Source organism: bacterium (Candidatus Blackallbacteria) CG13_big_fil_rev_8_21_14_2_50_49_14 (assembly GCA_002783405.1).
In the GTDB taxonomy this organism is placed as follows: Bacteria; Cyanobacteriota; Sericytochromatia; order UBA7694; family UBA7694.
This window is the reverse complement of the sequence record PFGG01000013.1, coordinates 34,203-84,817: the sequence shown is the minus strand read 5'-3', so window position 1 is coordinate 84,817 and position 50,615 is coordinate 34,203. Positions and strand designations below refer to the sequence as shown.

31 protein-coding genes and 2 tRNA genes are annotated in these 50,615 nt (G+C 52.6%); 18 read left to right on the top strand and 15 right to left on the bottom strand.

The window, feature by feature from the left end; all coding sequences use genetic code 11:
• Window positions 1–598: 598 nt before the first annotated feature.
• Window positions 599–2,680, bottom strand: a complete 2,082-nt coding sequence (locus COW20_03435; protein PIW50255.1) for a S9 family peptidase — start codon at window positions 2,678–2,680, stop codon at window positions 599–601.
• Between the two features lie 221 nt (window positions 2,681–2,901).
• On the opposite strand from COW20_03435, the gene COW20_03430 reads away from it, so the two are divergent.
• Entirely contained in the window at window positions 2,902–5,403 is a 2,502-nt protein-coding gene (locus tag COW20_03430; GenBank protein PIW50254.1) for a hypothetical protein, read from the top strand.
• Here the strand turns inward: COW20_03430 and COW20_03425 are convergent.
• Window positions 5,400–6,545: a hypothetical protein gene (locus COW20_03425; protein ID PIW50253.1), complete on the bottom strand. Its 1,146-nt coding sequence runs from the start codon at window positions 6,543–6,545 to the stop codon at window positions 5,400–5,402. The two genes, COW20_03430 and COW20_03425, sit on opposite strands and share 4 nt — an antisense overlap.
• A 335-nt stretch (window positions 6,546–6,880) precedes the next feature.
• Between COW20_03425 and COW20_03420 the strand changes: the two genes are divergently transcribed.
• Both COW20_03420 and ade read left to right on the top strand, forming a co-directional pair.
• Entirely contained in the window at window positions 6,881–8,089 is a 1,209-nt protein-coding gene (locus COW20_03420; GenBank protein ID PIW50252.1) for a hypothetical protein, read from the top strand.
• Window positions 8,090–8,177: 88 nt separating this feature from the next.
• Window positions 8,178–9,812, top strand: a complete 1,635-nt coding sequence (ade, locus tag COW20_03415; GenBank protein PIW50251.1) for an adenine deaminase — start codon at window positions 8,178–8,180, stop codon at window positions 9,810–9,812.
• Window positions 9,813–9,844: 32 nt separating this feature from the next.
• Here the strand turns inward: ade and COW20_03410 are convergent, their stop codons facing one another.
• Both COW20_03410 and nifJ read right to left on the bottom strand, forming a co-directional pair.
• Window positions 9,845–10,849, bottom strand: a complete 1,005-nt coding sequence (locus tag COW20_03410) for a dihydroorotate dehydrogenase (protein ID PIW50250.1) — start codon at window positions 10,847–10,849, stop codon at window positions 9,845–9,847.
• A 1-nt stretch (window position 10,850) separates the two neighbouring features.
• Complete coding sequence (nifJ, locus tag COW20_03405; protein PIW50249.1) at window positions 10,851–14,417, bottom strand: pyruvate:ferredoxin (flavodoxin) oxidoreductase; 3,567 nt, start codon at window positions 14,415–14,417, stop codon at window positions 10,851–10,853.
• Between the two features lie 245 nt (window positions 14,418–14,662).
• Between nifJ and COW20_03400 the strand changes: the two genes are divergently transcribed.
• Complete coding sequence (locus COW20_03400) at window positions 14,663–24,442, top strand: hypothetical protein (GenBank protein PIW50248.1); 9,780 nt, start codon at window positions 14,663–14,665, stop codon at window positions 24,440–24,442.
• A gap of 10 nt (window positions 24,443–24,452) precedes the next feature.
• On the opposite strand, the gene COW20_03395 is transcribed toward COW20_03400, so the two are convergent.
• Both COW20_03395 and COW20_03390 read right to left on the bottom strand, forming a co-directional pair.
• Window positions 24,453–24,986 (bottom strand): hypothetical protein, encoded by a 534-nt coding sequence (locus COW20_03395; GenBank protein ID PIW50247.1) that lies wholly within the window; start codon window positions 24,984–24,986, stop codon window positions 24,453–24,455.
• Between the two features lie 96 nt (window positions 24,987–25,082).
• Window positions 25,083–25,262, bottom strand: a complete 180-nt coding sequence (locus COW20_03390; protein ID PIW50246.1) for a hypothetical protein — start codon at window positions 25,260–25,262, stop codon at window positions 25,083–25,085.
• A 334-nt stretch (window positions 25,263–25,596) separates the two neighbouring features.
• Between COW20_03390 and COW20_03385 the strand changes: the two genes are divergently transcribed.
• The 8 genes from COW20_03385 (at window position 25,597) to COW20_03350 (ending at window position 31,848) form a co-directional block, all read left to right on the top strand.
• Window positions 25,597–26,631, top strand: coding sequence for a cysteine synthase A (locus tag COW20_03385; GenBank protein PIW50245.1), 1,035 nt, complete (start codon window positions 25,597–25,599; stop codon window positions 26,629–26,631).
• Window positions 26,632–26,682: 51 nt separating this feature from the next.
• The gene (locus tag COW20_03380; protein PIW50244.1) at window positions 26,683–28,326 is read left to right on the top strand and encodes a hypothetical protein; all 1,644 of its coding nucleotides are present in this window, start codon (window positions 26,683–26,685) and stop codon (window positions 28,324–28,326) included.
• A 35-nt stretch (window positions 28,327–28,361) separates the two neighbouring features.
• Window positions 28,362–30,164 carry an arginine--tRNA ligase gene (locus COW20_03375; protein ID PIW50243.1) on the top strand — a complete coding sequence of 601 codons (1,803 nt, stop codon included), beginning with the start codon at window positions 28,362–28,364 and terminating at the stop codon, window positions 30,162–30,164.
• Complete coding sequence (locus tag COW20_03370) at window positions 30,164–30,682, top strand: tRNA adenosine(34) deaminase TadA (protein ID PIW50242.1); 519 nt, start codon at window positions 30,164–30,166, stop codon at window positions 30,680–30,682. The genes COW20_03375 and COW20_03370 overlap by 1 nt, the downstream gene beginning before the upstream one ends.
• A gap of 40 nt (window positions 30,683–30,722) precedes the next feature.
• Window positions 30,723–30,795: transfer RNA gene (locus tag COW20_03365), tRNA-Trp, on the top strand.
• 95 nt (window positions 30,796–30,890) lie between these two features.
• Window positions 30,891–30,963 (top strand) — tRNA-Trp (locus COW20_03360).
• Window positions 30,964–30,993: 30 nt separating this feature from the next.
• The gene (gene secE / locus COW20_03355; protein ID PIW50241.1) at window positions 30,994–31,275 is read left to right on the top strand and encodes a preprotein translocase subunit SecE; all 282 of its coding nucleotides are present in this window, start codon (window positions 30,994–30,996) and stop codon (window positions 31,273–31,275) included.
• 24 nt (window positions 31,276–31,299) lie between these two features.
• Window positions 31,300–31,848 (top strand): transcription termination/antitermination protein NusG, encoded by a 549-nt coding sequence (locus COW20_03350; GenBank protein ID PIW50258.1) that lies wholly within the window; start codon window positions 31,300–31,302, stop codon window positions 31,846–31,848.
• Here the strand turns inward: COW20_03350 and COW20_03345 are convergent.
• From COW20_03345 to COW20_03320, 6 genes are all read right to left on the bottom strand, one after another.
• Complete coding sequence (locus tag COW20_03345) at window positions 31,845–32,132, bottom strand: hypothetical protein (GenBank protein PIW50240.1); 288 nt, start codon at window positions 32,130–32,132, stop codon at window positions 31,845–31,847. The genes COW20_03350 and COW20_03345 overlap by 4 nt on opposite strands.
• Window positions 32,133–32,200: 68 nt before the next feature.
• Complete coding sequence (locus COW20_03340) at window positions 32,201–34,417, bottom strand: hypothetical protein (protein ID PIW50239.1); 2,217 nt, start codon at window positions 34,415–34,417, stop codon at window positions 32,201–32,203.
• Window positions 34,418–34,531: 114 nt separating this feature from the next.
• Complete coding sequence (locus COW20_03335; protein PIW50238.1) at window positions 34,532–35,323, bottom strand: hypothetical protein; 792 nt, start codon at window positions 35,321–35,323, stop codon at window positions 34,532–34,534.
• Window positions 35,324–35,325: 2 nt separating this feature from the next.
• Window positions 35,326–36,132 carry a hypothetical protein gene (locus tag COW20_03330; protein PIW50237.1) on the bottom strand — a complete coding sequence of 269 codons (807 nt, stop codon included), beginning with the start codon at window positions 36,130–36,132 and terminating at the stop codon, window positions 35,326–35,328.
• Window positions 36,129–37,136, bottom strand: a complete 1,008-nt coding sequence (locus tag COW20_03325) for a multidrug ABC transporter ATP-binding protein (GenBank protein PIW50236.1) — start codon at window positions 37,134–37,136, stop codon at window positions 36,129–36,131. Before COW20_03325 ends, COW20_03330 begins: the two co-directional genes overlap by 4 nt.
• Before the next feature lie 17 nt (window positions 37,137–37,153).
• Complete coding sequence (locus COW20_03320) at window positions 37,154–37,969, bottom strand: hypothetical protein (protein PIW50235.1); 816 nt, start codon at window positions 37,967–37,969, stop codon at window positions 37,154–37,156.
• Between the two features lie 170 nt (window positions 37,970–38,139).
• On the opposite strand from COW20_03320, the gene COW20_03315 reads away from it, so the two are divergent.
• Complete coding sequence (locus tag COW20_03315) at window positions 38,140–38,976, top strand: hypothetical protein (protein PIW50234.1); 837 nt, start codon at window positions 38,140–38,142, stop codon at window positions 38,974–38,976.
• A gap of 51 nt (window positions 38,977–39,027) precedes the next feature.
• Here the strand turns inward: COW20_03315 and COW20_03310 are convergent, their stop codons facing one another.
• A complete protein-coding gene (locus COW20_03310; GenBank protein ID PIW50233.1) occupies window positions 39,028–40,047 on the bottom strand; it encodes a hypothetical protein in 1,020 nt (339 codons plus the stop codon).
• A gap of 181 nt (window positions 40,048–40,228) precedes the next feature.
• Between COW20_03310 and COW20_03305 the strand changes: the two genes are divergently transcribed.
• The 4 genes from COW20_03305 (at window position 40,229) to COW20_03290 (ending at window position 48,661) form a co-directional block, all read left to right on the top strand.
• The gene (locus COW20_03305; GenBank protein ID PIW50257.1) at window positions 40,229–41,086 is read left to right on the top strand and encodes an MBL fold metallo-hydrolase; all 858 of its coding nucleotides are present in this window, start codon (window positions 40,229–40,231) and stop codon (window positions 41,084–41,086) included.
• Between the two features lie 171 nt (window positions 41,087–41,257).
• Window positions 41,258–42,478, top strand: a complete 1,221-nt coding sequence (locus COW20_03300) for a hypothetical protein (GenBank protein ID PIW50232.1) — start codon at window positions 41,258–41,260, stop codon at window positions 42,476–42,478.
• Window positions 42,479–42,580: 102 nt separating this feature from the next.
• Window positions 42,581–48,271: a hypothetical protein gene (locus COW20_03295; protein ID PIW50231.1), complete on the top strand. Its 5,691-nt coding sequence runs from the start codon at window positions 42,581–42,583 to the stop codon at window positions 48,269–48,271.
• Window positions 48,272–48,289: 18 nt separating this feature from the next.
• Entirely contained in the window at window positions 48,290–48,661 is a 372-nt protein-coding gene (locus COW20_03290; GenBank protein PIW50230.1) for a diacylglycerol kinase, read from the top strand.
• Between the two features lie 11 nt (window positions 48,662–48,672).
• On the opposite strand, the gene COW20_03285 is transcribed toward COW20_03290, so the two are convergent.
• A complete protein-coding gene (locus COW20_03285; protein PIW50229.1) occupies window positions 48,673–49,143 on the bottom strand; it encodes a hypothetical protein in 471 nt (156 codons plus the stop codon).
• 133 nt (window positions 49,144–49,276) lie between these two features.
• On the opposite strand from COW20_03285, the gene COW20_03280 reads away from it, so the two are divergent.
• Entirely contained in the window at window positions 49,277–49,675 is a 399-nt protein-coding gene (locus COW20_03280) for a hypothetical protein (GenBank protein PIW50228.1), read from the top strand.
• A gap of 85 nt (window positions 49,676–49,760) precedes the next feature.
• On the opposite strand, the gene COW20_03275 is transcribed toward COW20_03280, so the two are convergent.
• Window positions 49,761–50,615 (bottom strand): hypothetical protein (locus tag COW20_03275; GenBank protein PIW50227.1); only part of this gene is annotated, 855 nt, incomplete at its 5' end.

Here is a 50,615-nt window from a genome sequence, read left to right as displayed (position 1 = left end):
CGTGCGGGATCATGTTTCAATCCCTATCTGGCTCATTACAAACCAGCCTTCGCTTTTTCTACCTTCCCCTGCCCGCAGCACTATCGGCTTACCTTGCGATAAACTTTCCCAAAGGGAGCGCTACGGGTTTACCAAGTTCCGCATAAATAACACGGTGGGTTAGGCGCTCTGTTTCGACCGGAGAGACGACAGTCAAGATCTATATCCAAAGTTCACATATGTTCGCCATGCTTTGCTGTCGGTATCCGTAAAACCTACGGTCAACAGTTTCCGCACCACCAAGCCTATGCAACCTAATTCTGGCAAACAACAAGAAAACCCCACCCAAAAAACAACTATCCAAGCCCCTTCAAAGCCATTTCTGACTGGTGCAAAGAATAGCGATCAAAACTATTTAATTAGTTTACAATTTCGTTGAATAACAATCAAGATCCCCATATATTTAACAAAATAAAGACATTGTTACAAAAACAGCTCTCAAACTTAATTCTTGTTAAATTGTCATAATTTCGTTATATTTCAATATCTGGGCAAACGAAAACGCGAAGCTGAATTAAATCAAGCTTCGCGTCGTTTTCGAACTCAATAGGCTGAGCGTTTAGCCCTGGCTGGAATAACTCAAGCCTGTAATTTTAAACAGAAACGCATAGATATCTGACATTTCTTCAAGCGTTTTGCTCAGGGGTTTGCCCCGCCCATGGCCAGCATCGGTATCCACTCTTAAGAGCACCAGATTGTGGCCATGCGAAGCATGTTGCAACGTCGCAGCAAATTTCTTGGCATGCGAAGGCACCACCCGATCATCGTGATCGGCACTGGTGATCAGCACGGGTGGGTAAATCACACCCCCTTTCACATTGTGCAGGGGCGAATAGGCATAGAGAAAATTAAAATCTTCCACACGGGCTTCGGCATTGCCATAATCGGTCACCCAATAGCGGCCAATGGTAAAGCGGTGGTAGCGCAGCATATCCAAAACAGGCACCTGACAAACCACTGCGCCAAAGAGGTCTGGGCGTTGCAGCATGCAGGCCCCAACCAGCAGACCGCCATTGCTGCCGCCGCGAATTGCCAATTTTTGGGGCGAGGTATAGTTATTGGCAATCAGCCACTCGCCCGCCGAGATAAAATCGTCAAAGACATTCTGTTTGCGCTCAAGGGTTCCGGCCTTATACCATTCCACCCCATATTCAAAGCCACCACGCGTATTGACCTGGCAATAAATGCCGCCCTGTTCCAACCAGGGCAGCAGGGTGGCCGTAAACTGGGGGGTGAGAGATTGGCGAAAACCGCCATAGCCATACATCAAAACCGGGGTCTCACCCGTGGGGGTAAAGTCTTTGCGATGCACCAAAAACATCGGCACCCGAGTGCCATCGGGGCTGGTCGCAAATTCCTGATGCACCACATAGTCTTCGGCCTGAAAACCCGCCACCTGGATATGCTCATGCAGGTCAATCAAATCATGGGCCTGCATTTGGTAACTGTAGGTGCGGGTGGGGAAGAGAAACGAGGTAAAGCCAAAGAACAGCTCATTCTGGTAACGGCGGCCATTCAATTCACTCACGGCCCCCAGCGTGGGCAGGGGGATATCGTCCTGGTAGGTGCCCTCAAGATCATAAATACGCAGCTTGTGATGCGCGTGATGCTGATAAACCGCCACAAAACGGTTGCCTGCAAGGGTCACATTGACCAGAATATCTTCATGTTCGGGAATAATCTCCAGCCAGTGCTCGGGGTCGGGCTTTTTGAGCTGAATGCCCACCAAACGGCCATGGGGGGCCTGGTGATCGGTAAAGAAATAAAAGGTATCGCCCTCATTGCCCACAAACTGGTAATGGGCATCGGCCTGATCGAGCAGCCGAATAAAGCCTGCGCGGGAATTTTCGGGGCGGTAATAAATCCGGTTGCGGCGGTCAGTCCCCAAAAAGACGGTGAGCAAAAGATATTGGCCATCTTCTGTCATCGTCGGCCAAAAATCCAGGTCTTTGTCATCGGGGCGTTCATAGACCAAGATATCGTCATCCTGAACCGTGCCCAGCTCATGCCAATAGACGGCATTGTAATAGCTCAAATCGGCGTCCTGAACCGTGCCGGGATCGGGGTAGCGGTTATAATAAAAACCCGTATTTTCGTGGTTCCAGGCGATGCCTGCAAACTTGGTATGCATCAGCACTTCATGCGAATCTTGGCCGGTTTTCACATCCCGGATGCGAATTTCCTGCCAGTCTGAGCCCCGGTGAGACAGACTATACGCCAGTTGATTGCCATCCCAGCTGGGGGTGGTGCTCATGACTGAAACGGTGCCTTCTTTGCTGAAGGCATTGGGGTTGAGCAAAACCTTGGGTTCTGAGGTAAAGCGGGTGGTGGTATACAGCACCGGCTGGTTTTTCAGCCCTTCGTGTTTCCAGAAAAAATAGTGATCACCCGCTTTTTCAGGTGCCGACCAGCGATCATAATCGCAGACTTCTTTCAAGCGGGAAAGAATCTGACCGCGTACAGGGGAATCCACAAAGGCCCGCGTCAACTGGTTTTGCTCATCGGTCCAGGCCCGTGATTCGGGCGTGGCAGGGTTTTCTAACCAGCGGTAGGGGTCGGCGACGGACGTGCCATGGTAATCTTCGACAATTTCTTCGCGTTTGGCCTCAGGATAGGTGAACGATTGCTGTTCCTGGCTCATTTTTACCTCTTGGGAGTCTGGTTGGGGAACCAGAGTTGAATTTAGCGGTATGATAACATACCCCAGTTCTGGCTGAGGTCAGTCTTCTAAGCGCAGGCAAAGATGCACCCGTTCGCTTTCAGAAAAATGGATTAAGCTTTAAATTTTTATTTAATCACACAAGTGTGCTCAAAATTCATAAGATAAGCTTGAAATATGTTCCAAAAGCCAGGAGTTCAGTCATGGTCAATCCTATCGAGCAATCCTCACCCTTGCCCTTTCCCTTTGCGAATCAGCCTGAAAATATCTGTCGGCCCGAACCCGAAAAACTGATCTGTGAAGCCGAGCCCAGCCTGGACCTCACTGAAAGACGTTTTCCCCAAGCAGCCAATAGCGGCAAAGCCCAGCCCCAGGTCGATTTTGCCCAACTCAATGCCCAAGCAGATTTGGAATTGGAACTCACCGACAGCAATGGCGTATTAAAAACGGGCAAAGAAGATATTCACGGGCAATTGAGTGGAGAAATCATCCTGAATGGCGATCTGCTCAATCAGAATTTTGATGCCCTCAAGAAATCTGTCTCCTCGGCCCAAATGAAAAGCCTGTCCTTTGACCCCGATGATCGGGCCTATGTGATTGGCATGAAAGCCAAAACCCTGAAAGGCCTGCTCTGGGATAATTTTGAAATTCGACTCAAGGCCACCCCAGCGGGCCAGCTCTATTTGGATGTCGATGAGAATTGGTTTCCCAATTCCTCAATTCTGAGCCGCCTGCGCGACGGCATCAAACAAGCACTGAACAGCCATTTGAACCAAAAATTAGACGCCCTGGAGATCGAGCTGGAGACCCGGCGCGATGGGGACAAGCTCTATCTCACCCCTGCGATTAAGAAATTGAAGTTTCCCCTGGATGCCGACCATGCCCTGCGTTTTAAAGAAATACAAAATGCCATCGGGCGCTTCTCGATTGATCCCAAAGGCCATTTGCATCTGCGCTTTGACAAGCTTGAACTCACAGGCAGCACCGATCCCCAGGCGGCCAGAGGCCCTGCGCAGAGCACACCCGATGCGCTCAAACTGAAGCTCGAAGCCCGCAGCTACAAAGACAAGCACCATGAAATGAATCTCAAAGGCAAAATACTTCTGGATATCGACGCCCAAGAGGCGCAAAAGATCAAAATGGGCGGCGAAACCCTCAGCAAACGGGTCAGCCAAACGGGCCTGGAAGCCGATCTGGATTCGACGATCAGCATTTCAGCAGCGGGCAAAGTCAATGCCCAGGCCCAAAACCATTGGCAGCTCAAGAATACCGTCATAGAAGGCAAAACCTACCAAATCGAAGCTGAAAAAATTGAGGTCAGCCTGGATACCCAATCGGGTTTGAGCCTTGAGGTCAAAACCCATTCTCCCACCCAGACCTTTCGCCCCCAGCTCAGCCAGAATACCGTCGAGCCCTTGATTGATGGGCCAAATTACCATGAGGAAATGAAGTCTGCGATTGCAGGTGCCCAAGAGAGCATTGAAATTGAATCTTTTCTCTATTACGACGAACCCAGTACCCGCGATCTGGCGCGCCAACTGCTGCTCAAAGCGGCAGGGCTGAAACCGGGCAAATCCCGTCTGGTCTATGATCCCCTGGCCACCCAAGGGCTGCCCGTGCATATCCTGGTCAATCACCGGCTGACACAAACGGGCTTTGAAAGTGTGAAAAAAATCTTTGCAGAAACCCAGGCCCAGCTCAGCCAGGAAATTCAAACTCTGCCCATTTCTGATGCCGCCAAAGCCGATTATCTCAAGCGGATGCAAACCCACCTGAAATTGGGGGCGCTGACCGACGGCGTGGCCAAGGCCGATCACCGCAAACTGCTCTTGATTGATGGCAAAACCGGCTATACCGGGGGCATCAACCTGGGGGATCATTTTCTCAAGCCCGACAGCTACCACGATATCATGCTCAAGGTGACGGGCCCGGCAGTGGGCGAAATGCGGGCCCAATACGCCGCCAATTGGCAGGATTTTACGGGCAAGCCCGCCGAGCTGCGCTTGAAAAGCAAAAGCGAGCTTGAAAAAGCTGCGCGGCAGCATGCCCATAGCACCCAGCAAAATTTGGTCTCTTCAGGCATTGTCACCACCGATGACAGCAGCAACCAAATTGAAGCCGCCCTGCTCGATGCGATTGGCCACGCCAAAAAAGAGATCAATATCGAGCACGCCTATTTCTACCACCCAGCCGTGCTTCAGGCCTTAAAGAATGCAGTCTCCCGTGGCGTTACTGTCAAGATCACCGTGCCCGACAAAAGCGATGAGGATCTTTACAATATCATCAACGCGGATATGATCCGCCAATTGATGGAGACCGCTCAAAAAACAGGCAAGGGCAAGGTTCAGGCCTGGCTGTATACCGGCACGCCGGGGAAATACAGCCACATGGCACATACCAAGGCCCTCTCTGTCGATGGCGAAACCGCCGTGATCGGTTCCGCCAATTTGATTCCCCGTTCGCTCAATTCTCCCTTTCGCAAGGTGCTGCCCGATGGCAGCCGCCAGAATATTCTCTTCAATGAAGAGATGAGCCTTTACCTGCACGATGCCCAAAAGGTGAAGGAATTGGATCAGAAGCTGTTTGAATTTGACCGCAACCAGAAATCCAAACCCTTTTCCTATGCCGAGGTCTTGAAGCGGATTCAGGATCTTGGCGGAGAAAAGGTTTTGCAGCAGGAAAAACTCAAGGCCAATCTGAGCTAAACCTCAAGTCGCTGTTTTTGTACAGGTGCCAGCAAGGCCAGGGCCGATTCTCGGGTCAGGGGGTCTGAAAACCTGAAAACGCCCCGATCGAAGAGGTAGTGAAGCAAGGAACTGTAAAAGGCCAAGGCCCCAAAGATCAAGAGCCAGACCGAATCTTGAAAGGCCTGTAAAAAATACGGAACCGTGAGTACATTTGGATCAAAATTGTGAAGCAGATAGAGATCGGCTTCCAAAAACGGGGTCAGCAGCAGCGAAAGACCCACCCATACCAGCAGCGGCCCCCATGCCCAGTGGTTAACCCGGTTCCAGACCCGGTACCAGGCCCCCGCAGGCACCTGCTGAGACTGGGCCGCCATATAGCGCGTCAGGCCCAGAGACACGCTCCAATGTTGAATTTGGGCCACAGCGAAATACAGCAAAGGCCCCAAATAGAGCGAAACCAGTGTCATAAAGCAGAGCGAAGAAACATAGAGCATGCGCGGCAGCCCCTGGTTTTCACGCCGATACCGTTTGAGTACTCCTGCCCAGACCAGGCAGAGTAAGAGGCTGAAACCGAGCTTGATTCCCAGCAAATAGGCCGCAGGCAGGCTGAATTTTAAACCGGGCAGAAAAGGCATCACCGTGGCCAGTTCGCCCTGAAAAAAATCAAGGCAGAAGCTTAAAAGCCCTGAAACCCCCATGCACAGCCACCAATCCATGCGCAAAAGCCCCTGATTTTTTTGGCCATGGGGCAAGCGGCCCCGGTAAACCGCCAAAACCCCGTAATGCTGCACAGCGAAATGGTAGAGCGAAAAGAAATAATCGGCAAGCCCCAGCAACAGAAAGCGTTGAAAAACGCTCAGGGGAATCAGCGCTTCGGGGGCCAAGAGATAGGCCCCCAAAGCCAGCAAAATTCCAAGCGGGGCATAGATAAAATAGCCACGCCGGGCCTGAAGCACCCGCTGGTATTCGCCCACACAGAAACCGAGGTAAAGGCTGGAAAAGCGGTGGGCAATCCAAAAACAGAGCGTCACCCCAATTAAAAAGGGCTTGGCAAAATGCTGCGGAAGGGCCAGCAGGAGCAAGGGAATCCAAAATCCTGAAAGCAGCCAAAAACCATCCCAGCCAGGAGAATGAACCCAGGGTGTGTTTTGCACTGGCATTCGCACCCTCCCTTTTTGCAAGATTTTCAAGCCGTGCTGGGTTCAGTTTAAACCGATTGGCAACAAACCAACAGGCTCAAAGCTTCACTCCCAGTGAAATTGAAAGCGCCGCGTGACAGCTCCCCTCAATGCCAGCCCCCAGAAGCTGGAAGCCTTCAGCAAATCTCACAAGCTGGAAAGCCCCTCAAATGCCTCTGCTGAGCGCTTTGCTGCCCTGAACAGCTCCTCTCCATTTAATTTTTTGAATAACTCATTCGCTTCTGAAAGAAATTAACGTAAAATACGGTAGAAATAGTTTGTTCTTTTTGAGCCCACCTCAGGAGTGAATAAAGCTGATGCAGCTTCCCAGCCCACTTTTGGAGCGGCCTTCGCCCCAATTGATCTTCTCCAGCGAATCGCTTGGTTTGGAATCCAAGCTTTTTGACAGGGCCCCCCTGTATTTGGGGCCGGCTCAACACGGTGGGGCCGGCTTTTTGCGCGTTCCCCCCTGGGCCTCGCACTGTTACCTCAGTGCCAGCCCCCAGAGCCCCCAAGCGCAAGTGCTTTCCAATCTCTGTCTGCATTGGCAGGCAGATATCCTCAACAGCCCCCACCCCGACGGGTTTTTGCCCTTCAGTAAATCGATCCGCTGCAAAAGTCACAATGCAGTGTATGCGGCAGAAGCCGGTAAATTACTCAATCCCCAGCTCTTTCACCAGACCTGTGATCACCATTTGCCTGAAATTCAGCATTTGGAATGGCAGGGCTACCTCTTCAGTCTGCCCCAATGGCAGGGCCTGAATTCAAGTTTTGATCTCAAGCGAGAACTGGAACGGGTGCAACAGGAAACAGGCGATTTGTTTTCAAGCCAAGGCTACCGCCTGATAAAAACCATCAGCATGGAACAGGCCGGCCATTGGGCCCTGTTTATGATCAACTACCTCGACTTAATGCATGTCGACCCGGCCCATGCCGAAACCCTGGCCCAGCTCTGCTCCTGCGATTGGGTTCAATCCTATCCAGGCCTGGAGTTTACCCAGAACCTGCAGGCCCCCGAACGCTGGAGCACGGTACAGCAGGTGGGCTGGAAAAAGACCTGGGGCGAAGGCGACGGCAGCGGCTGGAATGATCCCGACAACCCCCTCAGAGGCAAAGCGGCCTTTCAGACCTGGGGCAAAATCTACCGTGAAATCAAAGGGGATCCCCCCCTGGGTTCGGTTTGGGCCACGGTTTTCCCCCAGCTGATGTTTGAGTGGTATCCCGGTGTGATTGTCATGTCGCAGGTTTTCCCCCATGCGAAAGATCCCACCCGCTGCCAGGTCTACCATGATTTTTATTACGACGAAGATCTCTTGGCCCATCCTGACTTTATTGCGGTTCAACAGGTGGCCTTTCATACCACTGGGGATGAAGACGAAGAGATGGTCGGCAGCATGTCGCGCAATCTCTACCGCCTCAGCCGCCAGGGCTGGGATCAAAACACAGGCTTTGTACACCCCCAACTCGAAGATTGCAGCCCAATGTTTTATGCCCGCCTGGCAGAGGTTTACCAGGCGCTGAAATAAACGCCAGCACACGCTCAAAACCACGATCCAGATCAAGGTTTCCTTGCAAGCTTCCTGCTAAGCTAAGCTCAGCAGGAAGGAGGGTTCTATGCACGAAATCTCTGGCCAATGGGTCGATCTGCTTCAGCGCAGAATCGTCCCCGCCAAACTCACCCTCGCTGAGTCGCGGATTCTCAAAATTGAGGAACTTGTGCAGGCCCCAGAAGTCTATTTGATTCCCGGCCTGATAGACGCCCATATTCACCTTGAAAGCTCCATGCTCGTACCTGCCGAATTTGCCCGCATGGCCATGCTTCATGGCACCGTGGGCAGTGTTTCTGACCCCCATGAAATAGCCAATGTGCTGGGTCTTGCTGGGGTGGAGTTTATGTTGCAAAACAGCCACACCCTCCCCTTTCATTTTTGTTTTGGCGCGCCCTCCTGCGTTCCCGCTACCGTTTTTGAAACCGCCGGTGCCCGTCTCGGGCTTGAAGAAACCCGTCAATTGCTCGAAAACCCAGAAATTCACTATCTCAGTGAAATGATGAATATTCCGGGGGTGCTGCAAAACGATCCCGAAGTCATGGGCAAAATCGCCCTGGCCCAGAGCCTGGGCAAACCAATCGATGGCCACGCACCGGGCTTGCGGGGCGCGGATCTTGAGACCTATCTCAAGGCAGGTATCAGCACCGACCATGAGGCCTTCAGCCTGGAAGAAGCACGGGAAAAAGCGCGCAAAGGCATGAAAATTCTGATTCGGGAAGGTTCAGCCGCACGCAATTTTGAGGCCCTGATCCCGCTTTTGGCCGAAACCCCTGAACTGTGCATGTTCTGTTCAGACGATCGCCACCCCGATGATCTGCTCAAGGGGCATATTAACCAAATGGTGGCCAAGGCCCTGGCCGCAGGCTATGATCTGTTTGATACCCTGCGGGCCGCCAGTTTGAATCCGATTCAGCACTATGGCCTGAAGGCCGGTCTGCTCCAAGTCGGCGACAGCGCAGATTTTATTGAGGTCAGCGATTTGCAGCGCTTTAAAATTCAAGCCACCTGGATTCAAGGCCAAAAATGCGTCGAAAACGGGAAAAGTCTTTTGAACTGGCAGCCCTCAGAGAGGCCCAACCGCTTTGTGGCCCGGCCTGTACAGCCTTCAGATTTTAAAGTACCCGAGCAGCAGGGCCAAATCCATGTCATTCACGCCTTGGATGGAGAACTGATCACCGAAGACTGTCTGCGCACGCCCACCTTGGCCTTTCACGAAACGGTGGCTGACCCCTCACGGGATTTGCTCAAAATCGCAGTGCTCAACCGCTACCAGCCCCATGCCCCGGTGGTGGATTTTATTGAAAACTTTGGCCTCAAGCAGGGGGCCATCGCCTCAAGTGTCGCCCACGACTCGCACAATCTGATCGCCGTGGGCTGCAGCAACCAGGACTTGAGTCGGGCCATGAACCGGGTGATTGAAATGAAAGGCGGGATTTGCGCAGTTTATGCAGGAAAAGAAAGGGTACTGCCCTTGCCGATTGCGGGCTTGATGAGTGATCGCCCCGGTCCAGAAGTTGCCGAGGCCTATGCCGCCCTGAACCGCATGATCCGTGAAGAAATGGGCTCCCCTCTGCGCGCGCCGCTGATGACCCTCTCGTTTATGGCCTTGCTGGTGATTCCAGCCCTGAAGATCAGCGATCAGGGGCTCTTTGATGGCGTCCATTTTCGCTTTGCCCATCTCTACGCCGAGGCGAAATAAGCCCCCGCTGAATGCCTGTGGGGGCAATCTGCCTAGATCTGGATATGCGCGTGGTAGCCCTGCAGCATGCGTACATATTGCACGCGCTCAAAGGCACTGGGGTCGGGGCAGTTGGTTTGACTCATGCTGCCCTGCAATTGCTCAATTGAATGGTACTCATGCTCTTCAAGCCAATCCAGCAATTCAGATTCCAGGGTACGCACATAGCCAATGCCCCGGCGCAGCAGCACTGAGGCCATCTGGGTTACCTTGGCCCCCGCCATCAAAAGCTTGAGCACGTCCTTGGCCTGGTGCACCCCCGTGGTGGCAGCCAAATCGGCTTGAATCCGGCCATAGAGCAGCCCAATCCAGGTCAGGGGCAGGCGCAGTTCCTGGGGAGAACTGAGCAGCAGATGGGGCTCCATTTCCAAGGTTTCAATATTGATATCCGGCTGGTAAAAGCGATTGAACAAAACCAAGCCATCGACCCCCAAGTCAGAAAGCTGGTGCGCAAAATGGCCGAAATTGGTAAAGAAGGGACTGAGTTTGACCGCCACAGGAATATTCAACTGGGTTTTGATCTCTTTGACAATATCCAGATAGGTCTGTTCAATCACGGCCCCAGATAGCTGGGGATCGGTGGGAATACTGTAGAGATTGAGTTCCAGTGCAGCCGCCCCGGCCTGTTCGATTTTTTTGGCATATTCAATCCAGCCGCCCCGGCTGTGCCCATTTAAACTGGCAATGATCGGGATTTTAACGGACTGACGCGCCTGGGCAATATGCTCAAGATAGAGTTCAGGGCCGACATGAAAGGTTTTGGGCTCGGGGAAAAAGCTCAGGGCTTCGGCAAAGCTGTCATTGGCGAAGCTGGTATAGTGATCCAAATCCAGACTGGATTGGGTCAATTGCTCTTCAAACAGAGAATGCATGACCACCGCAGAAATACCCGCTTCTTCAAGCGCACGGATATTGTCCAATTGTTCTGAAAGCGGTGAGGCCGAAGCCACCAGCGGGGTGCGCAAATGCAATCCAAGATATTTTGTACTTAAGTCCATCTTAGACATTTCCTTTGTTCTGAGGTTGAGAGAATTCAGCCATTTGCTGATAAAGCCGCCAGCGGTCTTCGACTTCTTTCTGTGCCATCTGCATCAGGCGTTTGGCCTGGTAAGGATGGGTCGAAGCCAGCATGCGGAAACGGTTTTGACGATCGTAGTAATTCTGAAGCGGCATGCGCGGCCCTTTGCTGTCGAGATGCAAGGGTGCTTCGCCTGTTTCCAGGCGTCCAGGGTGATAGCGGAAGAGATTCCAGGCCCCCGAATCGACAGCGGCCTTGTGCTCCTGCAGAGCCGTATTCATGGGAATGCCGTGGGCAATACAGTGGCTGTAGGCAATGATCAGCGAAGGGCCCGGCCAGGCTTCTGCTTCGAGAAAGGCCCGCAGGGTCTGATCGTCTTTGGCGCCCATGGCGACCTTGGCCACATAGACATGGCCATAGCTCATGGCGATCATGCCGAGGTCTTTTTTACCCAGGGGTTTGCCAGCGGCTGCAAATTTAGCCACCGCGCCCCGAGGCGTTGATTTTGACATCTGCCCGCCGGTATTGGAATAGACCTCGGTATCCAGCACCAGCACATTGACATTGGCACCACTGGCCAGCACATGATCCAGGCCCCCAAAGCCGATATCATAGGCCCAGCCATCGCCGCCCACAATCCACAGGCTCTTGCGCACCAAGGCATCGGCCAATTCACGCAGACGATCGGCTTCAGGGGTATTCACGTTTTGCAAAGCCGCTCTCAGTGCTTTGACCCGTTCCCGCTGTTCATAGATATCTGCCTCGTCCAATTGCGGAGCTTCCACCAGTTTTTCAACCAGATCCCATTCCAGCAAGGGTTCCAACTGCATCAAGAGTTCTTTGGCCATTTCGTTCTGCTTGTCGAGGGCCAGGCGCATGCCCAGGCCAAATTCAGCATTGTCTTCAAAGAGCGAATTGGACCAAGCGGGCCCACGCCCTTCAGCATTCACACTCCAGGGGGTCGTCGGCAGGTTGCCGCCATAGATCGAGGAACAGCCTGTGGCATTGGCCACCAGCATGCGATCGCCAAAGAGTTGGGTCAGCAGTTTGAGATAGGGTGTCTCGCCACAGCCCGAACAGGCCCCCGAGAATTCAAACAGGGGTTCCTGAATCTGTTGCTGGCGGATTGAGGTGTTTTTGATCCGGGTGCGATCCAGTTCAGGCAATTCCAGAAAATATTCCCAATAGGTTTTTTCCTGTTCCCGCAGGGGTTCCTGGGGCTGCATATTGATGGCCTTGAGCTTGGCCTGGGATTTGTTCCGGGCCGGGCAGACGTCCACACAGACCGCACAGCCTGTGCAGTCTTCTGGGGCGACCTGAATCGTATAGTTCAGACCGTCCCATTCCCGCTCTTTCGAGGGCACCGAGCGGAACCCTGCGGGAGCCCCGGCCAGCGCAGCGGGGGGATAGGCTTTGATGCGGATCACGCTGTGCGGACAGACCATTGCGCACTTGCCACACTGGATACAGACCTCGGGGTCCCATACCGGAATTTCAGCCGCCAGATTGCGTTTTTCCCACTGGGCGGTTCCCGAAGGATAGGTGCCGTCATTGGGCAGGGCACTGACGGGCAGGCGATCGCCCTGACCTGAAATCATGGCCCCCAGCACTTCTTTGACAAAATCCGGTGCTTGATCAGACACCACCGCCCGCCGTTCCCGCAAACTGCTGGCCTGGGCAGGCAGAGGCACTTCATGCAGATGGGCAAGCGTATTGTCGACAGCGTCTAAATTCCGTTTGACCACCTCAACGCCTTTTTTGGCATAGGTTTCCTGAATCGAATCCCGAATTGCCTCGAGGGCATTTTCACGCGGCAAAACCCCCGAGATGGCAAAGAAGCAGGTTTGCATCACGGTATTGATGCGCCCTTTCATGCCACTTTCCTGGGCTACCTGATTGGCATTGATCACAAAGAAACGGGCCTGGCGGGCAATCAGCCCCTCTTGAACCGGACGGGGCAAGGCGTCCCAGACCTGATCCGCCGCATGGGGCGAATTCAATAAAAAGACCCCGCCGGGGAGCAGATTTTCGAGCACATCGAAGCGTTCAAGAAATACCGGCTGGTGACAGGCCACAAAGCCTGCCTTCTGAATCAAATAGGGAGATTCAAAGCGCTCGGGGCCAAAGCGCAAATGCGAAATCGTAATCGCACCGGCTTTTTTCGAATCATAGACAAAATAGCCCTGGGCATAATATTCAGTTTGTTCGCCAATGATTTTAATACTGTTTTTATTGGCCCCCACGGTGCCATCGGAACCCAAACCATAGAAAATTCCGCGAAAGACGCTGTCTGATTCGGTACTCCAATCGGGGTCATAGGCCAGATGGGTATGCGAAAGATCGTCCTCAATTCCAATCGTAAAGCTATGTTTCAGTTTTTCAGATTTGAGATGGTCAAAAATCCCTTTGACCATGCCCGGAGTAAATTCTTTTGAAGAAAGACCATAGCGGCCCCCAATCAAACGGGGCATGGTTTCACGCCAGCCTTCAGAAAAGCCCTGCTGCAAAGCCGAGACCACATCCAGATAGAGGGGTTCGCCCACAGAGCCCGGTTCTTTGGTGCGATCCAGCACCGCCACCTGCTTGACGCTCTCGGGCAGCGCTGCCACCAGGGCATGGGCGGCAAAGGGACGGTAAAGTCTGACTTTGAGCACGCCCAGTTTTTCGCCTTGGGCATTGAGGGCATCGACCACGCTTTGTACGGTTTCAGCCCCAGAGCCCATGATCACAATCACCCGTTCGGCCTGGGGATCGCCATGGTATTCATAAATCCGGTACTGGCGGCCTGTCAGAGCGGCAAAGGCATCCATGCGCTCCTGCAAAACCTCAGAGCAATCCCGGTAGAGCGGATTGACCGTTTCACGGGCCTGAAAATAGATATCTGGGTTTTGCGCAGTGCCCCGAATAAAGGGGTGATCAGGTGAGAGGGCGCGTTCGCGAAAGGCACGAATCCAGGCCGGGTCGATCAGGGCTTTCATGACCTCATCGGGGATCAACTGAAACTTCGAAATTTCATGGGAGGTGCGAAAGCCATCAAAGAAGTGAAGAAAGGGAATTCGGCAGCTCAAACTGGTGACTTGGGATAAAAGCGCGAAGTCATGGGCTTCCTGTACGCTATTGGCGGCCAACATGGCAAATCCTGTGGCACGGCAGGCCATCACATCGCTGTGATCGCCAAAAATCGAAAGCCCCTGCGCGGCCAAAGAACGGGCAGCCACATGCAAAACCAGGGGGGTCAACTCCCCTGCAATTTTATACATATTGGGCATCATCAGCAGCAGGCCCTGTGAAGCCGTAAAGGAAGTTGAAAGGGCACCCGCCTGCAAAGCCCCGTGCAAGGCTCCGGCAGCCCCCCCTTCACTTTGCATTTCGACCACACGGGGAATGGTTCCCCACAGATTGGGTTCCTCAACCGAAGCCCAAGTGTCTGACCATTCTCCCATGGGAGAAGAAGGCGTAATCGGATAAATGGCAATCACTTCATTGAGGCGGTAGGCCACATGCGCGACCGCTTCGTTGCCATCCATCGTCTTCCAGTTCAACTGCATAATATACTCCTTGAAATCCGCGTGCTGATAGCTTTTCAGCCAAAAATTGCAGCGCAAGCAGCCCCTTGGATACAGGGTGCGCCTTTTTTAGCATAGGACGAATATTGCTGGAATTCCTTCTTGCAGATCAAAGCGGGGATTGATCAAAATCAAGTTTCAAGCCCTGGACAAAGCAAGGTGAAACATGGTCAATTCTCGAAATTCTGGCTAGACTGAAGCAGTCACATAAAAAGAAATCTGAAAAAATGACAGAAAACGCAGTTGCAATTATTGGCATGGCCTGCCGCTTTCCGGGAGGAGAATCCCTTCAGGACTATTGGCAAAGCCTGTGCTCAGCCCAAAACCAGGTACGCCCGATTCCCCCAGAGCGCATGCAAGTGGAACCAGAAACCCCTGCCCTGGCAGGCTTATTGGAGAGCCCCCTGGCGTTTGATGCGGGTTTTTTCCAAATTACCGAGGGCGAAGCCCGTGCCATGGACCCCCAACAGAGATTGATGCTGGAACTCAGCCACGAAGCGCTGCGAGACGCGGGCCTCAGTCGCAAACAGCTCGAAGGCTCAGCAACCGGCGTTTTTATGGGGGTCTCCAGCCAGGACTACGCCCATACCCAATTGCTCAGCCCAGCTCAGGCCAATATGTATACCATCACGGGCTCAGCAGCCAGTGTGATTGCCAACCGGCTTTCCTATACCTACGATTGGCAGGGCCCCAGTCTGGTGGTCGATACCGCCTGTTCATCATCGCTGACGGCTGTCCATCTGGCCCTGGAAAGCCTTTATTCTGGGGCTTCAGAATTGGCACTCGCAGGGGGCGTCAATTTGCTTTTTTCTGAACTGATTCACCAGGGCTTTGCCGAAGCCCTGGCCCTCTCACCGGAAGGGCGCTGTGCGGCCTTCGACGCCCAGGCCAATGGCATTGCGCGGGGAGAAGGAGCGGGTCTGGTGATCTTAAAACCCCTGGCAGCGGCGCAAGCAGCGGGAGATCGGATCTATGCTGTGATTCGGGGTTCAGCCCTCTCGCAGGATGGTCTGACCAACGGCTTAAGTGCTCCCAGCCCGGCAGGCCAACGTCGAACACTTGAAACGGCAATCCGGGCAGCAGCCTTGGATCCAGCCCAGATTCAGTATATTGAAACCCATGGCACCGGCACCCCCCTCGGCGATCCAATTGAAGCCAAGGCCCTGGGCCAGGTCTATGCCCAGAAACGCGCAAAGGCAGGGCTGCCGCCGCTTAAAATAGGCTCTGTCAAAACCCAGATAGGCCACCTGGAAGCCGCAGCAGGCATTGCCAGCCTGATCAAGGTCTGCCTGATGCTCTATCACCGCCAATGGGTGCCCAGCCTGCATTTTCACACCCCCAACCCCAAAATTCCCTTTCAAGACTGGCATTTAAGCGTTCAAACCGAGCCTGAAGTTTTGCCAACAGCTGGTGAGCCGATCTATGCTGCGGTTTCAGCCTTTGGCTTTGGCGGCACCAATGCCCACCTGATCCTCGAAGCAAGGGATCAATGCCCACACCCAGAAGCGGATCAAGCGGGTCTGCTCTGGCTGCATGCCCACTCCCCCAGCAGTCTGCGGGCCCAAGCCCAGCGCCTGGCAAAACATCTCGAAGCAGAAACAGCTCCCCAGTTGCGCAATCTCTGCCTGAGTTCAGCGCGCCTGCTCAGCAGTGAGAAATGGCATGCCCCACTGGCCTTTGAGCAGCGTGAGGATCTGATTTCAGAGCTCAAAAAACTTGCAGAGAACGGAGAAGTCTACAAAACCCTGCCACCTGCCCAACGCCAATTGGTGCTGCTCTTTTCAGGCATGGGCTCCCAGGAAGAGGGCATGGGGCGGCAATTGCTGGCTGAATCTGTCTTTCTAGAGCGCTTCAAGGCCATTGATACCTGCCTGCAGCCCTGGGCGGGCTTTTCAGTGCTTGAGGCCCTGCAGCACGGGCACGATGGCAGCCCGCAACAGATTCAACCCCTGCTGTTTGCGATTCAATTGTCTCTGGTCAGTCTTTTGGAATCCTGGGGCCTGCGTCCCAGCGCTTTGATTGGCACCAGCATGGGAGAGATCACCGCGGCCTGTGCTGGCGGCTGGATCAGTTTAGAAGATGCCTGCCGTTTAGTCGCTCTGCGGATTCAGCTGATCTGCCGCACCCTCGGGCAGGGGGGCATGGCCGTGGTGGGTCTCAGCGAAGTGGAGCTTCAGCCCTGGCTGAAAGACCGCAAGGTTTGGCTGGCAGGCTTGAACGGGCCCGAACTCTGTGTGGTTTCAGGTGAAAGTCAGGCCCTCGCCCAGTTGATTTCAGATCTGCAGGCTGCCGGGCAGTTTGCACGAAACGTTCTCGGAGCCGAGGCCCCCTCACACAGCCCCCTGATGGAACCGCTTGAAGCAGATTTTTATGCAGCATTGCAAGATCTCACCCCCTTAAAAGGGCAGATTCCAGTCTATTCCACGGTAGAGCCCCACCCCGAACCCCACCTGAACTTTGAGCTGCCCTATTGGTGGCAAAATCTGCGCCAACCCGTCAGTTTGCTGCCCGTGATTCAAAGCCTGCTTGAAAAAGGCCCCTGCGTGCTGCTGGAAATCAGCCCCCACCCGGTTTTAATCGGGTCTTTGCTGGCCCTGAACGAAACCACCCCCCACCCCTTATTCGGCCTGCCCAGTTTGCGTCGGGATCAAAAAAACAGTCAAAGTCTGCGCCAAAGTTTGGGCATTCTGGCCTGTCTGGGTTTTTCGCTGAAGGGGCAAACCCCGATTGAGAACCTTCCCCTCAGTTTTCCAGCCTATGCCTGGGATCATCAAAACTATCTTTTGGCGGCCCCCGAAGGCCAACGCCCTTCACCGCTTTCGCTGCGGGCCCAGGCTTCAGGCCAGGCCCGCAGCGGGCCTCACAAAGCCCCTGCCCTCAAGGATCTGGCTGAAATTCCAGAAGCTGAACGCGCAGCCTTTCTCGTCAGGGCCCTTCAGGCCGAGTTGGCCCAGGCCCTGCGCCTGGAAGCCGCACAACTCGATCCCCATCTTCCCCTGCAACATTTGGGCATTGGCTCACTGGTGGGCATGGAACTTTACAGCCGTCTGAAAAAAACCTTCGCGATTCAATTGCCCCTTTCAGAATTTCTCAAAGGCCCCTCCATTCAGCAAATCGCCGATTTGATTCTGAAAAACCTGAAAACCCCAAGCCAGGAAACCCCGTTGGAAAGGCCTGAACAACTCCCGCTCTCGTTTACACAGCAGCGCTTTTGGCTCTTGGAACAGCTCTATCCCGGCCAGAAGACCCATTTTATTCCGATTGCCGTTTCCCTGCAGGGCCCTCTCGACCTCAAGATTTTAAAAGCTGCCTTTGAAGCGATTGTAAAGCGCCATGAAATCCTGCGCACCCTCTATCTTCAAGACAATCAAGGCACGCCGTATCAAAAGATCTTGCCTTCAGCTGTGCTCGACTGGCAGGTCTTTGAAGCCCCACCTTCAGAATCTGCCCTGCAAGAAGCAATCAAAACCTTTGCCCGCCAGCCCTTTGATTGGACCCAAGCCCCGCCGCTGCGGATCGGCGTCTTTCGCCTGTCGGAACACGAACACCGCTTGGTGCTGGGCTTGCACCATATCCTGGCCGATGGCCTCTCGTTCAGAATTTTATTTGCCGAATTGCGGGAATTTTATCTGGCAGCCTCTGAAAACCGCGTTCCCGAACTTGAGGCCCTGAAATGGCAGTACGCAGATTTTGCGCTCTGGCAGCGCAAAAACCCCGCCCCAGAAGCCGATCTGAACTATTGGAAAAACACCTTGCGGCAGGCCCCCGCGCAAATCAGGCTGCCCTGGGACGGCGCCCGTCAGGAAGTGCCCCAGGGAAAACAAGCTCCCTTTGAAATTTCTGCCCCGCTGCGCTTGGCACTTGAAAACCACGCCAAAGCGGCTGGGGTCAGTCTTTTTGCGGTCTTGCTCGCCAGCTTTGCACACTTGCTCTGGCGTTTAAGCGGCGAAACCGATCTGGTGATTGGCACCCCCATCGCCGGTCGGTTGGAGAGTGAAACCCAGCCCTTGATTGGCCCCTTTCTAAATATGTTGCCCCTGCGCCAGGAAATCGACCCCCAGGAAGGCTGGTTGAGCTGGCTGAACCGGGTTCAAACCCGGCTCTACGAGGCCCTGGATCACCAGGCCCTGCCCTTTGAGCAAATGGTGGAGAGCCTTCAACCCCCACGTTTGCCAGGGGTTCATCCGCTCTTTCAAACGGTGCTGGCCCTGCATGGCGAAATTGGCTTCGAAGCCCTGGGTGAGACACAACTTACAGGCCTGGAGCTGGATATTGGTGTCACCCGGTTTGATCTGGCCCTGACCCTGATACCCGAAGGGGATCTGCTCAAAGGCCTGGTGGAGTTTGATACCCAGCTTTTCTCTGAAGCCAGCATCGCGGCCTGGACAAAGGCCTGGCTGCACACCTTGGCCGCCCTGCCCGATCTGCCCCCAGAAACCCCCTTACAAGACCTCTGCAAGGCCGATCTCCCGTATACCGTGCAAGGCCCCCAGATCGCCTGGCCTGAAAACAGGCTTTTGCCTTTGCTTGCCAAAGCTTCAGACCAGATTGCCCTGCGCGATCTGCGCAAGCTCTCCCAGCCTGAAGACTGGAGCTATGCCCGACTCTGGCAGGAAGCCCAGCAGCTGGCGGGTGCCCTCTTAGAGCAAGGGCCAACAGAAGCCCCTGTCGCAATTTGGCTTGAAAATTCCCCCCAAGCCGTCGTTAGCTGGCTGGGCAGCCTGCTCGCAGCTCGCCCCTATCTGCCCCTGGATCCAGACAGCCCGCGCGATCGCATTCTCAGTCTTTTGGAAACTCTGGATCAGCCCTTGCTGCTGAGCACAGCCTCACGTCTGGCCGAACTGGGATATGCGGGCCCCTGTCTGGCATTTGAAGAAATCCCTCCCCAGGCAGGGATGCTACCCACAGCGCACACCAATTTGGCCTGTCTGATCCTGACCTCAGGTTCCAGCGGAACGCCCAAGGCTGTCCAAGTCACCCAAGCGGGCCTGAGCAATCTTGTGCAGTGGCATTTAAAGACCTTTCCCACCGCCCCTGGTGAACTGATACCCCAAATCGCCAATTTAAGTTTTGATGCCGCAGGCTGGGAAATCTGGACGACTTTGGCAGCTGGGGCAACGCTCGTATTTTTGCCAACCCCGCTGCGTTTAGATCCCACGGCCCTGCAAAAATTCATGCTTGAAAACGCAGTTCGGCAAGTCTTTCTGCCCACGCCCCTGGCCGAAGCCCTGATCCGGCTAAATTGGCCTGAAACCAGCTGTTTTTCTGTTCTGCGCACCGGGGGGGATCGCTTGGGGCCTTTGCCTGCCCAGCCCCTGCCCTTTGCCGTCTGGAACCAGTATGGCCCCACAGAATGCAGTGTTGTCGCCAGCGCGGGCTGTGTCTCAGCCCAGCCAGGGCAGAAACCAGATTTGGGCCAATTGCTGCCCAATTTCAAAGCCTGGGTGCTGGATGCCCAGGGAAACAGTCTGCCCGAAGGTTTTCCTGGCGAGCTGGCCCTGGCCGGAATCGGATTGGCAGCTGGCTATTGGCAGGCCCCTGAGCTGAGTGAAAGCAAATTTAAGTCTTTGCCCGAACCCCATTATTTAACTGGGGACCGGGTGCGTTTTCTGGCCGGACGCCTGCATTTTCTCGGCCGCACCGATCGCCAGTTCAAACGCCGGGGCGTGCGGATTGAAGCCGCTGAAATTGAAGCCCAATTGCTGCATTTTCCAGGCGTGGAGCAGGCCTGTGTGCTCTGGCAGCAGGAAGAGCTGATTGCCTGTATCCAAGGCCTGAAGCCTGAAGCTTTGAAAGACTGTGAAAACTGGTTAAAGCGCAAACTGCCCAGTGCCTTGCAACCCGATCGTTGGCTGGCACGCGATACGTTTCCGCTCAGCAGCCGGGGAAAATTGGATCTTCAGGCCCTCGCCGAGCAGATTCAACCCACCTTGGCAGTGAAAACCCAGGCCCTTCAGGGGCTGAGCGGAGAGACCCTGGAAATGGCAAAACTTTGGCAAAACTTCTTGCCCACAGCTCAACTGCAAGCGGAGACTTCCTTCTTTGAAGCCGGTGGGCATTCCCTTTTGGCTCTGCGCCTGATTCAAGCGGTGCGCGAGCAAATGGGCCGCGAAATCTCGCTGCAGCTGCTTTTTGAAGCCCCCAGCTTACAGGAATTTACCCAAGCGGTTTTACAGGCTCCGCAACTGAGCTTTGCATGGCCGCAAATTCAGCCTGACCCAGCCCATCACTCAGCACCCTACGCCATGACCCCTGTGCAGGAAGCCTATTGGCTGGGACGCCAGCAGAGCCTGACCCTGGGAGGCATCAGCACCCAGGCGCTCTGGGTACTCTCACTGCCTGAACTGGAGCCCGAACGCCTGGAAAAAGCCCTGAACCGGCTGATTCAGCGCCACCCCATGCTGCACACGGTGGTCACGGAGGAGGGGCGTCTGCAAACCCTGGCGGGTCTTCCCCATTTCACGCTTCAGCAGACCGATTTGCGCAATCTTTCTGAAGCAGAAAGAAAACAGCAGCTTGAAAACCTGCGTGAAGAAATGCTCGCCCTGCGCCTGGATCCCCAAAGCTGGCCGCTCTTCTCCCTTCGCCTGCTGCGCCTGCCCGAGGGTTGGCAACTCTATCTGCTGCTCGATGCCCTGATCGCCGATGCCAGCAGTTTTCTGAATCTGGGCAAGGAGCTTGAACGCTTTTACCGTACGCCAGAGCTTGAACTCCCAGCACTGGAACTGCAGTTTCGCGATTACCGCTTGGCGCTTGAAAACCTCAAAGGCAGCCCGCCCTGGCAAGCAGCCCATGACTATTGGAACAAGCGCCTTAAGACTTTGCCCGAAGCGCCCCAATGGCCCCTGCGCTTGGCCCCAGAAAAGATTCAGACCCCGCGTTTTCAAAGGCTGAGCTTTGAACTGAAGTGCCCTGCCTGGGAGCAATTAAAAGCAGGGGCGCAGGCTTACCAGCTGACTCCCAATGGCTTGGTTCTAAGTCTCTTTGCCGCCTGTATTGCAGCTTACAGTGCCACAGAAGGTTTTCTGCTCAATCTGACGACCTTCCAAAGGTTGCCCCTGCATGCCCAGGTTCAAGACCTGATGGGGGATTTTACCCACCTGACCCTGCTGGCGATTCCCCCCCGTTCCGAGAGCCTGGGGGCCTGGGCCCAAACCATTCAGACCCAACTCTGGCAGGATTTAGAACACGCCCTGCTCGATGGCGTAGAAGTGCTGCGAGCCGCCAGAGCCCAAGGGCGCCCCTTAAACGCACCCGTTGTTTTTACGGGCTTGCTGGGCCAAAAGACCCCGCCCCTGCCTTTGAATGCAGAATTAATTCTGGCACAGACGCAAACGCCCCAGGTCTGGTTGGATTGCCAGGCTTCTGAAAGCGAAACAGGTCTTTCGCTTCATTGGGATTATCTCAGTGAACTCTTTCCCGCAGGGCTGATTGAACAGGCGTTTGCAGCCTTTACAGGACTAGTTGCTCGTTTATCTGAAGCCCCTGAAATCTGGCAAAGGCCCGTCAATACGGCTTTGCTGGGCCCCACTTTGATATCAGCTGAACGCATGCGGGCCAATGCCACTGAACGGGAAATTTTGCCCCAAACGCTTCACCAGGCCTTTTTTGCAAAGGCCCAGTCTCAGCCTGAAGCCCTGGCGCTGATCAGCCCTGAGCGGCGGCTGAGCTATGCTGAATTGGCTGCGCGGGCGCTTGCCCTTGCCCAGGAACTGCGGCAATTCCCCCTTCAGCCAGGTCAGCCGATTGCCATCCTAATGCACAAGGGCTGGGAACAGGCTGTTGCCGCCCTGGCGATTTTGCTGGTTGGCGGGGCCTATCTGCCAATCGATGCCAGTTTGCCCCCCGAACGGATTCAGGCCCTCTTGAAACTGGGAGAGGTCCGCTGGGGCATTGCCCAGGCAGCACTGGAGCCCGCCTTTGCAGAGGTCACATGGCTGAAAGTCTCAGATCAAGCCCCTGAAGACTTCAACTGGGCGCAAAGCTTCGCCCAGGAATGGCCCCCAGGGGATCCTCACAGCATGGCCTACCTGCTGTTTACCTCGGGCTCAACTGGCGAACCCAAAGGGGTCATGCTCAGTCATGCTGCCGCCTGGAATACCCTGGTCGCGGTTTCAGACATGATCCAGCTAAAATCCGACGATCGGGTCTTTGGAATTTCAAGCCTGGGCTTTGACCTTTCGGTCTATGACCTGTTTGGCACCTGGGCGGCAGGAGCCTGTCTGGTGCTACCGGATTCAGACAGCCAACGTGAACCCGATCGCTGGTTGCCTTTGCTAGAGGAAGTCACGGTTTGGAATTCAGTCCCCGCCCTGATGGGGCTTTTGCTCGAATATATCAAACGGCTGCCCGAATTTCACTGGCCGGCCCTGCGCAAGGTCTTGCTCAGTGGCGATTGGATCCCCCTGGAGCTGCCCGAGCAGATCCGTGCCACCGCGCCCCAGGCCCAAATCTGGAGCTTGGGCGGCGCAACCGAAGCCGCGATTTGGTCGATAGCCTACCCGATTGAAACCCGTCTGCCCGAATGGAACAGCGTGCCCTATGGCTATCCGCTTGCCAATCAACGCTTTGAGGTCATGAATTCAGCATTTGAGCCCTGCCCCGATTGGGTCAGCGGCGAAATCTGGATTGCAGGCGAAGGGCTGGCCCTGGGCTATTGGCGGGATCCGCTTAAAACCCAAGAACGCTTCGTCACCGATGCCCAGGGCCAACGCTGGTACAGAACAGGAGATCTGGGGCGCTACCGGCCCCAGGGCTTGCTTGAATTTTTAGGCCGGCAGGATTTTCAGGTCAAAATTCAAGGGTATCGGATTGAGTTGGGGGAAATCGAGGCCTGTCTGCGTTTGCACCCCCGCGTCAAAGACGTGCTGGTGCATGCCCCAGGTGAACGCCATCAGCGCCGCCTGGTGGCCTGTCTGATTGCCGAGGCCACCCCAACTGAATTAAGTGCCTGGCTCGAAGCCCGCCTGCCAGCCTGGATGGTTCCCAAACACTGGCATTTTCTCGATGCTTTCCCCCTCAATGCCAGTGGCAAAGTCGATCGGAACCAATTGCCTGGCCTGAGCGCAAGCCCACCGCCCAACCCGCTCGCAGAGACTGAACTGACACGTCTTCAGGCGATTTTTGCAGAAACCCTGGAACTGCAAATCACCGATCCAGACGCCGACCTGCTCAGTCTGGGGGTGCACTCGATCGATATGATCCGCCTGGGCAACCGCCTACAGACAGTCTATGGCTTTGCCCCAGGGGTGGGCGAAATGTTTCAATTGCGCAGTTTGCGCCTTTTGGCTGAATATTACCACAAGGCAGCCCCGGCAAAGCCCCTTCGCCCTCAAGCTTCAAGCTCCGCTCTACTGACCGGGAACACCATCCCGCTCGAAAAAACTGAAAGCGCCGCTGAGCCTTGGTTGACCTGGAAAAGCCAACGCAGCTTCAGCGCTGAGAACGTAAACCTTAAACAGCTCAGTCTTCTGCTTTCAGTTTTAGAAGCCCGCCCCCAGGCCGAGAGTCTGAAATATCTTTACCCCTCAGCAGGGGCCGTTTACCCCCTGAGACTTTATCTCCATCTGCATGAGAGGTGCCTGCCAGACCTCGAAGCTGGGCTTTACCGCTTTGAAAACGAAAGTCTCAGCCTGCACAAACTGTCTGGCCCAGTTCCCGATCTCGCTCAGCTACATTTGCCCATGAGCCTGGAAATGGCAAAAGCCGCCAAGTTCAGCCTGTATCTGGTGGCCGATTTGGCAAAAATCGAAAGCCATTATGGCCAAGATGCACGGGATTATTGTCTGATTGAAACAGGCTGTATCGCACAGTTGCTCAGAGAAACGGCTCCCCTGGCGCAACTCGGGCTCTGTGGCATTGGCAGGGTCGATGCGGAATTGCTCAAAACCTGTTTTGGCTGGAACACAGGCCAAGAATTGATGCATACCCTGATCGGTGGAATTCCTGCGGCGGAAACCCCGCCTGCCCCCTCAGAGCAGGAAGAATGGGAAGAGTGGAGTTTTTAGCGCCAAGCGCTCAATCAAACAGTTCTTTCTCAAGCGTTTTTTCTTCAGAACCGTTTTCATCCATTTTCTTGAGCTGGTAGCGGTCCCGCACAGCGACGGTGACGTTGCCAGCTGCAGCCCCTGCGACAAACCCCGTGATCGCATTGAGGATGATTTTGCCCTTGCTGGGTGCAAAGGCCAAACTTTGAACCACGCCTGAGGCAGCACCGGTAATTCCGCCAATCACAGTGCCAGAAGCCCGATCAGGCGCAAACGAAGCCGCGACCGCTCCACTGGCCCCCGCAAAAAGGCCTTGAATGCCCCCCAGTTTGGCCTTGTTGATACCGGGCAGCGGATCCTCAAGAAAATGAGAAACTGCCAAAGCCGTGCCACTGCCCGCCACGCCACCAATGGCAGCGCCCAGAAAGGTGTTTTTTAACCAGGGGTGAAGGCTCTCTTCTTGGACAGGGGCTTTCGTTTCAGGTTTGGACTGATTTGCAGGCGCAGTTTTACGACCTGAAAATTCATAGGCAAAATTTGAATCCACAACCTGAATACTGGGCATCACCGACTCCTGTGATGAAGATTGGGTCTTGTGACCGCTGATCTCTTATCGACGGGTCAACGTCATTTCTGACCCGTGATAAACAGAACTTAAAGTTTAGACATCATTCAGAAGGTCGTCGAGGTCCTCGGTTTCTTTCAGCTGGTTGATATCCAGCATAAAAGTACCCGTTTCATCCAACATATCTTCACCAGAAGACTGTTTTTCTTCAGTTTTGGGTTGTTCTTTGGCTTCTTCTTTTTTAGGGGCAACTTTTTTAAACAATTTATCCAGCATGGCTCTCTCCTGCCTGTGATTAACTCTATGCTCTGGAAACCCAAGAGGCATCGGTACTATTGTAGCAAATTCTTAAGGCCGGTCGGAAACCTTATTCGCAGAGCTGAGAGAATCCTTTGAAGGCGTGGTTTTTTTGATCATGCGCGCAAACCACATAAACAATCCCACATGGGTTCCCACCACCACAATAGAAACCAGCAGCAGGGTCAGAAACATTTCCATGACCAGACCTCACTAAAATTTTCTCGCTCAAAGCACCCGATTCAGGTTTTGAATGCCGATTCAAATGGCTGAGTTTTGCTAGACTGAAGTGTAGCACCCCCAGGAGTCCAAAATGAAAACTGCAATGGCAAAAAATTTACCCGACCTGATTGGCGAAACCCCCTTATTGCGGGTTCCCTCCCTGAGCAGCCTGACAGGCTGTGAAATTCTGATCAAATGTGAGTATTTTAACCCAGGGGGCTCGATCAAAGACCGTGCCGCCTGGAATATGGTTCAGGAAGCCCTGGAGAGTGGGGCCCTGAAGCCCGGCATGACAATTATTGAAGGCACGGCAGGCAATACCGGCATTGGCCTTGCGATTGCCGCAAAAGCTGTGGGTTGCCAAATGCGTGTGGTCATGCCCAAAGGCCAAACCCCAGAAAAAGAGCGCATGATCGCCTTGCATGGGGCCGAACTGCATTTGGTCGATGCCGTTCCCTTTGCCAATCAGAATCACTTTTACCATACTGCCCGCCGCATCGCGGAAGCCGATCCCAACCAGTATTGGTGGGCCAACCAATTTGAAAACCTTGGCAATTTCAGAGCCCATTACCAGGGAACGGGGCCAGAAATCTGGTCTCAAACCGAAGGCCGAATCGATGCTCTGGTTTCAGCAGCGGGTACGGGCGGTACCATCGGAGGCACCTCTGCCTATTTAAAGGAACAGGATGCCAATATACAGGTCATCCTCGCCGATCCCGAAGGTTCTGGGCTCTGTCAGTATGTCAAAACCGGCGAGTTCAAATCCAGTGGCAGCTCGCTGACCGAGGGCATCGGCATTATGCGACTGGTTGCCAATTTCGCAAAAGCGCGTGTCGATCAGGCTCTCACGATTACCGATCAGGAATTGGTAAGTGTCGCACACTATGTCCGTCTGCAGGATGCCTTGGTTTTGGGCAGCTCTTCGGCCCTCAATCTGGCGGCAGCTTTACAAACCGCCCTGCGCATGGGGCCGGGCCACCGCATTGTCACCTTTGCCTGTGATTTGGGTGAGCGCTCGTTCTCAAAATTGTACCAAGCTGAATTTCTGGCGAGTAAAAATCTCAATGCCGCGCCAGAAGGCTTTAAAAGTTTAATGCAGAATTATCAGGCCCGTTGGGCAATATAAAAGTCTCGCGCTCTCGGCCGAGTGAAAGGTATAATAGCTACGGGTAATTTCATGACAAATTATTTATTGCAGGATCTTCTCGCCCTTTTACTGGCCGAACAACAACTCGAAGCCCAGATCAGCAATCTTGAGAACCATCAGGAAAGTCTTGTGCTGCGCCTGGATCCTGATTCGCATGAACCGCTCGAATTGCAGATCTTTTCGACCCATCCCCCCGTGGGAGTGCTTCAGGATTCAAGCCCGCCCAGCGCCGGTATTCTGTATTTTTTTTGCGAGTTTCCCCACCATTTTGAAGCAGAACAGGCCAGCGAAAGCACACGCTTGATTTCGTATTTAAACGAGTTGCTGCCTCTGGGTTCACTTGAAATTACAGCAGAAGGAAAACTCTATTACCGCTATGGCCTGCTGACAGAGGTCTCCTGGCCCGATATTCGTTCAGCGCTTGAAATTAGCGTCTGTCTCGCTCAGATCCTGCCTGAAATCAGGGCCTATCTGAGCAAAATCCTTTCAGCTGAACCCCCGGTGAAACCTGAATTTTACCAAGAACTGCGCAAACAATTCAGAATGCTTTTGAACCAGAAAGCCACGCGCAGAACCCTGCCTGAAATGGTCGTCCCGCCCCATGAATGGTCGTCCAATTCCCGTTACGGTTTGGCCTATTTTTTAATTGGTTTTTTATCGGTGGTCTGCAGTACTTTGGCCACCCCCTGGGTCGGCAGCAATACCGGCCTGTATCTGGGGCTCTTGATCCTGACCCCAGGATTTTTTGCAGTCTACCACCAACACCAAAAACAACGCAAAAACGAGCGCCTGCTGAAACGCCGGGCCAAATTCAATTTCTATTTTCAGATGCTGGAATCTGAGCATTTGCGCGCCCAAAGCCATGCCCAGGAATTGAATCAGCAACGCGACAGCGTCGATTATTCAAGCATGAATATGCGCCAAACTTCCCCGGATACCCCCAATCAACTCCTGCGCCTGCACCAGGGGCTGAATCATCTCGTTCAGTTTCAGGAACGCTTGATTCAATACCAGACCGAAGTCAAAAAACGGCTTGAAGAATTGGAGTTATCGCAAGAACACCTAAAATTGGAATACCAATTGTTTCTCTCAGAACAGGCCAATGCCCAGGCCGAACTGCCCCCCGATCTGCCAGAACTCAAACCCGAGCTTCAGCAGGATTTGATTTGGCCACAATTGAAAAAATTAACCACGATTCTGAATTTTCTTGAATTCCAATCCCTGGCCCAAGAGCCACTCGCCACCGAGCCCGGTTTTTTACAGGTGCAATTGCCCCACAACAAAACCCGCCTCTTGATTCAGGCCCACAAAGACTGGCAAACCCCAACCCCTGAGCCCCTCCACACCTGGATGTTGACCTTCAGTGCGCCGCTTGAATTAAAGATCCCGCTTGAAGAAATGCAAAGAGTACGGGAACTGCTTGTGCATTTCAACCGCTTTATGCCGATTGGCAGCGTGCGTCTGGATTCTGAGAATCAGAAGGTCATTCTCTGCCATCATTTTATTCGCCTGCAGGGCGATATCAGCAATTTTCTCCTGATCGAAATTCTCGAAATTCTCAATTTTTTCAGTTTAAAACTTGAAGAAAAACTCAAGCATTTCCTCAACAGCCAGAAATCCTTGCCCGAAATGCTTCAGGAACTTGAAACAGAATTTATCTCGCTGATCCATTAGCACGGCGTTCTGATTCGTCTCCCCCCCTGAAATCTATGTTAGAATCCGATAGAATTTCAGCCCCAACTAGAAGGACGCATAGCATGTTACAAGCCACACTCGCCGCTCAGCTCAGAGAGGCCCTCGAAAAAGCGATCAGCTCAGCGCAGGTCAGCCTTGAAAATCTGCCTCAGGAAATCAAGGTTGAAACGCCTCGCGACCCCAGCCATGGCGATTATGCTTCCAATCTCGCCATGGTGCTGACCAAACAAGCCGGCCTGCCGCCCCGCAAATTGGCAGAAACCCTGGTCGAACATCTGCAAAGCCCGCTCTTTCAAGAAATCTCGATTGCAGGGCCGGGCTTTATTAATTTTCGACTGGCAGCTCCCTGGTTACAGGAACAGCTCAAAGCCCTGATTGCCGCCGACCGGGAATTTGGCCGCCAAGCCCCCCAGGATCAGCACCGCTATCTGGTGGAATATGTCTCTGCCAACCCCACCGGCCCCCTGCATTTTGGCCATGGCCGCTGGGCCGTTTTAGGGGATTGCCTGGCCCGGCTGATGCGCCTGGCGGGCTACCAGACCGAAACCGAATTTTATATCAACGATACGGGCGCACAGGTTCAGAATTTGGGCAAATCTGTTCAGGCCTGTTATTTTCAGGCCCTGGCCCAGGCCGGTGAAGCGCTTTCAGCCGAAGCCCAAGCCCTGATCGAGAGCTACCAGGCTGAAAAAACAGCCGGTGAAAAGGTCAAGGTGCGTTTTTACCATGGGCAGTATATTGAAGTGCTGGGGCAACGCCTGTTTGAAAACCAAAAAAATCAACAGATCGAAGCTGCACCTGAATATTTCAGTGAATATGCCAAAGCCGCGATTTTGTCAGAACAACAGGAACAGCTCAAACACTTTGGTGTGGTCTTTGATGAATGGTTCCCTGAAAGCCGCCTGCACCATCAGGAAGCAGTCAAAGAAGCCCTCCAACACCTGCAGGAATCTGGCAAAACCTATCAGGAAGAAGGTGCGCTTTGGTTTCGCACCAGCGATTATGGCGACGATCAGGATCGGGTCTTGATCAAGCAGGATGGCAGCACCACCTATTTCGCCAATGATATCGCCTACCACTGGGACAAGCTGCGCCGGGGCTATGATCGGCTGATCAATATCTGGGGAGCCGATCACCACGGCTATATCGCCCGCATGAAAGCCGCTGTACAGGCCCTGGGTTACCCTGCTGACGCACTCGAAGTGCTGTTGGGGCAAATGGTCAACCTCTACCGCAACGGCGAGAAAGTGCGCATGTCCAAACGGACAGGCGAAATGATCACCTTTGGTGAGGTGCTCGAAGAAGTCGGTACCGATGCCACGCGCTTTTTGCTGATGCAGCGCAGTGCCGATGTGACTCTGGATTTTGACCTGGAACTGGCGAAAGCTCAAAACTCTGAAAACCCGGTCTTTTATGTGCAATATGCCCACGCCCGGATTTGCAGTATTTTCAGAAACGCAGCCGACGTCACCCGCTATGATGCTTCAGCTTGGTCAGATGCCGATTTAAGCGTGCTCGAAGCCCCCGAAGAGCGCAGCCTGCTGCTCAAACTGCTCTCCTATCCCGATGAGCTGAGCTTTGCAGCCAAACAACGGGAACCCCACCGCCTGGCCACCTATGGGCAGGAATTGGCAGCGCAGTTTCACTCGTTTTACAAGCAATGCCGGGTGCTGTTTGAAAAAGATGAGAAACAAGAAGTGACAGAAGCCGAAATCGCCCTCAGTCTGGCCCGTTTGAATCTGGTCAAGGGCACCCAAATTGTTTTGCGCAATCTCTTGGTCGATGTCTTCGGCATTTCAGCCCCTGAGGTTATGTAGTGAGAGACGATCGGGCTTTTCTCAACCGCGCTGTGGAGCTGGCCCAGGAAGCAGAAGCCGCAGGCAATATGCCGATTGGCTCTTTGATCGTGCTGGACGGTGAAATCATCGCCGAAGGGCGCAATGCTTTGCTGGTGCCGGTTTATAATCCCGGCGGCCATGGAGAAATCGAAGCGATCAAGCGCGTTCCAGCTGCCCTTTGGCCCCGAGCAGCTGAAATGACCTGCTACAGCAGCCTCGAACCCTGCCTGATGTGCTTTGGCAGCTTGCTCTTGCACGGCGTGGGCCGAATTGTCTTTGGAGCCCTGGATCTTGAAGGGGGAGCAGGCTGCATTCAGAACCACCTGCCCCCCTATTATCCGAAGGTAGCCCCTGCCCCGCTTTGGGAAGGGCCGCTTTTGCCCGAACGCTGTGACCCCTTGTATCACCGCGCACGGGCGCGGTTTATCAGCCTGCCCTGTGGGGGCAACCACCCCAGCACAGAAGATGCCACCCAGGATTCACTTCAATCTCATTGAAAGCCCGATGCCAGTATGGTATCTTGAAAAAGTATTCTTTGCGTCCTTAGTTCAGTTGGTAGAACGGCGGTCTCCAAAACCGCATGTCGGGGGTTCGAGTCCTCCAGGGCGCGCTTCCCCTTCTTTCCGATCTTAAAATCTGTTATTATACATTCACCCCCCCCACCCATCCCTGTAGCAAGGGTTTTTGAACATGGGATAAATGTGAGCGTCCTTAGTTCAGTTGGTAGAACGGCGGTCTCCAAAACCGCATGTCGAGGGTTCGAGTCCTTCAGGACGCGCTCAGATCGTAAAGGAAAATAACCAGATCTATGTCCAAAGCAACTAAAAAAGACGTTTCAGAAACAGAAAAAACAACCAAGGCCAAACCCAAGGAGAAAAAAGAAAAAGAAGCGAGTAAAAACCCCATACAGGAATTCACGCAATTCAGCAAAGATTCCTGGACTGAATTTAAAAAAATTCAGTGGCCCACCCGCAAACAGGCCCTCAACGAGTCTATTGTTGTCCTGGTAACGGTGGTGTTTATTATTTTGCTGGTAAAGGGTTACGATTTGTTTTCCGGCTGGCTCCTGCATTTTATCTTTCAAAAATAGGCATAAAGAGGCTCACAGACTATGATGAATCTTACCAATACAGAAACCCAAGGCAAGCGCTGGTATGTCGTGCATACCTATTCCGGCCACGAAAGCAAGGTCAAACAGAACCTCCTGCGCCGCTCAGAATCGATGGGCATGGACAACCGCATTTTCAATATTGAAGTGCCCGAAGAAAAAGTAATTGAACTCAAAGACGGCAAACGTACCGAAAAAACCAAAAAGATTTTCCCCGGCTATGTGCTGGTTGAAATGATTCTCGACGATGATTCCTGGCACGTGGTGCGCAATACCCCTGGCGTAACCAGTTTCGTAGGCGCAGGCAGCCGTCCGGTTCCCCTCAGCCCACGTGAAGTCAAGAAAATTCTCAAACGTGCATCTTCACGCAAGGCCCGGATTGAGTTTGATTATAAAATCGCTGACGAAGTCAAAATCACCAGCGGCCCTTTCCAAGACTTCAACGGAAAAATCATCGAAGTCAGCCCCGAGCGTGGCAAGGTCAAAGTTTCAGTTTCTATCTTTGGCCGTTCCACACCCGTGGAACTGGAATTCGGTCAAATCAACAAAGTTTAAGCCTTCAAAGACAATTGAAAACAGCGTTGGTTGGCCAGCTTGAACAAGCTGGCCAATTCGCTTTCTCCGAATTGTTCAATCTGCTGTGAAATCATCAGCCAGTTTTCATTTTTATCAACCCAATCATAGGGTAAACTGTCGAGCAGCAGCCGAATCACCGCAAAGATTTCATCCTGGCTCTGGGTATTTTTGAGCATAAACCACAGTTTTTTTAAGGTTTCAAGATCATGCACATCAATGCTTTGGGCTTGGGTGATTTCGTTTTCAGTTTCTTCTGGAGCCATCGGGTACGCTTCCTTTATCTATTTCACTGGTTTCAGAATAGCCTGAGCCCAGGGGCTCGGCAAGCGAATCAATCTGCAATGCCCAGCTTTTGGGTATCTGCTTCCACCAAATAATACCAGCCCAGGGAATGCAATTGGTAATAGGCCAAAACCCTTGGCCCTTTTTTATCCTTGTCTTCAAGATAGCCTGAGGGGGATTTCATGATTTGTGCAACCACCTCTGGGCGGGGATAGGCTTTGAGTTCCCGCGCAGTTTCGACCAGGGTTCCGACGGCGAAGTGCTCAGATTTTTCAAGCGTACTGGCCACCACTCTTCCCTGCTGATCCAAAAGATAGCTGTTGAGGATGCCTGGCCTGTCTTTGATTTCTAAAAAATGTGTTTTGATATAATCCAGGGTCATTTCAGCACCTGCCACCCCCAAAAATTGTCTTTTTGAATCATAGAGCGGTTGGGTACAGGGCAAAACCCACCCTCCCCCCGAGGTATCAATATAGGGGCTTTGCCAGCGGGGGCCTTTCTGATGCAGAGAAAGGGTATACCAAGGCCGTTTGCGGGCATCATAGGCCGCCTTATAGCCCGTATTGCCAGGGTAATTGACCAGCAGCCCTTGCTTCAGACCCAAATAGGCCCAAATCAAAGGCACGCCCTTGTCGAGAATTTGTTTTCGCACCGCTTGTTCTGAAAGCCCCACCAAATCCTGTCCCTGGCTTTGCAGGGCAATATGGCGAAAGACATGCCGCAGGGGGCTGAGTTTTCGAATCAAGGGTTCAAGTTCAGCTTTTTCAACCCCCGGAGAGAGCTTAAAGGTCAGCCAATCGCTGCTGATTTTCGCTTTGTAATAGCTGGAATAGCGCAAATCAGGGGGAGCGGTGCGGGGATTGTAAAAATCCAGATAGGTATAAAAGGGTTCGCGACTGGGCACCCCAAATTCCAAAACCGTTTCAGCCGCCCCTGAGAGGCGTTCCAAAAGGGCTTCAAAATTTTTGAACTGGGCGTCAATCAATTCTGCGCGTTTGGAAACCCCCATCAGGTATTGACTCAATTTCTTTTCATGGGCCTGGGCACGCTGCATGGCCTGCTGCTGTTGATACAAACTCCAGATCAAAATCCCTGCACTCAGCGAAAAAAGCCCAAAAACCAAACCCAGGGTAATTTGGCGGTGCCGCCCCACCCAGCGCAAAACCTTTTGCAGCGAGGTATCGGGTTGCGCAAGCACCGCTTCCCCGCGCAAAAACCGGCGCAGGTCATCGGCCAGCTCTGCCACGCTGGCATAGCGATCGGGGGCCTTCTGGGCTGTCGCTTTGTGAACAATCGCCTGCAATTCAAAGGGCAGGGGCTGTTTGGCAACATAATGCTGAAAGGGTTCAAGTTCGGCCTTGAGCACTTTTTTGATCAGTTCTATCGGCTCAGTGGCATGAAAAGCCGGTTTCAGGGTGATCAGTTCAAACAGAATCAAACCGAGTGAAAATTGATCACTGCGACCATCGAGCAGGTCGTTTTTACCAGCAGCCTGTTGGGGAGACATATAGCGGGGCGTGCCCAGAATTTGTCCCAATTGGGTGCGCTCCATCGGGGGTTCGTTGAGATCGGTCTTAATCAGGCGCACAATTTCTTCATCGACAGGGGGTTCGGCCTGCTGAATGACTTTGGCAATGCCCCAATCCATCACATAGACTTCGTTATAGGGGCCAATCATAATATTGGCGGGCTTTAAATCACGGTGAATCACGCCTTTTTTATGGCTGTAATGCATGGCATCGCAGACCTTGAGGAAATGATCCAACATCACCCTTAAACTGTGTTCTTCGTCCACTTTGCCCGTTTGGTCGTATTGGGCACGGGCCTCACGAATCAGATCTTTCAGGGTTTTGCCATGAATCAGTTTCATGGAATAGCCAATTTCACCCCGGGCCGTAATTTCAAGGCTGTAAATCGGCACAATATTGGGATGATCCAATTGGGCTGTAATTTGGGCCTCGGTGAAGAAACGATCCATCACCTTGCGGTTTTGGTTCATATCCGTGTGGATTTTTTTATAGGCCACTTTGCGGTGCAGATTTTGGTCGCGGGCCAAGAGCACCTCACCCATCGCCCCCGAACCCACGGTTCCCAACATGGCGTATTTTTCCCGCTCGGCTTTCAGAGTTTCGCCCATTTCAGGATTTGTCGCTTGGGTCTGAGACTGCTCCCAATCACTGAGCAGCGTGATCTCAACCGCCTCTTCGCCTGAAAGCTCAGGAAAGAGTGAAAAATCTGGCGAAGGGGTATTCTGTTCTGCAGACAAGCGAAAATTTTTCCTTTGCGCGAATTTCACGTGAGCAGGAATTCAGTCCCAACCTGCTCAAACATCTTCAGAATACATCAAAGCCGTTCAAATTGTTAAACTCAAAACTTGCCCTCAGCTGGAAGCCGACTCATAGGAAGCCAGACCTTTGCGCCAGAAAAACCCAATCAAGAACCAGCAGAGCAACAGCAGAAACCCCATCCAGACCAAACCCTGCCATTCTACAGGGTTGAATAAAAACCTCACAGGCGCACTGCCCACCAGCAAGACCGGAATCACGAAACTGAAAAACTTCTGGGCAAAATACTGGTAAACAAAATCAGGCCAACGCGAAACCTGCTGAAACTGCATGCGCATAAAATTAATCCCCATCGATTCCACAATCCAGAACATCGACATGCAGAGCAGAATTTCAATGCTGGTCAAGAGGGCCAGCCCCAAGAGCACCAAGGGGGGCAGCAAAAGCCATTGCCAAGCCGAGAAATGCAAAATCTGCCCATAGTACCAGAGAAAATACCAGGTAAAAAATCCATTCAAAAGCGTACCGGGCCGCATCGAGCGAAAAAAGATCACGAACAGAGCAGCCACAGGTTTGATCAAAATAAAATCCAGGCGGCCGGTGCGAATATCATAGGAGAATTCCCAGAAGTTTTCGCTCACAAAGGTCATATGCAGATGCTCTACGGCAATCATAAAGGCCATAAAAAACATAAATTCACTGCGGCCCCAGGGGCCAATCTGGCTCAAGTGTGCAAAGAGAAAATCGACAGAGCCGAGAATGGTCGCATAAAACACCAGATCCATGACAATCAGCAGCACAAAATGCAAGCGGTAGCTCATGGCGGCGGCAAAACAATTGTTGACATATTCGCGGTAGATCCCGCCATAGTGTTTCAGCACCGACATGCTCAGATGCCCGCCCCGGTATAGGCACGCAGGCCCCGGTTCCAAACCCAATGGGCCAATAAAAACGACAGCAAGCCCCAGGCCCCAATCACGCCAAAGGCCTGGTATAAAGAGCCCTGATAAGTGCCCATCATCAGTTTTACGGGCACCCAGGTCAAATAGGGAAAGGGCAGATATTCAAGCCCAGAGCGAATCCAGGCAGGAAAAATTTCAAGGGGAATCAAAGCCCCTGAAAAAAATTGGCTGACCGTCACGATCATCACGCGCAAAACCCAGGTTTCTTCAAGCCAAAAAGCCAGAATGCCGACCAGAAAATTGACCTGAAACCAAAACAATCCCACGCAGAAACAGTAAACAAAGCCCAGGCCCAAAGCTGGCAAGCTAATTTCAACCCAACCCGCCAGGGCAATCAGCAGCAGACTGAGCCCTGCCACCAGAACCTGAATCAGCTGAAAGGCAATAAAACTGCTGGCATGAAACTGCCAGAAACCAAAGGGATAGATCAAATAGGCCGAAATCCGCCCCAGACGAATATCCTCGGCGAGATTCATGCCATTGAAACCCTGCCCCAAAAAGGTCACGATCATGACCCAGGCCTGATACGCCAACATTTGCCGAAAGGTATAGCCCTGCAAGGTATGAATGCCTTCAAGCGAATAAATCGCCGACCAGAGATTGTAGCGGATAAAGAAAAAGACCAGCACCGGCCCAATCACTTGCAAGAGAAAATTGAGTTTATAGGCCAGGGTTTTGGCCCAGGCAATCTGAACTGTGGCCGCCCATTTCTGCAATTCAGCCGAAAAACTCATAGCGGTTTGGCCATCAGCTGGGGATTGTTCAAAAGTTCATTCATGACCCGTTCAATCGGGAGTTTTTCCATGCTCAGCGAGCTGACCGGAAAATCACGTAGCAAGCGCATCGAGGTCTCACGCAGCTGATCTTCAGCAATCCGCAGCTCGACCTGGGTTTTGTCTGCGTTCCAACGGGCATCCAAGCCCTGCCAGATTTCAGCCTCTGTTGCCACGGGCTGCTCAAATTCCACACTTACAAATTTCTGGCGCCCCAATACGGCTTCAAATTCACGAATCGGGCCATCAAAGCGTTTACAGCCCTCTAAAACCAGCACAATCCGCTGACAGATGGCTTCAACATCGGCCATATAGTGTGAGGTCAGAATCACGGTGGTGCCGTACTCGCGCTGCCAGGCCAATACAAATTCACGGATATTGTTCTGGGCCACCAGATCCAGCCCGATTGTGGGTTCATCGAGAAAGACAATTTCGGGCTGGTGCAAAAGGCTGGCCATGAGTTCCATTTTCATGCGCTCTCCCAGAGAGAGTTTGCGCACATGCACCTTCAGCAGTTTCTCTACCCCCAGCAATTCACATAAACTGCCCAGACGGCGGCGGAAATCCGCCTCTGGAATTTCGTAGTATTTTTGCAATAGCAGAAATGAATCCATGGCGGGAATATCCCACCAAAGCTGAGATTTTTGCCCCATCACCAAGGCAATTTTGCGCCGAAAGGCCACTTCGCGCTGATGGGGCACATGCCCCAAGACCCGTAGGTCTCCCTGCGAGGGCACAATGATGCCCGTAAACATCTTCATCAGGGTGGTCTTGCCCGCCCCATTGGGGCCCAAGAGTCCGATCCGGCTCCCCTGTTCAATTTCCAGATCAAAATCTTGAATCGCCGAGCGCAGTTCATAATCGCGCACGAAAAAAGATTGGATCGAGCCCAATATTCCGGGTTCTTTGTGGTAATGCCTGAAATTTTTTGCAAGAGACTGACAGGAGATGGCTGGAGAATTCATGGTTGGGGTGCTTCAGTTCAATTGGGCGAGGGGGCCGAATCCCAAGGGGCTTTGCCAAAACGAATCTCTATCTTGGCCCAATCCACAGGCGAGTCGGGATAGAGATCCACCAAATTCTGAATCAGGTCTTCAAGCGTGGTGAGTTCTGGCGCCACATGGTCTTTGCCCATGGTAAACGATCCTTCTCCCCAAATCGGCAGAGGCGAAAAACTGAGCACTTCTGTCTTGCCGCCTGGGGTTCTGCCCGTAGCCAGCATGACGTGGCTGGCGCCATCGAAGAGCACAATATCTCCCTCTTGCGGGCGTGGGCCAGACTGCATCTGAACCTGCCCCTCAAGCACCTGGTACTGCATGCTCTGTGCCCCGTGGGGCAGCATTTCCTTTTCAAAAGGTTCTGTGACCACATGCTGCTTTTCAAATTGTTTTAACCAATCTGAGTCAATCTTGCCAGCCTGCAAAGCGGCATACAGAATAAACTCATAGCAATTCAAGATCAACTGATCATCCAGGGCTGGGATTTGCATGGCATCGCCTGTACGTATCCATTCAGCAAAACTCTGTTTGCCTGGTGAAAGTGAACCCGAGGCCCCCCAAGTGGCCGTATGTTGCGTCCAAGGCAAGACCTCTTTGAGGCTTAAAACCTGGGGGGAGTTCAAAGCCAAAGTCTGCTCGGGAAGTGCTCCTTTCTTCAAACCTTTTTGAAGTTGATCAGCTTGAAAAGGGCTTGGCAAGGGGCTCCCTTGAGCAGATGCCTGATGGCCCACAGGCGGCGCGCTTTCTGCCTGTGCGGGGGAGCGTAAATTTTGAGGACGAAGGGGGTTCAGAGCATTCATGGTATGTTTCTCACCTGCATCCCTTCAGCATAGCAAAGCCCGTTGTTTTTGTCAGGCTCAAGCACGGATTCAGGATAAAAATTGCCGATTCAGTGATTTACAAAACGTAAAATACTTTTGTATACTAATTGTATTCAAGGCCTCTCAGCAAGACGTTCTGGAGAAAATGGATGGACTTTCAAAATTTGACTGCCAATCTCAGTGATGATTTTTTGCTCCGCAATCAAAGTGAATTGCAGGAATTCTGGCTCAATTGCAAAGATCAGCTCGAAAATGCAAAAACAGAGTACTTCCACCAAAGTTTGACCGAATTGACACATCTGTTTCTTTTTGGCAATAAAATTCAGGTAGACCATCTCGATATGGGCGAAGACAGTTCCGACTGGCCTGTTTTGACCTCTGATAAATTTCGCCGTGAAGATTATCAGGTCTTAAGGGAATTCTTACGCGAGGCCACAGGCAACCGCAAAATGTCGGACACCTCACCGCTCGGCCTTGCCGAAACCTGGGCCGAAGCCCTGTCTGAACGCTGGCTCAACCTGAGCCACGAAATTCTTTTCCGCAATCTGCCAGAAGATTGGAAAGACAATTTTGAACTTGAAGACGCGCTGGTGGCCTGGCAATCTGAATTGGCCCAGGAAATGCGCAAAAAACTCAATGAAGTGCCTTTTCATTGGATGATTGAAGCCTATGCCCAAAGTGCACGCGATCTTGAAAAAGAAAAAAAAGCCCAACGTCAATTGCAACAGCGGGTCACAGAAATACGCATCCAAACAGCACGCAATGTGCACAGCTTGGTGCGCAAAATTTTGCCCAAAGAGAAATACCTGCCCGAGGACCGCCCGCTGCTACTTGAACAGCTCAGCGCCCTGCGCGATGAAATTTCAGACCTGGATTTTCAAATCTATTTAAACAGTCCGATGTTTGCTTCCCTCTGCACCCAAGCCCTCTGCCTGGAGCTGCGCAAGTACTTTAAAGAAAGCCCCAACCTTTCTCAAGAAGCATAAAAGCGCTGCCCCTTTCTCAAGGATGCAGCGCTTGGAATTGAATCATCAGTTTTAATGCAAGGCTTCTTCGTAGCTCTTGTGAAATTCACGTTCACGGGCCGGGAAACGATCATGGGGAATGCGTTGAATATTGGCAGGCGGGGGAACCTTTAAGCTCAGATCACCCACCGCTGCAATCATCAACTGCGCCCCAGAGGCCAGAAACTCGCGGTTAATCGTCGGAAACTGATCACCCCGTTGGTGGTAATAGGGAGTGCTGTCTTCACTGGTCCATTCTTCAGACATGCACAGCGAAGGATAGCCCTGATCATGAAAGGAAACATGATCGGATTGGCCCGTATTGGTACGATCCAAGGGAAGATTCAGACCATGGGTTTTATTGACCATCTGGTAATAGTCCCAGAGAATGCCATCAGGGCGGGCCAGTTCAACGGCCTTGTCGCCATCGCCATCCCAGCCCAGCATATCGATGGTATGTACGCTGGTAATTTTCAAGCCCTGCTTTTTGAATTTACGGGCCAGATAGCTGCTTCCCACCAAGCCCAATTCTTCTTCATCAAACCAGGCAAAGAGAATATTCACTTTTCGGCCCTTGAGTTGCGGCAAAACAGCAGCGGCTTCAAGCACGGCTGTTGAACCTGAGGCATTGTCATCAGCACCGGCATTGCGCACCGAATCCATATGGGCCCCCACCACGATATACTCATCGCTGGGTTCTTCAGCCATCAGGCGGGTAAAGACATTGCTGCCATTGCGGCGGTACTCATCCAGTTCGACCGTATACCCCAGACCTTCCAGGGTTTCTTTGAGGTATTGGCGGGTCATGGCACGCCCCTGAACCGTTCCCCGTTCAGGAATCACCGTATTGCTTGCAATTTGTCTGGCCCCAGTCAAGGCTGCAAGATTGGATTCCATCCGTTTCAGATCCACGCGTTTTTCAATCCCTTCAGAAACCTTGCGTTGCAATGCAAAACTGCGCAGGGGGGGAGCCGCCTGGGGAGTTGAAACCAAGGCATTACAACTGTTAAGCAAGGCAAGAGAAAGGGCGGCAAGCAGGATCTTTGACTTCATGAACTGACCTCAAATCGATTAGGAGATAGAAACTTTATCGTCAAGAATAAGAAAAACTTGTGTAAAGTTTAAGAATTGATTAACCCAGACAAAACTTCACCCCCCAAAAACTTGATCTCGATCAATGTCAGAATTTTTTACATATACTATACTGGGTATATTATTAAATCCCCCTATGGAGATATGCATGAAAATCGAAACCTTTTATGATCCCAAGACTTATACCTTGACCTATGTGGTTTTTGATCCTGATACAAAAGATGCCGTGATCATTGATCCAGTTCTTGACTACGATCCTGCTGCTTCAAAAATATCTACTGAAAGTTTTGAAAAAAACAAAGAATTTATCGATCAGAACGATCTGAAGCTTCACTATATTTTAGAAACCCATGCCCATGCCGATCACCTTTCAAGTTCTCAATACATCAAAGATGCTTACCCCGAGGCAAAAATTGGCATTGGCGAAAATATCAAAACCGTTCAGGAAGTTTTCAAAGGACTGTTTAATTATACAAGCCTGAAAACCGACGGTTCTCAGTTTGATCAGCTGTTTGTGGATGGTGAAGAAATTTCGGCTGGTAGCCTGCGTTTCAAAGTCATCAATACCCCCGGACATACCCCAGCCTGTGTCAGCTATCTGATTGAAGATGCAGTTTTCACAGGGGATTCCCTGTTTATGGAAGACTTCGGCACAGGCCGCTGTGATTTTCCTGGCGGTTGCTCGGTAGATATGTATACCTCAATCCATGAGAAGCTTTACAATCTTCCCGATGATACCCGTGTCTTTGTGGGACACGATTATCAGCCAGGAGGCCGTGAAGTAAAATATGAAACCACGATCGGCAAATCCAAAGTTGAAAATGTGTTTTTGAAAGCAGAAACAGATAAGGACGCTTTTGTCTCTCACCGCAATCTGCGCGATAAAACCCTGCATGCGCCTGTGCTGCTGCTGCCCAGCGTTCAGGTCAATGTCAATGCAGGTTCCTTTCCACCGGCTGAAGACAATGGCATGAGTTATCTTAAAATTCCTCTGCGCTAAAATCTGATGGACTCAGCACGGACAGAAGTTTCTGTCCGTGCTTTTTTTATCGGCCCTGGCCAGCAAAATTTCATGGGAGGGGGATGGCAGCGCAAGCCTTCCCTTTGTTATGCTGCTCTCAGCACTTCAGCTCAGCCTGAAACGCTATCCATGTAATGACGAGGTTTCCCCATGCGTATCAAACACCTGCCCGCTCTGGCGCTGAGCTTGTATCTATTGCTCCAAACACAGGCCTTTGCTTTTGCGCCTGGCCAGGATATTCTGGCTCAGAAAGACGATGGCAATTGGTATATCGCCTGGGTGATCCGCGAAGAAGCGGGGCAGGTACTTGTCGCTTATAACTGGAGTGCCAATGAAATGGAATGGCTGCCCAGCGAACGCATCAGAGAAAATCAGCGCGCCCCCAAAGCCGACGCTGAGAAATGGATCTCAGGCTGGAACAGTTCAGAAGGTTCGCTCTGGGCCTTGGCGATTTCAGCAGATGGAAAATGGGCTGCCGTCGCTGCAGCGGCTGGCTATATTCAGACCTTTGAACAGCCCAACCTCTACCCCCTGCAGAAACTTCCCGGCAACCAAAAACCGATCCGAGCGCTGGCTTTCAGCCCCGACAGTCAGAGTTTGGCAAGTTGTGATGATGGCGGGCAAATCAGCATTTACCAGACCGGACAGTGGAAGCTGCTGCAACGCAAACAAGTATCGGGAAGCTGCAATACACTCGCCTTTTCTAAGCAAGGGGTGTTGGCGTTAGCAGGCTATACGGCTCAAAAAAATCCTACCCAAGCCCTTTGGCTCTATGATTTGAATTCACAGAAACTTTCAGCGCCCTTAGTCCCCAAACCCTCCCAAGAACGTGTGATTTCAAGCTTAAGTTTTGACCCAAGTGGAGAGTTTCTGGCCTTGGGCAGTTCCAATCAACTCAAAGGCATTGAACTGTTTTCAGTTTCAAATTTAAGCTTAAAAGCCTTGCGTAAACTGCCTTCAGCCGGAGATATTTCAACTCTGGCCTTCAGCCCTGACGGTAAATACCTGGCCGCAGGCGGTACAGAGCAAAAGCTCATGCTTTGGAACTGGCGCAGCGGACAACGCTTCTGGGCTACCCCCTGGCGAAGTGGCAAGGAGCAATATATTACAAATCTCGATTTTTCTCCTGATGGCAGCCAGATTGCTGTCTGTGGCATGGGTTCGGGAGAACCCGTACAAATCTTTCGTACAGGCAATGGCAAACACGTGAAAAGTTTGGGAAAAAAAACCAGTATGAACTGTACAGGTCTCAGATTCACACAAGACAATCAGAGCTTGCTGACGATCCGCCAGGTCTACAGCAATTTCTTTGAACTGATTCTCGATCGCTACCGACTGAAACCCAACCGAACCGGGGAAACCCAACCTTAAACCTGCAATTCAGAGCAAGAAGCAGATGCGCTTAGCAACTCATGCGCCGCGACAGGCTATAATAGAGTAAGCCCAAATCTGTCTGTAAGCGAGCAGTCACCCATGCCCTATTTGCGTCGTGATTCTATTCAGCCCTCAGTGCCCCTTCAGGCAGCAAAACCCCTGGTACCTGTCGCCCCTGCGCCACCATCCGAGGCGCTTACCCCCTCTGTCAAAACAGATTCCCTTCCCTCCAACCAACAGGCCAGTGGTTCTGCCCCTGCCAGTGTGGCTCTGTTCGATCCCCCGGTTTCAAGCACTCCTGTACAGGCCGCCAAAAGCCTTGAATTGATACTGAATCAGCGTAAAAGTTTAAGTGGCAACAACCTACCGAGCGCGCTGCAGGCCCAAATTCAAAACAGTCTGGATCAACTCAAGCAAAAACTTGCATTTTATGATCTCAAGCAACCCCAGGTCCGACAGGAAGTCTTTACGCTGATGCGTCAATTGGGACAGCAATTGCAAATGGGCCAGCTGATGGACAGCCCCGTCAAGGCGGGTTTAGATCAATTAAGCGCTGCAGTGATTGCCGAAGCGGGTCAGGAGCTGGGGCTTCAACTTCAGCGTGCGGGCAGCCTGCCGCAACTCAGTATCCAAGCAGACGCAAACCTGGGCACTCAAACCGATCTGCTGGCAGACAGCCGTGAACTGGTTCGGGATTTGGAACGCAACAAAGCCCCGCTCAAAAAACTGACCCCTGAAACCCTCCTGGTGATGAGCCTGCGCGATGAACTGCTGCGGCGGGGCCTTGAAAATATTGCGCCCCGTGGGCCCGTCACGCCCCTCTACGTGGACCACCCCGAAGAGGATTTGGGCATTATTCGCAATGCAGTCGAAATGGCCGATGGCATGCTCTCAGCCACTCAGGATCTGCCCCCCGATCTGCTTCAGGATTTTTCGAAGCTGACCGAAACGATTTCTAAAGCCCCCCCTGGCAAGCTCAATGAAAGCTTGGAAAAACTGCGTGAACAGAGCAGTGCCTCACAGTTTGGCGATTTAGGCAAAAGCCTTCAGGATCTTGCCAGCCAAGACAGTTTGAATATTCCTGCCCTGCAAAACCAACTGGCTGAACTCAATCAAAAGGGCGCAGTCCCAGCGAATATTCAAAGCCTCTCGCAAAACCTGACCGAGAGCTTGAATAAAGCCAGTGGCCAGGCTTCAGAACAGATTCAAAATCAGGTCAAACAATTGGCAGATTCTCTGACCCAGGTTGCCAACCAAGGCGCAAAGATTCAAGTTCCTGCCCCCATCAACCAACTCGTCGATCTGGCTTTTCAAGGGGTTCAATCCGGCCCTCCCCATTTAGGCGCAGGTTTCACCCCCGTGATTGCGGCCTATAGCCAGGGCATGAATGCGATTGAAAGCCAGCTCCCCCCGCTGTGGTTCCCCGTCACCCTGCCGATTCCGCTCAGTTACAATCAGGGGGATACCTCCTTTCTGCTACCGGCAGGCTCTCAACTCAGCCAAAACCACGCAACGGGCGCCTATACGATTCAATCTCCCGGCATGTACCTGCAAACCGGCTCAACCCAGGTAGCCGCCAACCAGGCCCAAATCCAACTGGGCAATGGCCTCGATCAATTGCAAATGAATTCCCTGACGGTCAATGATTCAGGCCAAAGTACAGTGCTTAGCGGTGTCAAGGCCCAAATTGACAGAAACCATGCCAGCAGCCTGATTCAAGCGGATTCCATTGCCATCAACAATGAATCTGGCCAAATTCAGCTTGAAAATGCCCGCATGGTTCAAACCCCTGGCAGCTTTGAATTGGCCACCGATCATTTGCTTTACCAACAGGGTCAGAATGCGCTCAGCGCCGATCAGGTAGGACTTTGGCAGCGTGATCAGGGCGGTGTCTCCAGCCTGAAAGGCGAAGCACAGAACCTGAATTATCTCGATGGGCAAACCCTGATTACGGCTGATCGCATGGGTTTCCAGATGGTGCAAAATGAGAACACGGGCGATGGCTTGCTGCGCTTCTCAGGTGAAAAGGTTGCCATTCAGAGCGGCGACAGCCTGCTCAGTGCCGAGCAGGGCAATTTTGACCTGATCACCCGTGCCGATGGCAGCTCAAAGGCGACCCTCGCAGCAGAAAATGCAAATTGGCAACAGGGCACGCAGAGTGTGAGCAGCCAAGGGCTTGCGAGTTTGGAGCTGGATCGCGACAGTGCGGGCCATCTCTCGCATTTGAGCGCCCAAGCCGATCAGCTCAATTACGCCAATGGCAGCCAGACAGGCCAGCTTACAAACGGCCAGCTCAGTATCAATTATCACCCCAATGGCTCTCCCAGTCAGATTCTTGCCGGTGTCGGGAACTTGCATTGGCAAGACCCCCAACAGGGCATTGATGCGCAGGGAGTGGGCATACAGGCTGATTACTCTGAAACTGGCACCATTCAAAACCTGGCTGGAAAAGTCGATAGCCTGCATTATTCTGGGCAGGGCCAGCAACTCAATGCCAGCCAGACCCAGATCCAAGCCAACTGGGATGAAAATGGACAACTCAAACGGCTGAATGCCCAGGCCGGGCAGCTTGATTATCTGGGCCAAAACGGCGAAAGCCTGAAGGCCAGTAACGCCCAACTCAACGCGCAATTTTATGAAACGGGTCAACTTCAAACCGTACAGGCTGAAACCGGCAGCCTGAATCTGAGCCAAAATGGACAGGTTCTCAACCTTCAGAACGCCCAGGCCAGTGTCAATTATCGCCCCGATGGCAGTCTGCAAACCCTTCAAGGGGGAGCCAGCCAGGTCGATTGGCAAAACAATACCGATCAACTTCAGGTTGAAAATCTTCAGGGCCAGCTCAATTATGGCGAGAATGGCCTGCTGCAGTCAGCCCAACTCAGCGCAGGCGATCTGAATTATCACGGTTCTCAAGGAACGCTCGCCACCCAGGGCCAGAGCAGCCTGAATCTGAATTACACTGCCAATGGACAGTTGCAGAGTGCGCAGGGCCAGATTGAGAAACTCAATCTCCAAACTCTGTCTGGCGATCAGCTTCAGATCGAAAAGGCAAACGCCCAGCTCAGTTACGGCGAAAATGGTCTGCTGCAAAGCGCCAGCGCCAGTGCAGGGCAAGTAGACTGGCAATCGGGTTCGGGAGACAAGCTGAATGTTCAGGGCCTGGGCATGCAGCTCAATTATGCCGATAACGGGCTCTTAGAAAGCGCAAGTGCCCAAGCGGGCGATCTGAATTACTCTGGCAGTTTGGGAACCGTTGAAACCCATGGCCCCACCACCCTAAATGCCTTTTACAGTGAAAAGGGTCAATTGGCTTCGCTGAATGCGCACTCAGAGAGCGTTGATTTCTCAGGCCAAGGGCTTCAGGCCCATGCCGAAAACACCACCCTGAAACTGGATACCTATGAAAATGGGCTGGTCAGCAATATCTCAGGCAGCAGTGAAAACCTGAGTCTGCAAGGAGATTGGGGCAAACTGACCACCCAGGGCACCACCTCCGTGGGTATCCACTATACTGAAGCGGGCCAATTGTCTGGCCTACAGGCCCATTCCGATCAGTTGAGTCTGGCCCAAACCGGTACAACGCTCAATCTGACCGGAACCGACCTCAAATTGGATTATGGGGCCAATGGCCAGTTAAGTCAGGCGGTCGGCAGTGTTCAGGCCGGCCAGTACAGCGGTGATTTTGGTCAGGTCGATCTCAGTCAGGGCGCAGTCAAACTCAGTTATGGCGAAAAGGGTCAACTCAGCCAGATTCAAGCCGGGGCAAACAGCCTGAATTATGCTGGGGATCAAGGCCAATTGACCCTGCAAGGCACCCAATTCCAAGCCCACTATGGTGAAGATGGGCTTTTAGAGAATATTCATTTAAACGGTGAGGGGGTTCAATTTGCAGGCCAGACCGGACAAAACCAAGCCCTCAATTTTGCCATGGGCACCTATGCCGCAGATCTCACCCAGAAAACAGAAGGCGGCCAGCTCTTTCATTTTCAAGGCCAGCAGATAGCGCTGCAATCCGGTGAGCAAAACCTGAACCTGCCAGAGGTGCGCACCCTGCAACTTGAAACGGGCGCTGATGGCAGTATTTCAAGCATGAAGCTACACCTGCCCGACCAAAATACCTATTCCAATCCGGATTTGAACGCCGCCCTCGACAATCTACAGGCCAGCTATTCCCAGGCGGGTAATCAGCTCCAGGCCAGTTTTGATGGCTTCAAACTGGAAATGCCCAAAGAGGGCTTAACTGTCGATCTGAAGGGCGGTCAATTGCTGGATAACCCCCAATTGACCAGCCTGCACCTCGATTCAGCAGCTGTGGTCAAACAGTTGGAACAGGAACTCAATGTCAAAGTTGAAAATGTCGACCTCTTGCTGAACAAAACCGAAACGGGTACCCTTGCCAGCGCGGACTTGCGCGTGGGCCAGGCCGATGCCCTGGTCTCTGGTATGAACCTGATGGTACGCACCCAGAATGGCGATCAGGTACGCCTGAATATGCAAATGTCAGAAGATGGCAGTTTCCTCAGGGAAGCTTTCCTGCAAATTCCACAGGGTGGAGAAATCAAACTCAGCAAAGACGATCTCAACCTGCGCTTGGGGGGAGGCCAAAAACTGAGTTTTCAGCAGGACGGTCAAGGGCTTTATACCTTCCGGGGTGAAGGCCTGGATATTGACGCCAGCACGAAAGATGCCAAGGTTCAGGTTACGGGGGGAACGGCCCAAATCAGCCTCGACAGTAAAAATGGCGATCTGATCATTGATGAAATCAAAGGCACAAAAATCCATGCCGAAGTTGCGGGGCAAAAAATTGATGTCGATATCAAAGAAATGGAAGGCTTTCTCGTCAAAGCCACTGGCATTTCTGGGCTGGCCCAGGGCGCAGCCCTGCACCTGGTACCCACCTCAGACAGCTCTGTCCTGACCGCCGAAATTCGCACCTCTTATAATGGCATTCCGATTGCTGTCAAATTTGACAATGTGCATGAACTCAAAGCACTCGCAACGATTGAAACCAATCGCGCCCATGTCTATTTTGGCGATCCCAGTGGCCGCGGTGAAGTGAAAATTTCAGCAGGCCCGCTGGAGATGAAAGGCTCAGCGATTGAGTTTGTGGCCCGTTATCAGCAATACGACCCCCAACGCATGATGAGCACGCTCAGCCGAGCCCTGTCTTCAGATGGCTATGAGATTGTTAAAGGCGTACAGCTCGAACTCGATGGCGTACTGCGTCTGCAAACCCCCTTTAAAAATGGCCCCCATGCCGGTCTAACCCTACTTTTCCCCCGGCCTCAGGCCATGACCCAAGCGCCATTTGACCCCAACCCCTTCAGCAGCAATCAAATCGGCAAGGGCATGGATGACGGGGCCTTTGGCCTCGTCACCGAGTTGGGTTGGAAACATACCAATGATGCCAATACTGAGAGCACCTATGGCGTTCATGCCGGTCTGGTTCCTGGCTCCTATCTGAGCATTGACCAAACCCAGGGCAGCGCCAGCCTGGCAGGCGTGCCGCTGCCCAAACATATTGCCATTCCCACCACGGCGATTGCAGGCGTCACCTATCGCAGACACAGTGATTTGTCTCGCCTCGATCTGATGGCTGGGGGCTACCTCAATCCCGCCGGGTTGGCCCCCAGCACAGCTCCAATTTCAGAACCGAATAAATATGGGGCCTATGCTGGCTTTAGCTACCGTGAAGGCAGTTGGCAGATGGGCGTCACCAGCACAGTGGATCTGAGCAAGTCCAAACCCGATTTCGGTGCCATGGTCAGTGTCGGGCTCAGTTTTTAAAGCATGCCTGAAGACCTGATGAAGGGGTTTAAAAAGTTTCTGCTCGGGTTTCGCTGGGCAGGAGAAGGCTTGGTTTATGCCCTGAAAACCCAGCGCAATATGCAGGTTCATGCTGCAGCAAGCCTATTGGCCCTCTCTCTCAGCTTGTGGTTAAACTTGCTCCCGCTGGAATGGGCTGTTTTGTTTTTGACCTTGGGGCTGGTTTTGAGCCTGGAATTGCTCAATACTGCGCTCGAAGCAAGCTTAAATCATCTCGCTCCAGAGATTCATCCCCAGGTCAAAATTGCCAAAGACGTAGCAGCAGGAGCTGTTTTAGCCGCCTCCATCGCGGCTGTCGCCGTCGGGCTTTGTCTCTGGGGGCCCAAACTCTTGAACGTTCTCCGACACTGACCCTGATATACTTAATTTTTGCCTGGGGGGGTTTCCATTTGAATACCCATTTTTTCAAATTCAGATTCTAAACGCAGGGCATTCTGAAAATCCTTTTCAGTGACCGCCCAGGAGTCCCCCTCGGCCCCCGAAAGGGCGACTGAAATGGAATCTTGCTGAATCGAAAAATAGGTCTGAATCCCAAAGATCGTTTGAATACTCGGTTCCTGGTAGTTGGGATAAGCGGTGACAGGGTGTGCCAGACGTTGATATTCGTCGAAGGCATAGGACACGCGGGGTTGAACGCGTTCCACTCCCTTCGGAATCACCTGAAGGGGAATCTGAAGTTTTTCGAAAATTTGAAGCAGTTCTGTTTCCCCTTGAAAACGAATTTTCCCCCAAATCGTATCCGCGTCATTGGCATGCCCGCCAAGGGCATAGACAAAATAAAAATAGCGCAGGGTCTGGTTCCAGCGTTCAGTGGTTTTCAGACTGGGGGGCATGGCAAATTCCTTTGTAAAATTTTCAAGTCGGGATTCTCTTGCTCACCCTCTCTTTTCTTGAGATATTATATGCTAAAATAACAGCTATCCGTTCCCTGTAAGCAAGATAAACCGCCAAAGGAAGTGATTGCAGATGATGAATATCTTTAGCATTGCGAATAAATTGGACGTCTCATGGCACCCTGAGATTGCCACCGTTTTGGAAAGCTGGACCGATTTCAATGTTGAACTTGAAGAATTTCGCAAAGCTGTTTTTGTAAAAGGTATCAATCACGCCAGAGGCAGCCAGGCCAAAGCCTGGATCTTTGATCCCAGTAAAGCCAGCGGAGAATTCAGTGAAGAGATTTTGGGCATGATTGCCCAGGATCGTTTTCCTGCGTTGGGTTGGACGGGTGTGAAATATTTTATTACGATTCACCCCGAAGCGACTGAAATTCTCGTCAATCCAGACACCTCCATGACCCGTGGCGTACAAAGAGTCGATGCGCCTTCTGTAGAAAGTGCCATGGCTTTTATCAAAGAAAATCCATAGACAGAGCTGGAGCTGTCTTTTAACCCCATAAAAAAACCTTGAGCCAGCCATTTTCAAGCCGACTCAAGGTTTTCGTTATAAGAACTTAGAAAAGTCTGCTGCCGAAAAGTGTTGCATATTCGGCGTTCACTTTATTGCCATAGGTTGCCACATTGGGATCCCCATAGCGTGCAAGCGCTCTTTGCACATTGCCATTGTTACGATCTTGAATTTCATAGGCCATATAGGCGGTAGAAGTCCAGATATTCTGCTTGATATTAAAGCGCTGATTAATATTGGTTTCACTGGCAATAAAATTGTCACGGTACTGGGTATAGGGCTCACGACCCTGTTGACCCTTGGCCATTCCCGCCATATAGTGCACCTGACGAATGGCGACCCCTGTCAATTGCCCCAACCCACCGGCACCGGTACTGCTGCGGGCTCGGGGATTAAAACCCCCGCTTTCATGGGCATAGACTGCCAACATCACTTTGGGATCTACGCCAAAGGCCTCACCCGCTTTATCCAATTCAACGGCAATCTCACGCATTTCAGCGTCGGTGGTTCGGGTTCTATTGGTGTGTCCGAGTTCACTGTGATGGGCTTGATAGCCTTTCAGAGCCTCATAAAGTTCTGCAGCTCGGGGAGTCATGCCCTCCGTATCCAGATTGCCAACGCCTGTCACATCGCTGGCACCATTGGTTTCGTCGCTGGGGCGATCCGAACTGACAGGAATCTTTAAGGTCATGCCCGCTCTTAGCGATTCAGGGGTTCGCAAAATATCTTTATTGGCTTCGAAAATTTCAGGATAGCGTTCAGAATTTCCCAAATGACGCAAAGCCAAAATACTCAAGGATTCTCCAGGTTTGACTGTCACTTCCTGGAATTGAGGCGCGGGGGTTTCAGCTGCGGGGGTTTCAGCTGCGGGGGTTTCGGCTGCTGGGGTTTCGGCTGCTGG

Excerpts from the sequence above, each read along its gene's own strand:
- COW20_03325 (PIW50236.1), bottom strand. The coding sequence starts at position 37,136 with ATGAATTCTCCAGCCATCTCCTGTCAGTCTCTTGCAAAAAATTTCAGG.
- COW20_03380 (PIW50244.1), top strand. The coding sequence starts at position 26,683 with ATGACAAATTATTTATTGCAGGATCTTCTCGCCCTTTTACTGGCCGAA.
- COW20_03290 (PIW50230.1), top strand. The coding sequence starts at position 48,290 with ATGAAGGGGTTTAAAAAGTTTCTGCTCGGGTTTCGCTGGGCAGGAGAA.
- COW20_03335 (PIW50238.1), bottom strand. The coding sequence starts at position 35,323 with ATGTCGGTGCTGAAACACTATGGCGGGATCTACCGCGAATATGTCAAC.
- COW20_03280 (PIW50228.1), top strand. The coding sequence starts at position 49,277 with ATGATGAATATCTTTAGCATTGCGAATAAATTGGACGTCTCATGGCAC.
- COW20_03320 (PIW50235.1), bottom strand. The coding sequence starts at position 37,969 with ATGAATGCTCTGAACCCCCTTCGTCCTCAAAATTTACGCTCCCCCGCA.
- COW20_03345 (PIW50240.1), bottom strand. The coding sequence starts at position 32,132 with ATGGCTCCAGAAGAAACTGAAAACGAAATCACCCAAGCCCAAAGCATT.
- secE (PIW50241.1), top strand. The coding sequence starts at position 30,994 with ATGTCCAAAGCAACTAAAAAAGACGTTTCAGAAACAGAAAAAACAACC.
- COW20_03430 (PIW50254.1), top strand. The coding sequence starts at position 2,902 with ATGGTCAATCCTATCGAGCAATCCTCACCCTTGCCCTTTCCCTTTGCG.
- COW20_03310 (PIW50233.1), bottom strand. The coding sequence starts at position 40,047 with ATGAAGTCAAAGATCCTGCTTGCCGCCCTTTCTCTTGCCTTGCTTAAC.
- COW20_03285 (PIW50229.1), bottom strand. The coding sequence starts at position 49,143 with ATGCCCCCCAGTCTGAAAACCACTGAACGCTGGAACCAGACCCTGCGC.
- COW20_03385 (PIW50245.1), top strand. The coding sequence starts at position 25,597 with ATGAAAACTGCAATGGCAAAAAATTTACCCGACCTGATTGGCGAAACC.
- COW20_03375 (PIW50243.1), top strand. The coding sequence starts at position 28,362 with ATGTTAGAATCCGATAGAATTTCAGCCCCAACTAGAAGGACGCATAGC.
- ade (PIW50251.1), top strand. The coding sequence starts at position 8,178 with ATGCACGAAATCTCTGGCCAATGGGTCGATCTGCTTCAGCGCAGAATC.
- COW20_03410 (PIW50250.1), bottom strand. The coding sequence starts at position 10,849 with ATGGACTTAAGTACAAAATATCTTGGATTGCATTTGCGCACCCCGCTG.
- COW20_03300 (PIW50232.1), top strand. The coding sequence starts at position 41,258 with ATGCGTATCAAACACCTGCCCGCTCTGGCGCTGAGCTTGTATCTATTG.
- COW20_03295 (PIW50231.1), top strand. The coding sequence starts at position 42,581 with ATGCCCTATTTGCGTCGTGATTCTATTCAGCCCTCAGTGCCCCTTCAG.
- COW20_03425 (PIW50253.1), bottom strand. The coding sequence starts at position 6,545 with ATGCCAGTGCAAAACACACCCTGGGTTCATTCTCCTGGCTGGGATGGT.
- COW20_03350 (PIW50258.1), top strand. The coding sequence starts at position 31,300 with ATGAATCTTACCAATACAGAAACCCAAGGCAAGCGCTGGTATGTCGTG.
- nifJ (PIW50249.1), bottom strand. The coding sequence starts at position 14,417 with ATGCAGTTGAACTGGAAGACGATGGATGGCAACGAAGCGGTCGCGCAT.
- COW20_03390 (PIW50246.1), bottom strand. The coding sequence starts at position 25,262 with ATGCTGGATAAATTGTTTAAAAAAGTTGCCCCTAAAAAAGAAGAAGCC.
- COW20_03400 (PIW50248.1), top strand. The coding sequence starts at position 14,663 with ATGACAGAAAACGCAGTTGCAATTATTGGCATGGCCTGCCGCTTTCCG.
- COW20_03330 (PIW50237.1), bottom strand. The coding sequence starts at position 36,132 with ATGAGTTTTTCGGCTGAATTGCAGAAATGGGCGGCCACAGTTCAGATT.
- COW20_03315 (PIW50234.1), top strand. The coding sequence starts at position 38,140 with ATGGACTTTCAAAATTTGACTGCCAATCTCAGTGATGATTTTTTGCTC.
- COW20_03435 (PIW50255.1), bottom strand. The coding sequence starts at position 2,680 with ATGAGCCAGGAACAGCAATCGTTCACCTATCCTGAGGCCAAACGCGAA.
- COW20_03420 (PIW50252.1), top strand. The coding sequence starts at position 6,881 with ATGCAGCTTCCCAGCCCACTTTTGGAGCGGCCTTCGCCCCAATTGATC.
- COW20_03395 (PIW50247.1), bottom strand. The coding sequence starts at position 24,986 with ATGCCCAGTATTCAGGTTGTGGATTCAAATTTTGCCTATGAATTTTCA.